At 54.1% G+C, this 50602-nt stretch carries 43 protein-coding genes and 3 tRNA genes; 23 read left to right on the top strand and 23 right to left on the bottom strand.

Annotated elements, in window-relative coordinates; translation table 11 throughout:
• Positions 1–60: 60 nt before the first annotated feature.
• The 10 genes from TRESADRAFT_RS02880 to TRESADRAFT_RS02835 form a co-directional block, all read right to left on the bottom strand.
• Positions 61–1737, bottom strand: a complete 1677-nt coding sequence (locus TRESADRAFT_RS02880; protein WP_002702663.1) for a sensor domain-containing diguanylate cyclase — start codon at positions 1735–1737, stop codon at positions 61–63.
• A gap of 3 nt (positions 1738–1740) precedes the next feature.
• The gene (locus tag TRESADRAFT_RS02875) at positions 1741–3111 is read right to left on the bottom strand and encodes a sensor domain-containing diguanylate cyclase (RefSeq protein ID WP_002702662.1); all 1371 of its coding nucleotides are present in this window, start codon (positions 3109–3111) and stop codon (positions 1741–1743) included.
• A 212-nt stretch (positions 3112–3323) separates the two neighbouring features.
• The gene (locus tag TRESADRAFT_RS02870; RefSeq protein ID WP_002702658.1) at positions 3324–4139 is read right to left on the bottom strand and encodes a gluconate 5-dehydrogenase; all 816 of its coding nucleotides are present in this window, start codon (positions 4137–4139) and stop codon (positions 3324–3326) included.
• Positions 4140–4240: 101 nt separating this feature from the next.
• On the bottom strand, positions 4241–4726 hold the full coding sequence (locus TRESADRAFT_RS02865) for a chemotaxis protein CheW (RefSeq protein ID WP_002702656.1): 486 nt from the start codon (positions 4724–4726) through the stop codon (positions 4241–4243).
• Positions 4727–4757: 31 nt separating this feature from the next.
• Positions 4758–6917 carry a methyl-accepting chemotaxis protein gene (locus TRESADRAFT_RS14885; RefSeq protein WP_002702655.1) on the bottom strand — a complete coding sequence of 720 codons (2160 nt, stop codon included), beginning with the start codon at positions 6915–6917 and terminating at the stop codon, positions 4758–4760.
• Positions 6918–7004: 87 nt separating this feature from the next.
• Positions 7005–7370: a response regulator gene (locus TRESADRAFT_RS02855; protein WP_002702654.1), complete on the bottom strand. Its 366-nt coding sequence runs from the start codon at positions 7368–7370 to the stop codon at positions 7005–7007.
• A 24-nt stretch (positions 7371–7394) separates the two neighbouring features.
• On the bottom strand, positions 7395–8651 hold the full coding sequence (locus tag TRESADRAFT_RS02850) for a protein-glutamate methylesterase/protein-glutamine glutaminase (protein WP_002702653.1): 1257 nt from the start codon (positions 8649–8651) through the stop codon (positions 7395–7397).
• Positions 8652–8654: 3 nt separating this feature from the next.
• Positions 8655–9518, bottom strand: coding sequence for a CheR family methyltransferase (locus tag TRESADRAFT_RS02845; protein ID WP_002702652.1), 864 nt, complete (start codon positions 9516–9518; stop codon positions 8655–8657).
• A gap of 2 nt (positions 9519–9520) precedes the next feature.
• On the bottom strand, positions 9521–11641 hold the full coding sequence (locus TRESADRAFT_RS02840) for a chemotaxis protein CheA (protein ID WP_002702651.1): 2121 nt from the start codon (positions 11639–11641) through the stop codon (positions 9521–9523).
• Complete coding sequence (locus TRESADRAFT_RS02835) at positions 11634–11942, bottom strand: STAS domain-containing protein (protein WP_002702650.1); 309 nt, start codon at positions 11940–11942, stop codon at positions 11634–11636. The genes TRESADRAFT_RS02840 and TRESADRAFT_RS02835 overlap by 8 nt, the downstream gene beginning before the upstream one ends.
• A gap of 157 nt (positions 11943–12099) precedes the next feature.
• On the opposite strand from TRESADRAFT_RS02835, the gene TRESADRAFT_RS02830 reads away from it, so the two are divergent.
• Positions 12100–12582 carry a chemotaxis protein CheW gene (locus tag TRESADRAFT_RS02830; protein ID WP_002702648.1) on the top strand — a complete coding sequence of 161 codons (483 nt, stop codon included), beginning with the start codon at positions 12100–12102 and terminating at the stop codon, positions 12580–12582.
• Positions 12583–12756: 174 nt separating this feature from the next.
• On the opposite strand, the gene TRESADRAFT_RS02825 is transcribed toward TRESADRAFT_RS02830, so the two are convergent.
• From TRESADRAFT_RS02825 to TRESADRAFT_RS02815, 3 genes are read right to left on the bottom strand one after another with little or no spacing between them, the layout of a single operon-like run.
• Positions 12757–13386, bottom strand: coding sequence for a chemotaxis protein CheD (locus TRESADRAFT_RS02825; protein ID WP_002702647.1), 630 nt, complete (start codon positions 13384–13386; stop codon positions 12757–12759).
• 3 nt (positions 13387–13389) lie between these two features.
• Positions 13390–15108: a hypothetical protein gene (locus tag TRESADRAFT_RS02820; RefSeq protein ID WP_002702646.1), complete on the bottom strand. Its 1719-nt coding sequence runs from the start codon at positions 15106–15108 to the stop codon at positions 13390–13392.
• 21 nt (positions 15109–15129) lie between these two features.
• Entirely contained in the window at positions 15130–16155 is a 1026-nt protein-coding gene (locus TRESADRAFT_RS02815) for a P-loop NTPase (RefSeq protein WP_002702645.1), read from the bottom strand.
• Between the two features lie 148 nt (positions 16156–16303).
• On the opposite strand from TRESADRAFT_RS02815, the gene TRESADRAFT_RS02810 reads away from it, so the two are divergent.
• From TRESADRAFT_RS02810 to TRESADRAFT_RS02775, 7 genes are all read left to right on the top strand, one after another.
• The gene (locus tag TRESADRAFT_RS02810) at positions 16304–16942 is read left to right on the top strand and encodes a tetratricopeptide repeat protein (protein WP_159100022.1); all 639 of its coding nucleotides are present in this window, start codon (positions 16304–16306) and stop codon (positions 16940–16942) included.
• 365 nt (positions 16943–17307) lie between these two features.
• A complete protein-coding gene (locus TRESADRAFT_RS02800) occupies positions 17308–18507 on the top strand; it encodes a TetR/AcrR family transcriptional regulator (RefSeq protein WP_002702643.1) in 1200 nt (399 codons plus the stop codon).
• Between the two features lie 56 nt (positions 18508–18563).
• Positions 18564–19946: a TolC family protein gene (locus tag TRESADRAFT_RS02795; protein ID WP_002702642.1), complete on the top strand. Its 1383-nt coding sequence runs from the start codon at positions 18564–18566 to the stop codon at positions 19944–19946.
• Between the two features lie 76 nt (positions 19947–20022).
• Positions 20023–20928: an efflux RND transporter periplasmic adaptor subunit gene (locus TRESADRAFT_RS02790; RefSeq protein ID WP_002702641.1), complete on the top strand. Its 906-nt coding sequence runs from the start codon at positions 20023–20025 to the stop codon at positions 20926–20928.
• Between the two features lie 63 nt (positions 20929–20991).
• Positions 20992–24276 carry an efflux RND transporter permease subunit gene (locus tag TRESADRAFT_RS02785; protein ID WP_002702638.1) on the top strand — a complete coding sequence of 1095 codons (3285 nt, stop codon included), beginning with the start codon at positions 20992–20994 and terminating at the stop codon, positions 24274–24276.
• Between the two features lie 108 nt (positions 24277–24384).
• Positions 24385–24711 (top strand): PG0541 family transporter-associated protein, encoded by a 327-nt coding sequence (locus tag TRESADRAFT_RS02780; RefSeq protein WP_002702636.1) that lies wholly within the window; start codon positions 24385–24387, stop codon positions 24709–24711.
• 169 nt (positions 24712–24880) lie between these two features.
• Positions 24881–25609 (top strand): class I SAM-dependent methyltransferase, encoded by a 729-nt coding sequence (locus TRESADRAFT_RS02775; RefSeq protein WP_002702635.1) that lies wholly within the window; start codon positions 24881–24883, stop codon positions 25607–25609.
• An 8-nt stretch (positions 25610–25617) separates the two neighbouring features.
• Here the strand turns inward: TRESADRAFT_RS02775 and ricT are convergent, their stop codons facing one another.
• From ricT to TRESADRAFT_RS02755, 4 genes are read right to left on the bottom strand one after another with little or no spacing between them, the layout of a single operon-like run.
• Positions 25618–26538 carry a regulatory iron-sulfur-containing complex subunit RicT gene (gene ricT, locus TRESADRAFT_RS02770; RefSeq protein ID WP_002702634.1) on the bottom strand — a complete coding sequence of 307 codons (921 nt, stop codon included), beginning with the start codon at positions 26536–26538 and terminating at the stop codon, positions 25618–25620.
• Between the two features lie 27 nt (positions 26539–26565).
• Entirely contained in the window at positions 26566–27111 is a 546-nt protein-coding gene (locus TRESADRAFT_RS02765) for a YaaR family protein (protein ID WP_002702632.1), read from the bottom strand.
• Positions 27112–27114: 3 nt separating this feature from the next.
• The gene (locus tag TRESADRAFT_RS02760; RefSeq protein ID WP_002702631.1) at positions 27115–27552 is read right to left on the bottom strand and encodes a bactofilin family protein; all 438 of its coding nucleotides are present in this window, start codon (positions 27550–27552) and stop codon (positions 27115–27117) included.
• Positions 27553–27562: 10 nt separating this feature from the next.
• Positions 27563–28600, bottom strand: coding sequence for a M23 family metallopeptidase (locus TRESADRAFT_RS02755; RefSeq protein WP_002702630.1), 1038 nt, complete (start codon positions 28598–28600; stop codon positions 27563–27565).
• 431 nt (positions 28601–29031) lie between these two features.
• Here TRESADRAFT_RS02755 and TRESADRAFT_RS02750 point away from each other — a divergent pair, with 431 nt between their 5' ends.
• The 8 genes from TRESADRAFT_RS02750 (at position 29032) to pheS (ending at position 37474) form a co-directional block, all read left to right on the top strand.
• Positions 29032–29814: a TatD family hydrolase gene (locus TRESADRAFT_RS02750; RefSeq protein ID WP_002702629.1), complete on the top strand. Its 783-nt coding sequence runs from the start codon at positions 29032–29034 to the stop codon at positions 29812–29814.
• 110 nt (positions 29815–29924) lie between these two features.
• A complete protein-coding gene (gene dusB, locus TRESADRAFT_RS02745) occupies positions 29925–30950 on the top strand; it encodes a tRNA dihydrouridine synthase DusB (RefSeq protein ID WP_040842189.1) in 1026 nt (341 codons plus the stop codon).
• An 85-nt stretch (positions 30951–31035) separates the two neighbouring features.
• Positions 31036–32625, top strand: coding sequence for a DUF5312 family protein (locus tag TRESADRAFT_RS02740; RefSeq protein ID WP_002702627.1), 1590 nt, complete (start codon positions 31036–31038; stop codon positions 32623–32625).
• On the top strand, positions 32612–33811 hold the full coding sequence (dgcA, locus tag TRESADRAFT_RS02735; protein WP_002702626.1) for a diguanylate cyclase DgcA: 1200 nt from the start codon (positions 32612–32614) through the stop codon (positions 33809–33811). Before TRESADRAFT_RS02740 ends, dgcA begins: the two co-directional genes overlap by 14 nt.
• Before the next feature lie 108 nt (positions 33812–33919).
• Positions 33920–34609, top strand: a complete 690-nt coding sequence (locus TRESADRAFT_RS02730) for a rhomboid family intramembrane serine protease (RefSeq protein ID WP_002702625.1) — start codon at positions 33920–33922, stop codon at positions 34607–34609.
• A 37-nt stretch (positions 34610–34646) separates the two neighbouring features.
• Positions 34647–35378, top strand: a complete 732-nt coding sequence (locus TRESADRAFT_RS02725) for a hypothetical protein (protein WP_002702624.1) — start codon at positions 34647–34649, stop codon at positions 35376–35378.
• 20 nt (positions 35379–35398) lie between these two features.
• Positions 35399–35797 (top strand): hypothetical protein, encoded by a 399-nt coding sequence (locus tag TRESADRAFT_RS02720; protein ID WP_002702622.1) that lies wholly within the window; start codon positions 35399–35401, stop codon positions 35795–35797.
• Positions 35798–35917: 120 nt separating this feature from the next.
• Positions 35918–37474: a phenylalanine--tRNA ligase subunit alpha gene (gene pheS, locus TRESADRAFT_RS02715; RefSeq protein ID WP_002702620.1), complete on the top strand. Its 1557-nt coding sequence runs from the start codon at positions 35918–35920 to the stop codon at positions 37472–37474.
• A gap of 284 nt (positions 37475–37758) precedes the next feature.
• On the opposite strand, the gene metK is transcribed toward pheS, so the two are convergent.
• A complete protein-coding gene (gene metK, locus TRESADRAFT_RS02710; RefSeq protein ID WP_002702619.1) occupies positions 37759–38973 on the bottom strand; it encodes a methionine adenosyltransferase in 1215 nt (404 codons plus the stop codon).
• Between the two features lie 466 nt (positions 38974–39439).
• Here metK and TRESADRAFT_RS02705 point away from each other — a divergent pair, with 466 nt between their 5' ends.
• The 6 genes from TRESADRAFT_RS02705 to TRESADRAFT_RS02680 all read left to right on the top strand — a co-directional run bounded on the left by TRESADRAFT_RS02705 (position 39440) and on the right by TRESADRAFT_RS02680 (position 47696).
• A complete protein-coding gene (locus tag TRESADRAFT_RS02705; RefSeq protein WP_002702618.1) occupies positions 39440–39754 on the top strand; it encodes an isoamylase early set domain-containing protein in 315 nt (104 codons plus the stop codon).
• A 143-nt stretch (positions 39755–39897) separates the two neighbouring features.
• Positions 39898–41292: an MATE family efflux transporter gene (locus TRESADRAFT_RS02700; protein ID WP_002702616.1), complete on the top strand. Its 1395-nt coding sequence runs from the start codon at positions 39898–39900 to the stop codon at positions 41290–41292.
• Between the two features lie 74 nt (positions 41293–41366).
• Positions 41367–42845, top strand: coding sequence for a bifunctional ADP-dependent NAD(P)H-hydrate dehydratase/NAD(P)H-hydrate epimerase (locus tag TRESADRAFT_RS02695; RefSeq protein WP_002702608.1), 1479 nt, complete (start codon positions 41367–41369; stop codon positions 42843–42845).
• Between the two features lie 76 nt (positions 42846–42921).
• Positions 42922–44283, top strand: coding sequence for a dihydroorotase (locus TRESADRAFT_RS02690; RefSeq protein ID WP_002702606.1), 1362 nt, complete (start codon positions 42922–42924; stop codon positions 44281–44283).
• 163 nt (positions 44284–44446) lie between these two features.
• A complete protein-coding gene (locus TRESADRAFT_RS02685) occupies positions 44447–46351 on the top strand; it encodes a fructose-bisphosphatase class III (RefSeq protein WP_002702604.1) in 1905 nt (634 codons plus the stop codon).
• 58 nt (positions 46352–46409) lie between these two features.
• The gene (locus tag TRESADRAFT_RS02680) at positions 46410–47696 is read left to right on the top strand and encodes a M48 family metallopeptidase (RefSeq protein WP_002702602.1); all 1287 of its coding nucleotides are present in this window, start codon (positions 46410–46412) and stop codon (positions 47694–47696) included.
• A 21-nt stretch (positions 47697–47717) separates the two neighbouring features.
• Here TRESADRAFT_RS02680 and TRESADRAFT_RS02675 read toward each other — a convergent pair whose 3' ends face one another.
• Positions 47718–48320, bottom strand: a complete 603-nt coding sequence (locus TRESADRAFT_RS02675) for a YqiA/YcfP family alpha/beta fold hydrolase (protein ID WP_002702599.1) — start codon at positions 48318–48320, stop codon at positions 47718–47720.
• Between TRESADRAFT_RS02675 and TRESADRAFT_RS16180 the strand changes: the two genes are divergently transcribed.
• A complete protein-coding gene (locus TRESADRAFT_RS16180) occupies positions 48319–48492 on the top strand; it encodes a hypothetical protein (RefSeq protein ID WP_159100021.1) in 174 nt (57 codons plus the stop codon). The genes TRESADRAFT_RS02675 and TRESADRAFT_RS16180 overlap by 2 nt on opposite strands.
• Positions 48493–48538: 46 nt before the next feature.
• Here TRESADRAFT_RS16180 and TRESADRAFT_RS02665 read toward each other — a convergent pair.
• From TRESADRAFT_RS02665 to proB, 4 genes are all read right to left on the bottom strand, one after another.
• Positions 48539–48613: transfer RNA gene (locus TRESADRAFT_RS02665), tRNA-Arg, on the bottom strand.
• 6 nt (positions 48614–48619) lie between these two features.
• Positions 48620–48704 (bottom strand) — tRNA-Ser (locus tag TRESADRAFT_RS02660).
• Between the two features lie 25 nt (positions 48705–48729).
• Positions 48730–48814 (bottom strand) — tRNA-Ser (locus TRESADRAFT_RS02655).
• A 400-nt stretch (positions 48815–49214) separates the two neighbouring features.
• Positions 49215–50018 (bottom strand): glutamate 5-kinase, encoded by an 804-nt coding sequence (proB, locus tag TRESADRAFT_RS02650; RefSeq protein ID WP_002702597.1) that lies wholly within the window; start codon positions 50016–50018, stop codon positions 49215–49217.
• Positions 50019–50602: the final 584 nt, after the last annotated feature.

Raw genomic sequence — 50602 nt, 5'->3', positions numbered from 1 at the left:
GTTGCGAGCGCACGCTCCATGCAATAAAGAAAAACGCGCGTAAAACAATGCGTGCGCCGATTACCGCGTGCGCCTGTGGCTTTCGTAGAAATGTTCTTTGTCGCGGTACATTGCTTTGTCGGCGCGGGCGAATACTGTGTCGGTGGATGTGTCGGTTTTGCTGTCGAACGAGGCGGCGCCCTTCGAGACGGAAATCCCGTCGTCGGTGCCGGAGGTGTGGTTGAATTCGGAAAGCTGCCTGTCGAATTCGTCCATGAGACCGGCAGTTTTTTCGTCGTCAAGTTTTTCTTCGAGGACGACGAACTCGTCGCCGCCGATGCGGTAGACTTTTTCGGCGCGGAAAACCGATTTCATGATTTCTGCGGCGTCTTTTATGAGCTGGTCGCCGTTCTCGTGCCCGAACTTGTCGTTCACGCCCTTCAGACCGTTCACGTCGAACATGAAAACGGTGAATTCCGCCATCTCCTCGTCGATTCTCCGTTTCAGCTCCTTCACCTTCTCGATGTACGCCGCCTTGTTCCGGCATCCTGTCATCGCGTCGGTGTATGCCATCTCGTTGATGTGCGCGATGTAGTCTTTCAGCTCGACGGAAATTTTCCGGATTGATTCGGCGAGGACGCCGATTTCGTCTTCCGACTTGAACGGGACGGGCGTGTTCAGCTCCCCGCGCGCGATTCTTGACGCGGCGTCGGTTATCGCCTGCAGCGGGGTTATGATTTTCGAGGCGATGAGATTTGCGACCGCCGCCCCTCCCGCGATTATGAGGACTAGGACGAGCACAGTGAGAAACATCATTTTGAGCTGCCATCGCAGAATTTCGCTTTCCGGAACGGAGATGCCGAGGATGATGTCGTTTTCGAGCCGGCTCATGATGAGGCGGTGCATTTTTCCGCGCCACTTGTACGCGAAATTCTTCCCCGTTCCGATATGGTCGCTTGTCAGAAGCCTTTTTATCGAGCGGAGGTCGTTGTCGTACGAGAATTCCTCCGCCCGAAGCCCGTCGGGAAAATCCTTGTGGTATATGATGTTTCCGTTGTCGTCGATGAGGAAGCTGAACGCCGAATCGTATTCGATGTCGTCGAGGATTTCGCGCAGGCGCTCGAGCTTCACGTCGATTCCTGCTGCTCCGATAAATTCGCCGTTTTTGTGGAGCGGGACGGTGTACGATGCCGTCTCGATGATTTTTCCCGTGTTCCTGCATTTTCTCGGCGCGAACCAATTGGAGCCGCCTTCTTTCTTCGTCCTGTAGAACCATCCGGCGTAAGGCTCGTCATCGTCGCTGAAGTCCGCGAGGTCGAATTTCATTGTGCTGAAGAAATGCTTGTTGTTCGATTTTTTGTCCATCATCACGACGTACGAGCCGACTCCGGCCGGGGCAGTTTTCTTGTCGAACGAAAAGTAGAACGAATGCGCGAATTCATGGGATTTGTTCGGTTTGGAAACCTCGCTTATGAAGCTCTGCTCGATTTCCCTCCCGTATTCGCTGTCGACGCGCAGCTTTTCGAGGTCCGCCTTCGACTCCAGCTTCAGCGCTATTGCGTGCGCGCTCTTCTCTATCGAGGAGAAGCATTCGTCAACCATGTTCGTCTTCAGCTCGGAAAGGTATTTCATCGACCGCCCGGAATGCTCCTCGCTCGCCATGTGGACGCAATAAAACGCAAGAGCGGTGAGGAGCGCGGATACGCCCGCTATTGTCGCAATCAGTTGCCGGATGAACAGTGTCCTCAACGATTTCATTTTCTAATCCCTTTTGACGCCGTTTCCGCCCATTTCCTTGACGAAATAGCAGTACTGGGCCGCGCGGTAGTAGTTTTTCTTTATCGTATCGGAAATGCGGACGGCAGTCAGCCCGACCGATACCGTGACGACGCCGTCGGACTCGACGTTGCGGACGAACTGCCGGCAGACCGCGAGCGCGCTTTCCATCGGAAGCTCGAAAAGAACGAGGAATTCGTCTCCGCCCCATCTGAGCGTCATCCCGTTGTCGCCGAGAAGCCGGCTCATGTTGTGGACGACAGAGACGAGAACTTCGTCCCCGTTCGCGTTGTCGTTCGTTTCCTTGAAAAAATCTATGTCGAACACGGCAAGACAGCGGTATCTCGTCGTGTTGAACACTCCGCGCTCCCCGAACATGTCCTTGAAGAAATTCCTGTTCGGAAGCCCCGTCAGCTTGTCCGTCTGGTCCTCCTTCCCGTATACGATTTTCGGCGGCGCTTTCTGCTCGCGCGTCATCGCCCGCTGTATGTAGAGCGAAAGCGAGAGGAGGGCGGCTGCCGCGAGCATGAAAAGCATGTTCGCCGTGCTCGTCTTCGAAATGTCCTTCTGGATGATGATGTACCATCCGGCGCATTGGATTGGCTTCGCGAAAACCATCTCGCTGATTCTGTCCGTCACGGTCATCCTGCCGTCCGCGCTGCTCTTCACGGGAATCATATGGAGGAGGCTTTCCTCGCAGATGTCGTTGAAAATCGCGCTGACCATGACAAGCCCGTTCTCGTCGACGACGAAAATCCTGACGCCGTTTGCTTTTTCCATGTCCGAAAGTTTCCGAATTGCCGATTTCATCGATATTTCGACAGACACGATTCCGATGAATTCGCCGGAGCTGTCGTTTATACGCGTGTTCATGTATATCGCCGATTTCTCGACGCTTTCCTCCGCCTTGACGGCGGCAAAACCCGTCACTGCCTCAGATTCCCTGAACTGCTCGAACCAGTTGTCCTCCGCCTTTTCGGGCGATAAGACGCGCTCGATTCCGTCGTCGCGGTAGCATCTTCGGCTTTTTTCGGAGATTATCGCGATGTGCGTGAGAAGGAATTCCGCCTTGAGCCGCTCGAGGAATCCGCGTATCCGTTCGTCGTCGCTTTTCTCGTCCGCGCTTTCCGTCTTCAAAAACTCTTCCACGAACGAGTCGTGCGCTATTACGCGGGCGACTTCCGTCGGCACTTTTATCGAATTCGCCATTTCCTCGAATATGCGCTCCGCCATGTTCTCGTCGGCGGCAATCATGTTCTTCGTCGCGTCGCTCATTATGACTACGTGTATCGTCACAAGAATGACTATGGGAAGCGCGGCCGTTAGTATCTTTCTGATGAGAATGTTCTTCTTCATTTTGTACCTTGAATACCTGTTTTTGCGCCGCGCACCGTTCGGAATGACGCAAGAATGTAACCACCGAAAATTCTGACAGAGTTTTTACAAAAAACGCCGCCCAATCCCGAAGGAGCGGACGGCGTTTCGAGCCGGCGCTGTCCGGAGCTTTTCCGGGCAGCACTTATTATATACCAAAAGCTTTCTATAGTTCGAAAACTGTGCTGCTTTTGTTACGAGGGCTGCTTTCCGATATACGCGAGGATACCGCCGTCGACGTAAAGGATGTGTCCGTTGACCGCGTTGGATGCCTCCGAGGCGAGGAACACGGCGGGGCCGGCAAGCTCTTCCGCGTCGAGCCAGCGTCCAGCCGGAGTCTTAGCGCGGATGAAAGAGTCGAACGGATGCATAGAGCCGTCAGCCTGCTTCTCGCGGAGCGGGGCAGTCTGCGGAGTCGCGATGTATCCAGGTCCGATTCCGTTGCACTGGATGTTGTATTCGCCGTACTCAGAGCAGATGTTGCGTGTGAGCATCTTGAGTCCGCCCTTCGCCGCTGCGTAGGCAGAAACAGTCTCGCGTCCAAGCTCGGACATCATAGAACAGATGTTGATGATTTTTCCGGCCTTCTTCGCAATCATTCCCGGCAAAACTGCCTTTGAAACGATGAACGGAGCGTTCAAGTCGACATCGATGACCTGGCGGAATTCCTCAGCCTTCATCTCAATCATCGGGATTCTCTTGATGATTCCGGCGTTGTTCACGAGAATGTCGACAGTTCCGACGTCCTTCTCGATTTTCTTTACGGTTTCCTGAACCTGTGCCTCATCAGTGACGTCGCAGACATATCCGTGGACGTCATTGATTCCTGCTGCTTTGTAGTTTTCGAAGCCCTTGTCGAGCTGCTCCTGTCCGCGGTCATTGAAGACGATTTTTGCTCCCGCTTTGGCGTATGCCTTTGCGATCGCGAAACCGATGCCGTAAGATGCGCCAGTAATCCAGGCAACTTTTCCTGTGAGGTCGAAATCTTTCATCTCGAATTCTTTTGCCATTTGTATAGCCTCCAAATATCTTTATTTAAAGATATAAGACAGAATATTTATCGTCAATCATGAAAGTATGGACAATTCCCTCAAGAATTCGGACAATTCCCTCATAAATTCTGAATTGTCGATGAACTCAGCTTGGCGTGCTCCTCGAACATCTTCTTGAAATCCAAAATGAAAAGCGGCTTCCCGTCGTGCTTGAGCGTATACGAGATGAACTCTTTGGGAATCGAGCATTCCGCGTCGTCAATGCGCTCCTCCTCGTATATCTGTATGACATCCTGAACCGAATCCGCGACGAGCCCGTAAAGGATTATGTTCTCGATTTCGCTTCCGTCCGGATTCAGACGGCGCGTGTGGACTTCGACGACGATGATTTTCGTCTTCTTGTCCACCTCGTGCTCGTCAAGCTCGAACCTTCTGCGCAGGTTCACCACGGTGATTCCCTGCCCGCGCGAATAGATGAGCCCCTCAATGTAGGAAAGCGCGCAGGGAACTGCGGTCGGCTTGGTCATGTTAAGAACTTCAAGCACAGAGTTGACGTTTATGGCGTATGTCGTCTCGTCAACAGTAAATGTCAAATAATTCTCCATAAAAACCTCCCGTCCCGCGCTTTCCTGAAAATCAGAATTCCTCGAAATCCGCGTCGCTTACGAGGTCTGCGGCTGTTTTTCTCGTCACCGTCCCGCTGTTGACCTTCTGCTCGCTTTTTTTCTCCGCGGGCTGCTCCGGTGATGATGTTGTCTCCGACGGGGCAGGGGCGGCTTTTGGCGCTGGTTCTCCTGGCGTGGGTTCCGGTTTCTCCGGCTGCGGCTGCTTCTGTATTTTTATCTTCTTCGGCTTCTTGCTTTCCTTGTCGTCTTTTTTGACGTCGGATTCCTTCTCCTTCTGCTCTGCCTTCGCTTTTTTCGTTCCGGATGCGTCGTCACGCGCTTCTTCCTGCGAAATCGTTTTGAATTCCGTGTTCGCGGAATCGCCTATCGTGAAGAATGAGATGACCTTGACAAGCCGTTCCGCCTGCGCGCTCAGCTCCTCCGCCATTGCCGCCATCTCTTCCGCGGCGCTCGCGTTCTGCTGGACGACGCTGTCGAGCTGGATTATCGCCGTGCTGACCTGCTGCGCCCCGTTGTCCTGCTCGCGGCATGCCGTCGCGATTTCCTGGACGAGCTGCGATGTGTTCTCGATGCTCGGAACAACTTCCTTTATGAGCTGTCCCGCGTTTTCCGTTGTCTCAAGCGTTTTGTGAGAAATCTCGCTTATTTCTCCGGCTGCCGCCTGCGACCGTTCGGCGAGTTTCCTGACTTCCGATGCGACGACCGCGAAACCCTTTCCAGCTTCGCCCGCGCGCGCGGCTTCGATTGCGGCGTTCAGCGCGAGCATGTTCGTCTGGCTTGCGATATCCTCGATGACCTTGATTTTTTCGGAAATCGTCTCGACGGCATTGACGGCATCCTGAACGGCAAGCCCGCCCGCCTCCGCCTTTGCCGATGCGACGTTCGCGATGTCGCTCGTCTTTGCGGCGTTGTCGGCAGTCTGCCTGATGTTGCTCGTCATCTGCTCCATCGTCGCGCTCATCTCCTCGGTCGATGCCGCCTGCTCGCTCGCGCCCGATGAAACGGACTGGCTCGACGAGGAAAGCTGCTCGCCGCCGGAGCGGACCTGCATGACTGTTTCGCGGACATGCTCGATTGTCGTCGTCAGCGACGCCATCATTTTCTGCAGCGCGCGACCAATTTTCCCCAGCTCGTCCTGCCTCATCATGACCTTCTCGCGTGCCTCGCGCGTCTTCTCGTCGAGCACGAGGTTTCCGTTCGCGACGGAGTTGAGGGCGTTGTAGATGAGGATTATCGGCTTCGATATCGAATTCGCGAAGAGGAACCCGATCCCGAGCGCGATTAGTATGAAGATGAGGGAGACCGTACCGAGCGTCATCTTGAGGATTTTGATGCTGTCCTTGAAATCGGATGACGGTGCCTCAATCGCGATTGACCAGTCGGCGATTCCGATGGGCGTGTATGCGATGTAGTATTCCTTTCCGTTTATGTGGATTATCTCCGCGTTCGTCTCCGATTTCATCATTTTCTTGGAGACGTCGGCGAGTTCCCTGAAGCCCGGCTCCGTCGTCTGCGCGAGCTGCTCGAATGTCAGCGATTGCTTCACGTATTCCTCAACTTCCGCGTAGAGGATTGCGCCGCTTTCCCGGTTTATGATTGCGACTTTCCCGTTTTTGCTTATGTTGAGCTTCGACGCGAATTCCTTGAGGATTCCCGTGTTCAGGTTGACGGCGAATGCTCCGATTACGGTGTTGGAATCGTCGTAAATCGGGACGGCACCGTATATGGAAGGCTCTCCGCGCGCGCTTATCAGCGGACCTGATATCGTCGCGTTGCCTTTTATCGCTTCCTGAAAATAAGCGCGTGCCTGAACTTCCCGGACGATGTTGTCCGTCGTCAGCGAGTGGCCGGTCGGGTCGCAGACGAGGAAGTAGCGCGCGTAGCTGTCGAAACTGTCCACATAATTTGCCACGATAGGCGCTTTTTCCTCGACTGGCACGTGCGCTTTCAGGCTGGGCTGTTCCGCAAGCATCTTCATCGCGATAAGGTCGGATTCGAGCTTGAGGTCCGCGTAATTCGCCACGTTCTCCACAAGCGTCCTCATGTTCGCGAGCGAGCCTTGGTCTACCGAGCGGCCTGCTATGTGGACTGAAATCGCCATTAATGTGACTCCAGTTGCGACAAGTGACGCCGCAAGGAATGTTGTCAGTGCAGAGCGAATGCTTTTCATAAATCCTCCGGGAAGTCCACTGTTAAAATTTTTCAAGACGGATGAGCGGCCGGAACTTCACCGCCATCCGCCAGGATTTTTTTTGTATCAGCCGATTATCTTTTTGACGACCGCAATCAATTTTTCCGACGTGAACGGTTTGACAATCCATCCGGTTGCGCCTGCCGCTTTTCCCTCGTCCATTTTTGACTGCTGGTTTTCCGTTGTCAGCGCGATGATAGGCGTGAATTTATAACCTTCGGTCTGACGAAGCTGCTTCGTAAGTTCGATTCCGTCCATGTTCGGCATGTTGATGTCCGTGATGACGAGGTTGAATTTGTCAGTCTTCGCCTTTGCGAGCGCGTCGATTCCGTCGTTCGCCTCCACAATCTCGTAGCCTTCCTGTCCGAGAATGAACGATATGCTCGTCCTTACCGAGATTGAGTCGTCAACCGCAAGTATTTTCTTTGCCATGATTTTTCTCCTTTTCTGCGCAAATTATGATTTTCTCATTCTAGCATTATTCAGCATTGTTTGTGCGATGTCTTGAAGCGGCACTATCTTGTCGACGGCACCGGCTTTGACAGCCTCGCACGGCATTCCGTAGACGATGCACGTCGCCTCGTCCTGCGCGATGTTGAAGGAACCCGCGTCGTGCATCTCCTTCATTCCCTTCGCGCCGTCGTCGCCCATGCCCGTCATGATGATTCCGATGGCGTTCTTTCCCGCGTACCGTGCCGCGCTTCTGAAAAGAACGTCTACGCTCGGTCTGTGGCGCGAGACGAGAGGACCGTCCTTTATCTCGACATAGTAGTCCTTGCCCTGGCGTTTCAGGAGCATGTGGTGGTTTCCGGGCGCGATGAGCGCCTGCCCCCGCTGAACCATGTCGCCGTCCTCCGCTTCGTGAACCGCGATTCTGCAAAGCGAATTCAGCCTCTGCGCGAACGATGCCGTGAAATGCTCCGGCATGTGCTGCACGATGACAAGTCCCGGCGAGTCTTCCGGAAGCGCCGTCAGGAAATCCTTGAGTGCTTCCGTTCCGCCCGTGGACGCGCCGACGATTACAACCGTGTCCGTCGTGTCGATGGGCGCCTGGAACGGGTTCGGCTTTTCGAGGATGACGTCCGCCGTGAGTTTCGGCTGTATTCCGCCCGAAAAATCCGGGATTTTCGGGAACACGGGAACGTCGTCGATTTCCTCAAGCTCCTGAATGTCGTCGTTCTGGCTGCTTTTCACGCGCCCGAACTGCGGAATCTTCTGCTGCTCGACTTTGCGCCCGGTGACGCGGATGTCGTCGGAGACTGCCTGCGAATGTATTTTCGCCTGCGACGGGATGAGCTGCTTGATTTTTCCCTGGCAGCTGTTCGCCGATTTTATAGCCTCGACGAGCTTTATCTTCGATTCCTCCAGAAACTTTTTCGTCCCGATTGACGGCTTGAGGATGATTTCCGCCGCGCCGTATTCGAGCGCCTTCAGCGATTCGCGCGAGCCTTTCTCGACGAGCGTGGAGCAGATGACGCACGGAATCGGGTCGATTGTCTCGTTCATCTTTTTGAGGAACGTAAGCCCGTCCATGCGCGCCATCTCAATGTCGAGAATGATGACGTCGGGGCGCTCGTCCCTGATTTTGCGGACGCCTATAATCGGATCGGGAGCCGTGGCGATGACCTTGATTTCTTCCGTAGAATTGAGAATTTCCGTTATCGTCTGCCGCGCGAGCGCAGAATCATCTATTATCAAAACTTTTATAGGCATGTCTCACCTCTCGATTTCTTTTCTGAACATCGTCGGACCGACATTCCTCAGCGGAAGATTCATCCCGAAAATCGTCTCGGAATGGCCGAGGAAAAGGTATCCGCCGGGAATAAGGTGCTCGATAAGCTTTCTTATAACCGCTTCCTGCGTCGGCTTGTCGAAATATATGAGCGCGTTCCTGCAGAATATGATGTGCTTGTCCGTCTCAATCGGGTAGGACGAATCCATGAAATTCAGCCGCTCGAACCTGACTTTTTTCCTGATTTCCGGCTTGACCCGCACCTGTTGCGCCGCCTCGTCCTTCGACTTGAGGAAATACCGTTTCTTCATGTCGAACGGAAGGTCCTCGACGTCGTCCATCGTGTATACGGCGTTCTCCGCTTTCTCGAGCATCCGCGATGAGATGTCCGTCGCGAGAATCGAAAAGTCCGAGAAAGCGCCCGGGTGCGTGCGGAAATACTCGCTCATGACGATTGAAAGCGTGTAGGGTTCCTGCCCGCTTGAGCACGCCGCCGACCATATGTCGATTTTGCTGAATCCGTTCTTGGCGAATTCGGGAAGAATCGTCGTCATCATGCTGTCGAAATGCTGCTTCTCGCGGAAAAAGCTCGTGAGGTTCGTCGTTATGACGTCAATCATCAGCGCGATTTCCTCGTCGGAATGGGAGCCGGTCGAGAACGCGTACGCGATGTAGTCGTCGAACGATTCCATTCCGAGCGCTTTGAGGCGCGACTGCAGGCGCGACTGCACCATGAGCTTTTTCTGCTCCGGCATCTTTATCCCGACGTTGTTCTGTATGAAGTCGGCGATTTTGAGAAACTGCTTGTCCGTTAGCTCTGCTTGTTTTTTGAGGAATTCTGCGCCCATTTTTACTCCGCCGCGGGGCTTTCGCCCTTCTTCAGATGCGATTTTATAAGCGATGTCAGCTGGAACACGTCGAGTATGAGCGCGACCGCCCCGTCCCCGAGTATCGTGGAGCTGTTGATTCCCGTGCAGTTCCGGTAGAGGTTTCCGAGCGGCTTTATGACCGTCTGCTGGCTCCCGAGTATTTTGTCGACGACAAGCCCGAACACATCATCGCCATCGTAAACGGAAACGATTTCCTGATGGTCGGGAAGCGGTTCCTCTATTTTGAAGAATTTGCGTAGGTTTATCGAAACCAAATCCTTTCCGTGGTTCTGCGTCGTGATGAATGTTGCGTCCATCTGCTCCTGCGTGATGCTCGACGTGAGGCATTCCGAAATCGTGTTCAGCGGAATTATGTATGTCGTCCCGCCGATTGTGACGAGCATTCCGTCGATGATTGCGAGCGTCAGCGGAATTTTAAGTATGAACGACGTTCCCTTCCCGCGCTTCGACTCGATTCCGACCGTTCCGCCGAGCGTCGCCAAATCTTTTTTTACGACGTCAAGCCCGACGCCGCGCCCGGAAACGGACGTGACCTGCTTTGCCGTGGAGAACCCCGGCTGGAATATGAGGTTGAAAATCTCCTCGTCAGAATGCGTTTCGTTTTCCTTTATAAGCCCTTTCTGAATCGCCTTGTCGCGGATGGCGTCGCGGTCGAGCCCCTTTCCGTCGTCGCGAATCGATATGTTTATGAACGCGCCGACGTGCTTCGCCGAAAGCGTGACCGTTCCCGTCTCGCTTTTTCCGGCTTCGTGCCGTTCCGCGGGCATTTCGATGCCGTGGTCAACGGAATTCCTGATGAGGTGGAGGAGCGGGTCGTTGAGCTTTTCGATTACCGTCTTGTCGAGTTCCGTTTCCGCGCCGACGGTCACCATCTCGACCTGCTTTCCCAACTGCGTCGAAAGGTCGTATACGGTGCGCTTGAATTTCTGGAAGAGCGTCCCCACCGGAACCATGCGGAGCCCCATCGAAATGTCGCGCATCATCACCGCAATCCTGTCGCACTGCTCGCTCAGGTTCTTGAATGTGGGATTGTCCGTCCGCACCGCCTCCTGGTCGAGCCGCGCGTTGAACGTGACGAGCTCCCCGACCAAATCGACGAGCTGGTCGAGTTTCGCGGAGCTTATCCTCAATGTCGTGCTCTGCGTTCCCGCCTGTTGCTGCGCCTGCCCGTTCGAGTTCAGCGATTTCAAGTGCTGCTGTTCGGCGAGCGCGGAGCGGACCTGCTCCTCCGATATGATTTTTTTGTCCACGAGCATCGCGCCGAGCTGCTTTTTCGCGCTGAGAATCTCGTCCACGTCTCCCTGCGAGACGTCTTTCCGCGAGACGAGAATTTCGCCGATTTTGTTGTTCTCGCCGGGAAGAAGGTCGATTTTATCGACTTCGATTTTCGAGTCGCTGTCGAGGAAGATGAAAACGTCCTCGATGTCGTTCTTCGTCTTCGATGTCGTGAGGATGACGTCCCATGAAAAATAGCAGAGCTCGCTGTCCATCTCGGAAAGCGGCGGAAGGTCGTTGTAGAACGGGACGACGGTCGCCGTTCCGAGCTCGGTAAGCTCCTTTATGAGAAGCTCCGGGCGCGTTCCGTTCTGCATTATCGTCGTTGACGGGCGGAATTTGATTCTCCACGTCGTCGCCTTGTCGTCGTGTTTCGGCTTTTCGATTTTTTTTGTCTGCGGCGGCGGGTCGTTTACGTTTCCGCCGTTTTTCTGGACGTAGACTTTGAATTCGAGAATCAGGTTCTCGCTGAGCTGGTGGATTTCCGGCGCGACTTCCATTCCCGCGTCGAGCAGCGAGCGGATGTGGTCGCGCGCTTTGAGCAGCAGCGTTATGAGCTCCGGCGTTACGGGAATGATTCCGTTCCTGACCTGATCCATCGCGCTTTCCGCCTCGTGCGTGAATGACGATATTTCGTTGAAGCCGAACATCGCCGACGAGCCTTTTATCGTGTGCATCGCCCTGAAGACGGCGGCTATAGTTTCCGAATCTCCCGGATTGTCGCTCAACGCCAGCAGCTGCTCCTCAAGGTTGTCCAGAAGCTCGTTGGCTTCGTCGAAGAATACCGAGCTGAGTTGTTCAAGCATTTTCTTCCTCCGGGCTTCCGTCTTCCAGAATGTACTCATCAAGGGTTACGCTGCTCGCCGAGATGAAGTCCTTTATCGCTTGCGGAATCTTTCCTTTTATATAGAATTCTTTGCCCTGCTTCTCGGCTTCCCTTCGCGCCGAGACTATTATCTGGATTCCCGTTATGTCGATGTCTTCGACCTGCGATATGTCGAGGCGGATTTCGGAACTTTTTTCGAACGCGCCGAGAAGCTCGTCCCTGAGCATATGCGCCTGTTCGATTCCTGCTGTTCCATGCCATTTGACCGTCTCGACCGCCATTCGAAAACTCCTTTTTTATATCTTTTTGAAGGGCAATGATTTATAATGAAGCCGTTCGGAAATTCAACGCGCGATGCGGGCGCTTTTTCCGCACATGCCTAATGAATCCAATTTTAAGCTATGATTTTTTTGAAGTCAAACGAATAAGGAATTGCTGATGGACAATAGAAACGCGGATTATTTCTCGTTTATGCTCGGAAAAGGAATGTTTGCCGTTCCCGTTATGTATGTGAAGGAAGTGTTCGAATTCACGTCGCTGACGCCGGTGCCGAATTCGCTCGGCTATCTGAGGGGCGTCATGAACATCCGCGGTTCCGTCGTGTCCATAATCGATTTGAGGAAGCTGTTCGGCTTCAATCCGTCGGACGAACTTTCCGAAACGTCGGTAATCGACCTTGAGATTCCGAGAAACAACGAGAAGCCTATCGAGATTGCGATAATTGCCGATTCCGTCGATGTCGTGAGCGGGCTTTCCTTCATTCAGGCGGGAAGCGCGTCGTACGGAATTCCGGAAGGGCAGAGCCAGTTCGTCCGTGCCGTCGCGAGGCGCGGTGATGAATTCATCCTCGTCCTTGACCTAGACAAAATCCTCCGCTTCATTGAGTCCGATGTCGATAAGGCGGAGAAAGCCGGCATCTGATTTTTGAATTTTGGTCTGTCGGAAAAGCTGCTGATTATAATTCTGTCATGCTGAACTCTTTTCAGCATCCATGTATTTGGCGTTCCGAATCACGCTGGAAATCGTGTATGCGCCGGAAGAAAAGAAAATAGCGCTGAGCGCGTCCGCGTCCGGAAAATGAGAATTTTTCCCGCCTTACTTGAAGAGGTCTTTCACGGCTTTGAGCTGGATGCCGGAGCCGATTTTGCGGGCAAGCTCCGCCTCCTGTTTCCCTAGGTTCTCGATGAAATCGTCGCATTTTTCGCCGTCTGATTTGTGGTTGTCGATGTATTTCATGAAGACTTTCCGCGTTATCGGGTCAAAGAAAATCTTTCTGGGAAGCGTTCCGCCGGTGTCGGATTTGACGACGGGAATATTCAGCTTCTGAAGGTATTCGAACGCGAACCGGCTGTTCACGTTTCCCACCTGCGACTCCACGTTCGGGAGGTTGAATATGTTCCCGCCGCCGAAAACCTTCGCCTCCAAGTTCTCGACAAGCCCGCCTTTTTTCTTAATGTCCTCAATCAGCAGGTCGATTGCGTACTCTCCGAATTTCCCGAGCATCCTGTCGACGGAATACGCCGCCGCGTTTGCCTCGGCTTTCGAGTCCTTGGCAAGCATGAAGTGGTTGATTCCGCCGACGCCGTTCTCCTCGTCAAAAAGCACGATGCTGACGCAGGAGCCCAGGACGGTCGAAATCATCTCGCTTCCGGCGGTGGAGTAGAACTCCCCTGGATAAATCGTAACGACTTCCTTGCGGAAGTGGTTGTCGAAGTATTTGTTCATGTATCAAAAGAGTGTCACGTCACCCGATGCGGCGCCCTTCTCGATGCTGAACCCGCCGATTTTGCCGGCAGCCTCTTTGTGCGCCGTTATCGTGAATTTGTCTATCAGCTCGATGAATTTCGTGTTCCGTATCTGCCAGTTCGATATTCCCTTCTGGCCCATGAGCGAATTCTTCTTCTGCACGAGCGCGATTTCCTCGTTCTTCATAGCGGAAACGAAGCTGTTCAGCTCGTCGCTGATTCCCTTGAGGTTCTGGAGGTTCTGCTGGACGGTGACGCATTTCTGCTGGAATCCGTCCGGGAAAACCGTGAAGTTCTGGATTATCGACGAGATGAGGCTCTGCCCGTTCTTGAGCTCGTCGAAGAACGAATTGCGTTCCTTCCTGAGCGAGACCATGTTCTCGTTGTCCTTCGAGATTGACACGGTGAACGTCGAGAGCATCGAGCTTGTGTCCGCGATGAACGATTCGAGGATTGCCTGCATGAGGTCGAGCGTCTTGTTTGCCGAGCTGATGAGGTTGTCCATGTCCGTGACGGAATCCTGGACCGATTTGATTGCGTCGTTCTTGGCGACCTCAATCTGCTGGAGGATTCTGACGTGGTGGAGTCGGCTCATGACGGGGCGGAGGTTGTCGAACACCGCGTAGATTATCCGCGCGCGCTCCGTGATGTTCTGGCACGTGTGGAGCAAATCCTTCTGTACGAGATGGTACGTGTTGAATTCGCCCATCATCGACTGGAAGTTGTCGATTATCGCGCCGAGCCTTTTTTCGATGTTGTCGATGTTTGACGAAGATTCGCTGAGGTATTTCGACTCGAAGTTGTTCTTCTGCATCTCAACGTCGTCGAGCGTCTCGATTACTTTCGCCCAGTTCTTGTCGAACATCGACATGCTGTTCGTGACGTATGAATTGATGTCCTTGAGGACTTCCTCGCAGAGCTGGTAAATCGAGATGTTGAAGCAGACGTAGTCGAGCTCCTCCTCGCTTCCCTGAGCGGGGCGCGTCGAGTTGTCAAGCTCCTTGACGCATTTCTGAACGTGGTCGAGCGCCTGTCGTATCATGTCCTGCATCTGCATTCCCTCCATCGCTTTCTGGATGGGCGGGTAAATCGAATTGATTGAGACGTTCATAGTCGAAATCGGCTCCGACACGCTCGAGATGAGGTTCTTCACATCGGCGGAACCGGACGAGCCTTTGTCGGAAAGCTTTTTCTGCGCGTCGAGAATCCCCGAGAAGATATCCTTGAGCGTGTTGATGTGCGCGAGAAGCTGCGCCTCCTCCTCGCTCAGTTTTCCCGCGAAGAGGTTCATGTCGTTTGAAAGCCTCTGGAGGTTTTCCGTGATTCTCGAGAACGCCTGGCCTTTTTCGCCCGACTTTATCGAGATGACCATCGCGTTGAGGGCGATAAGCTCCATCTGCTCGGAATCTTCCTTAATCTCGGCAATCATCTTGTCGAGCTTTTTGAGGTCCTCGATTTTCTCGTTCAGCTGGTTGAAAAGCGGGTCGTATTTCGCGGCGTAGTTTGTGAATATCTCCTGCTCTTTGTTTTTCGTGTTGTTGTCGCTTTCGCTGAAAGAACTGAACATTCCGCCGAGCGTCTGGAGCGAAGTTCCCCCGTCTCTGTTCAGCAGGGAGGGAAAGAGATTTCCAAGCTGAAGGAAAATCTGCTCCGATTTCAGGCTGATTGCATTGATTTTTGAAAGTGTTTCACTTATTTCCATATATTCGCTCCTTTGCGTGTTTTATTCGCCAGAATATTGTTTTGAGAATTCCGTTGACAGAACCTCAATGTCCTTGTCCGTCTGCTCGCTGAAGTCGTTGTCGAACATGTTGTTTTCCGTGAATTCGTTCAGCTCGTTGTATTCGTATGTGTGCTGGAGAATCCTGTCGGCCGCGCTTCTTATCGACTGAACGTACTCGCATTCCGGGTCGGATATGGAAAGCGGCGTTCTCGACGCGACCGCAAGGCTTATCCGGCTGTCCTTCCTGACGAAGCCGACAAAATCGATGGAGATGCCGAGCTTTTTGTGCACGAGCGAGCGGAGCCGTTTTGCCATCTCCAAATCGTCGGTCGTTTCCCCCTGATTGAGGATAACCTGCGGGCGGTACTTTTTCAGTTCGTCTATCGATTTCGCGATTGAATCCGAATCCCTGAATTCCGCGGACGTTCTCGAAACCATGTCGAGGAACGATGCCTCCATCCCCGACTCGCTTTCCCTGAGGTATTTGTCGATGAATTTCCGCTCCGGGCTTCTCGCCTTGAACTGCCTCATGAAGAACCGGAACGCCGCCGCCTTCAGGAACGAGTACGCGTTCAGAATTGACGTAAGCTCGGGCGTCGTTACAATTATCGAATTGTATGTCAGAAGATAGAAATCCAGCGTGTGGAAAGTCGTTCCCGCGCCGAGGTCGAGGATGACGAAATCCGCGTCGATTTCGCCGATTTTCCTGATTATCTTCTGCTTCGTCAGCGTGTCGATGTTCGCCGTGCCCGGATAAAGGCAGTCCCCCGCGATGAACCTGAGATTCTCGATTCCCGTTTCCTGCAGAAGCTCCGAGAAATCCGATGTCTGCTTGTAGATGAAATTTCCCAATCCGGCGTGGTTGTTTTTCAGCCCAAGAAGCGTATGGAGATTGGCGCCGCCAAAATCCATGTCCGCGAGAACAACCCTCTTTCCTTTTTGTGCAAGATTTATCGCAAGGTTCGCCGCGATGTTGCTTTTGCCGACGCCGCCTTTCCCGCTTGCGATGGGAAGAATATTCATCATAATCTGCAAGTATAAAGGAGTGCTTTTTAAAAGTCCAATGATTTTTACCCCGCGTTTTTCCTGCGCGCCGACTGTCTTTTTTCGCCGACCGCGCGAAATCGTTCCGCGGGGGTTATTTTCGATTGCGATTCGTGGTTTAATGCTCGTCATGAAAAAGGCAAATGGAAAAAAATCGTCATCAGTTTTTGTGGTCGCCGCGCTCATTTCTCTCTGCGTGTCTCTCGCTTCCTGCGCGAAGCCGGGCGACTCCACCGTCCACGATGCGATGGCGGCGGCGCGCCAGAAAAATTACGACGGCGCCGTCAGCCTTTTCAAGCGCGCTCTCGACGAGGAAAGCAATTATTCCCGCGAGACGATTCTGAATTTCATAGCGAACATCTGCATGACCGAGGGCGATTTCGAATCCGCGATTCCGTACATGGAGGAGTCGCTCGCTCTGAAGCCCGATTACAGGATGCTCGTCCAGCTCGGCCGCACGTACCGCGAGATTGGCGACGATGCTTCCGCCGAACGCTCGTACGCCCGCGCCGTCGAGCTGAATCCCGAGAAAGGCGAGGCGTACGCAAGCCTCGGCGCCCTGAAAATCGCATCGGGAAAATATTCCGAAGCCGTCGCCGATTTGACGAAGGCCGCCCGAGCCGAGCCGAAAATAGCCGTCATCCGCGCAAACCTCGCCGTCGCGCTCGCCCTTTCCGGCGACACGGATTCCGCCGAAGCCGAATTCGCCGAAGCCGCACGCCTGAAATGCGAGAACCTCGACGATTTCCGCGCCCGCGCCGGCATGTAACCCCCTCGCAAAAACCAAGTTCCCCAAAAAAACTCACGCGCCCCATCTCCCAAAAGAGCGCGCCGCCCCCGCGCCTCGCGGCCGAACGGTTGCATCCACGAAGCAGAAAAACATGTCGCGAAAAAACAATGCAACCGCAACCGCAACCTTCGCATTCACAAAGCAGAAAAACATGTCGCCCTTCAGAAAAGCACACATTCGCCATCCCCCAAAGGAGCGCGCCGCCTCCGCGGCTCGCGGTCGAACGGTTGCGTCCATAAAGCAGGAAAACATGTCGCGAAAATCCCCTGCAACCGCAACCGCAACCGCCTTGACGATTGTTCCTGTTTGTTGTTAATATGTTACCGAACGGACGGTAACATTGTATGGGTACTACGAAAGAGCTGATTCTTGAAGAGGCATTCAATTTCTTTGGCGACTCGCGCAATGTCGATTTTTCGCTCAGTCAGTTGGCGGAGAAGGTCGGCATTTCGAAGCCGGCAATCTACAGGCATTTTTCGAGCAAGGGCGCGCTTGTCGAGGAGATGAGGAACCATTTTATGAATCTCATCGCGGACAGGTTCGACGAGGGGCGGCGAATTTCCGAGGAAGGCGGCATTCCGTTTTTCAAGGCGATATTCATAAACGCTGTGGAGTTTTTCGTCAGCCATCCTGAACTTATCTCGTATTTCATCGTGCAGTTTTCCTACGATTGCAATTTCAGCGACCTTTGCAGGCATGTCGTTTCGAAAAAATGCTCCGAATGCGGGGTGGAGATTTCCGGCGTGCATAAGAATTCGGAGATTTTCTTCTGCTCGACCGCGATTCTTTTTTTCATAAAAGTGCGCGAGGGAATGCTCAGGGGGGCTGTCGGGTGCGGCGATTTTCCCGAGAAGCTCTGGAACTTCCTCAACGGCGGGTTCGCGTCGTTCGCGAGGGAAGGGGACGTCCTTTTTCCCGTTCCGATTGACGACGGGCGGCGGAAGGAGCTTCTTGAGCTTTGCAGAATCGACGCGAACGTTTTTCCGGACGAGGACAGGATATTCACCGCGCTCGCTTCCGTAATCAGGCGCGATGGGCTTCCGAACGTGACCGTGGAGAAAATCGCCTCGGAGCTCGGCATGGCGAAGAGCAGCCTCTATTTCTATTTCGACAACAAGAACCACATGGTCAGGAAGCTCATCGACCGCGAATTCCAGGTTCTCGTCGAGCTTGTGCGGGAGAATTCGATTGAGGCGAGGAATTTCTCGGAGTTCATCTACATTTCGATGCACACTGAGCTGAATTATTTCCTCTGCCGGCCGTCGCTCCTTCCCATTTGCGGCTGGATTCTGCGGACGTCGAGCGAGGACAGTGGCGAGAAGGAAATCGAGGTGATGAACGTCTGGGAAAAGCGGATGCACATGACCGGGGAGTGCGACAAAATCGACCTCGGTTTCCGTTTCCTTCCGGAGCTGATTTCATACTGGAGCGGGCTTCTTCCGATCTCGCTCGTTTTCAAGAACGACGAATTCGGGCTTCGCGAGGAAGAGTTGCGCGGGATTGTGGACGAGATGTTCGGCTTCATGCAGTTCGGGATAAAGTAGGAACGCCCTGAACTGAGATGTAGGAACGTTGTTTATAAAAAAAATATGGAGGTCATATGATTAGAAAAGTCTGTGCGGCGATTCTTTTTTCTGCCGCGTTGGGAAATCTGGCAACGGCGCAGGTTCAGTCTGACAGCACGACGGATTTGGAGACTGTTTCCATAAACCTAGAGCAGGCTGTCGAATATGCGATGGCGAACAACCGCACGCTCAAAAGCAACGATATCGACCTTGAGATGAAGGCGCGAGCCGCGAAATATTCGTGGAACGTGTTTCTTCCGTCGGTCAGCGTTTCCGGAACGATGAGCCGCTCGACAGAATACTCTCCGAGCAGTGCCGCGATGTCGGGCGGTTTGAAGACCGATTTTGTCGACGAGGAGGAGCATTGGGCGGCAGTCGGCACTGTTTCCGCCAGCCTCAACCTGTCGCTCGCATATATCTGGCAAATCCGCGCGAAGAAAGCCGAGTACGAGAACGGGAAAATTTCTTGGGAGCAAAGCCAGAAGGACACCATCCTGAACATAAAGAAGCTTTTCTACGGGCTTCTCCTCCAGCAGGAGAACCTGAAAATCCAAAAGGCGACGCTCGAGAACGCGCGGCAGCGCATGGTCCAGGCGCAGACAAGCTACAAGGCGGGCGCGATTCCGGAGCTTTCCCTTCTCCAGACGCAGGTTAACTACCAGAACACGAAGCCGGATGTCGAGTCGGCGGAGCAGAGCCTCATCCAGAGCCTCGACACGTTCGCGTTCCTGCTCGGAATGCCGGTCGGGACGCGGATAAAACTTGAGGGGACGATTGAGCCGAAATACATCGACACCGATGTCGCGACGCTTATCGACAACTACGGCGAGAACGATTTGGACATACGCGCGCTCAAAGGTCAGGTCGATGTCCTCAAGATGAACCTCAGCGCGCTCGACATCGCGACGTGGACGCCGGCGCTTTCGCTCAACTACGGATGGCAGCCCGCGTACATCGGCTCCGACGGCGCGTTCCATTTCTACAAGGGAATCGGAAATGACGACGAGTGGTACGATTCCGGATCGCTTTCTCTCACGCTCGCGTGGAACGTGACGAACATGCTTCCGTGGTCGTCGAACAGGCAGCAGGCGAAGGATTTGAAGGCGAATATCGCGAAGCTTGAGCTTACGATGGAGACGCTCCGCGAGAACCAGAAAGTCGAGGTCAGGAAGGCGGTCGACACGCTCAATCAGGCGAAGGCGCAGATTGACGCGATGGGGCGGAACGTGACGCTCGCGCAGCGCGCATACGACGCGACGTACCGCTCGTACCGGAACGGAATGACGGAGCTGCTCGACCTCCGCGACGCGGAGGAATCGCTGAACAAGGCGAAGCTCGGGCTCCTGAACCAGAAGTACAGCTATATTTCCGCGCTCATGGATTTGGAGAACACGCTGAACACGCCGCTTTCGGAGTGATGGTGCGCGCCGTTGTCGGCTCCGTTCGGAAATTTGCGTTCCGGGCGGGTTTATCGAAAAGAAAATTGGAGGAATTATGAAAAAGGTTTTGTTCGGATTTGCAGCGGCGACGCTCGCCGTTTCGTTGGTCGGCTGTGGCGGAAAAAAATCCGCGAAGGCCGAGGAGGCTTTTGAGGCGGAGCAGATTTTCGCCGTAAACACGTATAAAACGGGCGAGGGGAATCTCGACGACTATCTTGAATTCGGCGGGGACGTAGCTTCCGTCAACGCGGTTGCCGTCATGCCGGACATGGCGGGGAAAATAAGCCGCGTGCTCGTATCCGTCGGCGACACCGTGAAAAAGGACCAGGTAATCGCGTATGTCGATGCGTCGCGCGCGGGATACAACTATTCGGCAAGCCCCGTGAAATCGCCGATATCGGGGCGCGTGACCGCTCTTCCCGCAACTGTCGGCGCGACTGTCTCCCAGGCTGCAAGCGTCGCGACCGTCGCGCAGACTGACGACCTTGAGATAAAGATAAACATCGCGGAGAGGTTCATTTCGAGAATTGAGAACAACCAGACTGCGATTGTGACGTTCGACGCGTATCCCGGAGTCGAATTCAAGGCGACGGTATTCGAGGTCAGCCCCGTGCTCGACACGATGACGCGCACGATGCAGGTCAAGCTGCGCTTCAACGAGACCGACAGCCGCGTCAAAGTCGGAATGTACGCCCGCGTCAAGCTCGTCACCGAAAGCGTGAAGAACGCAATCGTTATTCCGTCCGGGGCGGTCGTCACGCGAGACGACAAGCCGTACGTGTTCGTCGTCTCGGGCGGGCGTGCCGGAAAAGAATCTTCCGTCCGGCTCGTTCCCGTATCAATCGGGCTTTCCGTGGACAACATGACCGAGATAACGAAGGGAATCGAAGCCGGCGACGAGATTGTCGTGAAGGGAATGTCGCTTCTCAACGACGGCTCGAAAGTCAACATAATGAACTGATGTGTTCCGGCAGGAATAGTTCTTTTCTGCCGCGTTTTTTTAGGATTTGGTGGAGTTGTTTTTATGACGTTTTCTGAAAAATGCGTGAACAAACCGGTCACGACGATGCTCGTGTTCGTCCTGATGATAATTCTCGGGACGTTCTGCATGACGCAGCTGCCGGTCGATATGTATCCTGATATGGACCTCCCGTACATGCTCGTCTACACCTCATACGACGGTGCGGGACCGGAGGAGATTGAGCAGGGGCTTACGTCGACGCTCGAAAGCTCGCTTTCCGGCGTTTCCGGGCTGAAGAAAATCCAGTCGCGCTCGATGGCGGGAATTTCGCTCGTAATCCTCGAATTCAATTTCGGGACGAACCTCGATGCGGCGGGCGGCGACGTCCGTGACAAAATCGATTTGGTGCGGAACTTCCTGCCCGACGGCGCGGATTCCCCGATTACGATAAAGATGGACCCGTCGATGATGCCGATAATGACGCTCGCGCTCCGCGGAAGCCGCACCCCAGAGGAGCTGCGCGCGTTCGCGAACGACACGATAGAGTCCCGGCTTGAGCAGATTGACGGGGTCGCATCCGCAAACGTTTCGGGCGGGCGCGAGAAATCGATAAACGTCGATATTCCGCGCGACAGGCTCGAGGCGTACGGGCTTACGATTTCGTCTGTCGCTCAGATGATTGGCGTGCAGAACATACAGAGCTCCGGCGGAACGATTACGTCCGGCGACACGAACTACACGATAAAGAACGACGGAAAGTACAAGTCGCTCGACGATTTGCGGAACACCGTCATCTCCTACAAAGTCGGCTCCGACTCTATGCCGAGGACAATCCGCCTGCGCGACATCGCGGACGTTTACGAAGGTTTCAAGGACGAGTCGACGCTCGCCTATCTCGACGGGAAGCCGTGCGTGATGATAAACATCCAGAAGCAGTCGGGAAAGAATTCCGTGCAGGCAGCCGAGAACGTCAGGAAGACGCTCAAGAAGCTCAAGACGGAGATTCCTTCTGACATAGAAATCCTCGAGACGTCGAACACGACGGACATCATCTCGCAGACGATAAATGAGGTCGTCATGTCGGTCGTCCAGGGCGCGCTTCTCGCAATCGCGATTTTGTTCATCTTCCTCCGCTCGATAAAATCGACGCTCATCGTCGGCTTGTCGATTCCGATTTCCGTGATGATAACGCTTTTGTGCATGTACCTGCGCGGAATCACGATAAATATGATTTCGATGGCGGGACTTCTCCTCGGAATAGGAATGCTCGTCGACAACTCGATTGTCGTCCTCGAGAACATCTACTCGTACATCGAGCGCGACACCAAACCGCGCGTGGCTGCCGTCCTCGGCTCGCAGGAGATGGTCTCCTCGATAACCGGCTCGACGCTCACGTCCGTCTGCATCTTCCTCCCGATGCTCGTCTTCAAGAGCAAGCTCGGGCTTATGGGGCAGATGTTCAACGACATTTCGTGGACGATAATCTTCTCGCTCATGTCGTCGCTCATCGTCGCAATCGCGCTCGTTCCCGTTCTCTGCTCGAAATTCGTGACGAAGCAGCTCGCGAAAAAGCAGTCGGGAATCTCGTACGGCGTGAACAGGGCGTTCAACAATTTCTTCGACAGGCTCGACGACAAGTACGCGAGGGGCGTTTCGTTCGTCCTTCATCACAAGCTTATATCGATTCTCGCAATCATCGCGCTTTTCTTCCTTTCGATTTTCTCCGTTCCCGTCGTCGGCTTCATCTTCATGCCGGAATCGGCGGCGAACTCCGTCACGGTCGATTTCAAGCTTCCGCAGGGAACTCGGCTTGAGATTACCGAGGACATGATGCGCGAATTCGAGGCGATGGCGCTCAAGGAGCTTGAGGGCGTGAAATACACGACCGTCGCAGTCGGCGGAACGTCGTTCATCTCCTCATCTGCCGAGACGAACACGGGAACGGTCACGTTCACGCTCCACGAGCCGAAGGAGCGCCTTGCCGGATGGGACAGCGAGAAAACGGCGAAGGCGAAGCTAAGGAAGTATTTCACGATGTTCCCGGGCGCAGACCTTTCGTTCGGAACAAACGCGAACAGCGCGGGCGGCTCGTCGGGCGTTTCCGTGAACATAAAGAGCGACGACCTCGACAAGTGCATGGAGACCGCGAAAGCCGTGGAGGAACTTCTCAAATACAAGCTCGGCGATTGGGTCACGGAGGTTTCTTCCGATTTGGAGGACGGACTTCCGCAGGCGGAGATAATATTCGACCGCGACAGAATGCAGGAATTCGGACTGAGCGTGTATTCCGTCGGCAACGAGATTGCGGGCGTCATAAGCGGAACGACGGCGTCCCGCTTCACAAAGAACGGTGACGACATCAACGTCGTCGTCAGAATTTCCGAGAAGGACCGCGCAAAGCTTTCCGACCTCGACTCAATCTCGATGGTGACTTCTAGCGGCTTGCGTATTCCGCTCTCAAGTTTCGCGCATTACGAGCAGACGACAGCCCCCGTCACGATTTTCCGCGAGAACCAGGCGCGAATCATCCACGTAACGGCGAAACCCGTCGAGGGGCTTTCTATCGGCGATGTCCAGGCGCAGGTGGAGAAGGCGATTTCGCAGAACATCCTCCTCGACGACGGCGTTTCGATAAACTACTCGGGCGCGATGGAGGACATGATGGAAGCTGTGCGGAATTTCGGGATGATAATCATCCTCGCGGCATTCCTCGTCTTTACCGTCATGGCAAGCCAGTTCGAGTCGCTGCTCGACCCGTTCATCGTCATCCTCACGATTCCGCTTTCGTTCATCGGCGTCATCGCAATCTACCTGATTTCGGGAAACCAGCTGAACGTCGTCACGATAATGGGCGTGCTCGTCCTTGTCGGAACAATCGTCAACAACGGAATCGTTCTCGTCGATTACACGAACCTGCTCAGAAAGCGCGGATATGCGCTTGAGGACGCGTGCGTCCAGGCGGCGCGGAACCGCCTCCGCCCGATTCTCATGTCGACGCTCACGACCGTCATTTCGCTCGCACCGATGGCGTTCTTCCCCGGCGAAGGTTCCCGCTCGATGCAGCCGATTTCGCTCACGGTTTTCGGCGGAATGACGTTCGGCTCGCTGATGACGCTGTTCCTCATGCCGACGATTTACTATATTTTCAACGCGCGCAGGCTCAAGAAAGCTGCCAAGCGCGCCGCCAAGCTCGGCCTTCCCGTCCCGAAAGACGGAACCGTGAAGGTTTCGCTCGAAAAGACGGCGGAGGATATCGCCCGCGCGAAATTCGAGCGCAAGAAGGCGAAGGATTTGGCGAAGGCGAAGAAACTGATGGAGCGCTACAACGACATCGGCGCGGGTATATGATTAGACTTGAGCGATGCCGGCGGGAATGGCGCGCGGAAATCGCGTTTCCGTTCCCGTGTTTTTAATCTGCCCGGAATGTATGTTCGGGCGGCGTGCAAGGAGGAATGTATGGGATACGTTGAGAACATAAAAATTCACGCGGGCGTGCAGAAGAGGGTGGAGATAATATTCTCGCAGGCAATCGAGGAGGATTTCGCCCAACTGTTCAAGGAGCGGGAAGTCGCGGCGCGGTACACAAAAATCGCGGGCGTGATGGGGGCGGGCTACTCGAACCCGCGTCTCGGGGACGCGATTTGGCCGCAGCTCAACATGATGTACATCATCTACTGCTCAGACGACGATGCGAAGAAGATAATCGAAATCGTCGAGCAGCTGCGGCTCCAGTACATAGGCGAGGGAATCGCCTGCTTCGTGAGCCAGTCCGAGGAAGTGTGACGACTCCCTGACTGCGCGTCAAAAATGCGGAAATGGACAGCGTTCTGTTTCCGCTTTTTTTGTGTCCGTCTTTCTTTCTACCCGCGTCATTCCGAAACGGTTTAATGTTCCGTGAAGGTTTTTTCAAGGTTGTTTTGATTTATGCGGTTTTGTGCCGTATAATTTCGTCATGGAATTTTTGGAAAATATTGCTGAATATTATGATGAGCTTTTTCCAGTCAGTCCTGATCAGAAAAAGTTTTTTGCCGAGGAATCGGCTGCATTTGTCAAGCCTGTGAAGTATCTGAGAATCGGATGCGGGACGGGATTTTTCGAGCACCAGTTGTCCACTGAAGGCGCGGACGTCACGGGAATCGAGACTATACCGCCGCTTCTCGAGTCGGCGAACAGGCGCAGGCGCACGCAGCTGATGTCCATCCGCTTCTTTCAGATGTCGTCTCTTGAGATGTCGCGCTTTCTCGGGCGCGGATTCTACAACATCATCTCGATTCTGAATGACAGGCTTATTCTGACGCATGACGAAGTTCTGATGAAAAAGTTTTTCTTCGATTGCAGGAACCTTCTCTCCGACGGCGGAAAGCTCATATTCTCAATCCCGAATTTTGAGGATTCCGCCGGAAAAAGCCGGATTTCGCTCCCGTCGCGGGGAAGCATCCGCGTCAGGCTCGATTCGGAAATCGTTTCCCGTGACGGAAAATGGTTCCTCGCGCAAAGCATCGAGACCGGAAACGGAAGAATTTATCCCGTCTCCGTCGATGTTCCCGTCATGATAATAACGCGCGCTGAGATACTGGAACTTGCGCGCGGTGCGGGGTTCGGTACCATCGAATTCTTCGCCGATTTCGCGCGCCGTCCCTTGTCATCGGAAAGCCCTTCTGTCGTCGCGGTTCTCTCCTAAAGGTCTCGTCAGTTCGTGACCCGCCATTTCCCGTTTTCTTTTTGGAACCGCTTTGCGGGAATCTCAAGGAGACGCCCGTCTTCGCCGAGCATCTTTATCACCTGCGTCAGCGGATTCACGTCCGTAAGCCTGAAATTCGTTCCGTCATAGAAAATATGGAGACCTTCGTTCGGAAGGTTTTTGCGCGCCTCGGCGTACCAGTTGTATTCGTACGAAAGGCAGCAGAGGAGCCTGCCGCATTGGCCGCTTATCTTCATCGAGTTGAGCGAGAGGTTCTGCTCCTTCGCCATTTTTATGGAGACGGGCGGAAGCTTGTCGCTTATCGAATGGCAGCAGTACGGCCTTCCGCACACGCCGAGCCCGCCGGTAATTCTGCTTTCATCCCTCACGCCAATCTGCCTGAGCTCTATCCTCATCTTGAAGACGCTTACGAGGTCTTTTACGAGCTCCCTGAAATCGACGCGGTTTTCGCTCGAGAAAAAGAAGAGCGCTTTCGGCTCGTCGAGAAGGAAATGGACGGCAATCAGCTTCATGTCGAGGTTGTGGAGCGCGACTTTTTCCTTGAAAATCTTGAACGATTCGCTTTCTCTGCCGGCAAGCTCCGCATACCGCCTGAGGTCGTCGTCCGTCGCAATCCTGTCGATTTGGACGATTTCGTTCTGCTTGACGCCGACCGGACGCTTTATTTTTCCGAGAACGAACGCAAGGTCGCGCCCGTATCTCGTCTGGATTATCACTTTCGTCCCGCTCTCGATGTTCTTTTTCCCGTCGGAAGTGACGTAGACGCCCTCGCTCGAATATTCGAGTTTCGCGATGTAGAGGTTGTCCGGGCAGACGAAATAGTCGCTTGACGGATAGTTCTGATAATCGTCCTCAAGCTGCGATATATCCTCGTTCTCTGTGTATTCCTGTTCAAAAATGTCGCTCATTCGCAATCTCCGTTTCAATTTTGCTGTTCAGGCAGCAATCAAATCCACAATCATTCCGTTGATTTCCTCAAGCCTTGCCAAAAGATTCAGGTTTTTGCTGTGGTTGAAAAGCATGTCGGAGGCGAGGTTGTTCAGTTTCTGGTTGATTATCTGAATCTGATGGTACGGCTGGAATTTCATTCCGCGCCTGTTCTTTCCGAACCGCCGCTTTTCTATTACCTCGAAGTTGTTCTTTTCGATGTATTTGAGGAACTGCCCGATTTTTTTGCGGTAGTTCTCGATGTTCTCCGGGCTTTGGCTTTCCTTCAGCTTGTCGCTCGCAATGTCGGCCTCGTCTTTGAGGAACACGATTGCGCTTTCCTCGTCCATTCCAGCAAGCTCCGCGGGAAGCCCGTCCGCAACGAGCTGCGCCTCTTCCTTCGTGCGCTGGAGCGTGTCCGCGAAAGAGAATCGCGCGAGAATCGGGTTCCGTGCCGTTTTTTTTGTCTGCTTTGCCGCCTGCTGCGCCGATGACTGGATTGCCGCGAAATAAAGCGACTGCGGATTCTGTATTCCTACGTTCTCGATTCCCATTTCTCAACTGCCCAAAACGCCGGAACGGTATCCTCCGATTTTGTTTCCAAGCACAGCCTGCTCTGACTCGTGCGCTTCCTTCGATTTTTTGTATGCTTCCTCATCCTTGTGTGAGATGCAGTGCCCGTGGAAAATTGCTTTCATCGCAATCTGAACTTTCTTCGAGCAGATGTCCCCGATTACGGCGGCGGTGGAAAAAATCTTGATTCCGCCCGGGGCAACGATGTCGCCGAGGACGATACCGTAAATCTCGGCAGATTCCGCGTTGATGTCGCCTTTTATGCGCGCTTTTTCGCCAATGAACACATTTCCCGTCGCGTTGATGTCTCCGTCAACATCGCCTTCGATTCTGACGTTTCCCTTTATCTGCAGTTTCTGGGAAAAGAACGAGCCTTCGCCGAGAATCGTGTTTATTGATATGTCGTCGGTAAGAAATCCCATACGCGCCGACCTATTTCTGGTTCGTGAGCTTTATGTTCACGTATTTTGCGGGGTCCACGACATCGGAGCCGATGTGTATTTCGTAATGGAGGTGCGGTCCTGTCGAAAGTCCCGTGTTCCCGATTGTCCCGATGACATCCCTTTGGCTGACGAACTGACCTTTCTTTACCTTGATTGTCGCCATGTGGCAGTACCGCGTGTACATTCCGTGCTTGTGCTTTATGATTACGTAGTTTCCGAATCCGGAATCGTACGCGACCGTTACGACCTGGCCGTTCGCCGTCGCCATGATTCCGTCGCCCTGCCTGTATGTGGAGATGTCCAGCCCTTTGTGGATGTACCAGACGCCCGTAATCGGATGCCTGTTCTGCCCGAACTGCTGCGAGATATGCCCGATTCCGCCCTTTATCGGCCAGATGTTCGGGATGTCGGTGAAAAGCGTCTCCTGGCTTTCGAGCATCTTTCCGATTTGCTCAATCGGCTGGATTGCGCTCTCAAGATAAGACGAAAGCTGCTTCATGTCGGCGACTTCCTTCGTCGTTCCGGAAACAGTCTCCTGCGTGTCGAAAAGTGAATTCAAGTCGCTGCTGGAATTCGAATTCTTCGCGACGTTTTTTGATTGGTTGAACTGGTTGAGGCCGAGGAGCGAAAGCGTCTGCGATAGTGATGATTTGAATCTCTTCGCGGACTGGAGGACGTTGTTGTTCTCGTCGCGCAGCTCGTCAAAACTTGCGAGAAGCTCACGGTTTTCCTTTGTCGCGCGCGCAAGCTCGTCCCGTATCCCCGAATCCTGACGCTTAAAATAGATAAAAGATGCGACGATTCCGATTATGAGCAGGATTCCGAACACCAGCGCAAATGCATTTGTCTGGAAATTCACGACCTTCCCCTTTGAGTGTGGGACGACCATGATTGTCAGCTTGCTGTCGCATGCGTGGAAAAATTTCAGGATGCCTTTTCCGAGCAGCCCAAATCCCCGCTGGACAAAACCTATGAGCGAGGAAACCGCATTTTTCTCAAGTCTTTTATAATGACGTGCTTTTGCCAATCTAGTGTTCTCCGAAACATTTTATTCTATCATGCCGTTTGAAACAGTGTCAAACTACACGAAGCTTCCGGAACAAGCGCATCATAAAAAATCGCCGGATGGAAAACGAAAGGCAAATCAGACGGCGGTTTTCCCCGCTTCGTTTTGATTAAACCTGTTCGGAAACTACAGTTTCAGAGCAAGTCTATTATAACGCGCTTTCTCCCGTTGCCAACAAATAAGCCTTTCCGGCAACTTTTTGCCGCCCGGCTTCGATATGACACCGTTTGCATAAAACATCGGCGGGAACCGTGTTTTTCTCCTGAAAAAAAAGCAGCGCTTTCCTTAATTTGACATATAAATTTTCTTGTGCTATCTTTCATGTCGCATATCGACCGAATTTTGGTCTTATTCTTACCTTTTTTTGTCATTTTTTTATTTGGAAGAAAGCAATGCAATTTTTCGATACTCATGCGCACATAGGGCTCATAAACGAGAACCCTATTGAGGAGATGCGCGTTGTCCAGCAAGCAAAGCGGGTTGGGGTGACGCGCATCGTAAGCATCAACAACAGCCTTCGGGATTTCAAGAAGGTCTATCCCGTTCTCAAGAATGTTTCCGGCGTTTACCACGCTGTCGGAGTCGCGCCAGTCGAGGTCACGAATCCGGGAAAAGACTGGATTGGGATAATCGAGTCAAGCGCAAAGCTGCCGAATGTCGTCGCGATAGGCGAGACGGGGCTTGACTACTACAAGCAGTTCGGCGACAAGCGGAGCCAGATTGAGCTTTTCATCACCCAGCTTGAGATTGCCAGAAGGTTCGACCTTCCCGTGATAATCCACAACAGGAACGCCGGAAAGGATGTCCTCAACATCCTCAAGGAGAAGATTCCTCCTGCGGGCGCAATTCTCCACTGCTACGACGAGAACGCCGCGTACGCGCTCGAATGCCTCGATGCCGGGCTTGACGTCTATTTCTCTTTTGCGGGAAACCTGACGTACAAGAACGCGCGGAATCTTCACGAGACGGTGATGAACATCCCGCGCGAGCGTATGCTCCTCGAGACGGAAAGCCCGTTCATGATTCCCGCGCAGGTGAAGGAGAAGAAGCGCTCGATGCCGGAATACATCGTCTACACCGCGAAATTCCTCGCGGAGATGCTCGACTCGCCGCTTGAGGAAATCGCGGAGCAGGTATGGAAGAACAGCTGCCGGATTTTCCGCCTTCCCGAGTGAGCGGCTCCGGAAACTTCCTGTACGGAATTTCCGTTCGGGTCTGCATCAGGCGGAGATTTTCAATGTGACGGATGCCCGTGGATTTTTCCATGCGCATCATTTGTATATTTATGGAAAACAACGAGAAAAAATCGCTTTATCATCCCGTCAGAATCGGTTCGCTTGAGCTTGGCGGGAATATTTTCCTCGCGCCTGTCGCCGGATATTCCGACAGGGCGTTCCGCTCGATATGCTTTGAGTGCGGCGCTGATTTCGCCTACACGGAGATGGTCAGCGCGGAGGCTTTGACGAGGAACAACAAGAAGACGGAAATCCTCATGCGCCGCGCCCCAAACGAGAAGGCGTACGCCGTGCAGATTTTCGGCGGGACTCCGGACGTCATGGCGGACGCCGCGAAAATCGTCATCGAAAAGACGGACGCGGAGTGCATCGACATAAACTGCGGCTGCCCCGTTCCAAAAATAGTGAAGACGGGAGCCGGAAGCGCGCTTACGCGTGACCCCGACCGGTTGTATTCCGTCGTCCGCGCAGTCGTCCGCTCCGTTTCCGAATCTGCGCGCGCCGCTGTTCCCGTCACGGTAAAAATCCGCTCGGGCTGGGATTCCGAGAGCATAACGTGGAGGGAGGCTGCCGAAGCCGCTCTCTCGGCAGGCGCCGCGGCAATCACCATCCACGGGCGGACAAAGGCGCAGGGCTACGAGGGAAAAGCCGACTGGGGAATACTTGCCGAGCTGAAGAAACTCGTCGACGGGAAAACGGGCGGTACTGTTCCCGTGTTCGGCTCGGGTGATGCGTTCTCGCCCGAGGACGCGAAGAGAATGCTTGAGACGACGGGATGCGACGGTGTGATGTTCGCGCGCGGTGCGATGGGAAATCCGTTCATATTCACACGGACGAAACATCTGCTCGTCGATGGGACTGACATCGACGTTCCCGTCGAGGAGCGAATCCGCGCCGGGTTCCGCGAGCTTTCCCTTCTCGTCGAGGATATCGGGGAGGAGGCCGCCTGCCGGGAATCCCGCAAGCGGTTCTGCGCCTACACGAAGGGAATTGACGGCGGTGCTGCCCTCAGAAAGCAGATTGTCGCATCTTCGACGGTCGAGGAGTACCGGGCCGTTTTCGGAAAATATCTTTAGCATTGAAAACCCGCTCCGGAATGTTGTGTCCGGGCGGATTTTTTTTACAGTTTTCAGAATCTGTTTTTTGAACTAAAATAAACCCATGAGTTTCATTCAGACGCTGACAGAAATATTGGAATCTATTTTTAAGGCTGGCTCTCCTGAAGTAAAGAAGCGGCAGGAAATCCGTCGCATTGAAAGCGAGTTGCGCAACCGCCAGCCTTCGATATACAAGAACGAAATGCTCCAGCCCAATTTTGCGGAGCTGTTCAGGATTCTTTACGAGAACACGAAGCCTGTCGAGGAAATTCTCAGGACGACGGCCTGCAGCGATGACCTTCAGCAGAATGGACGGTACGAATATCAGCTTATATTGACCGGATTTCCGGATGAGACTCAGAAAAAACTCGAGCAGCTGAGCTACGAGAGCAGAAAGCGGCTTGTCGAGGAATCGGGCGACGACATCGCGAAGACGTTCGAGATGCAGCGGCGGTCGTTCGGCGAGCTTTTGAAGAGCGTCCACAGCGTCGAATTCAGGAAAATCGACGAGACGCTTTCAAAGGTCACGCAGCTTTCCGATATATGCCGCTTCAACTACATGAACATAATTCACGCGTTCGACCCGAACTTCGACGGGATATCGTCGCAGACGCTCGGCAACGTGAAGTTGGTAAAGCCGTCGTCAATCGGCTCGTATCTTCAGGATTTCTACTATCTTACGTCCAATTTCTCGCTCAATTCGTCTGTCGCGCGCGCCGTAATCGCGCTCCGGAAAGTCAGGCACGGGAATTCCATCAGCGAGAGCGAGAAGGCGTCCCTGATGGAGAACTTCCAGAAAATCAACACCGTCCTGACGACGCTCCTCGATTCGGAGACTCTCCGGAAAATCATCTGCCTCGCGTACAACGACCCCGCCCACAAGCCGAAAACAGCTTCGTACACTTCGAACGCGGTCAAGCGCTTTCTCGAATTTGTTCAGGGGCGGTACGATTCCGACGAGCAGCGCATAAAGACGGAGATAAAGGACTATACGATTTCCTTCGAGCTGAAGGAGCTTTTCGGGGAGATTCCGCTTCTCTCGCTAAAATATTACGATTCGGAGACGAACGACCTTCTGCGGAAGAACACGCCGTACTCTCTCGCGTGGATAACGCCGCTCCAGACGATGAAGACGTTCCTCAGCACGTATTACACGGAGGAAGTCCGCACGATTCTGAGCAATATCGAGCTTGAGGGATTCTTCAACGACGCGGCGCTTAAATCGAACTACGCTGCCTCGATAAGCGCGTGTGCCGAGACTGCCGGAAGAATAGAGGCGTTCGAGAATTCGTTTGAGCGCGGGCAGCCGAACGACATTGCGAACGTGAACGGGCTTGTCGAGGACAGCCGCCGCGATGCCGATTTCCTCAAGAAGCTCGGCCCCCTCGTGGACAACATAAACAATCAGGCGCACAAGATAATCCAGGAGGAGTCGAAGAATTTCTATTCGCTCTACAGGCAGATTTCCGAGATAATCCTCGATTCAAAGAAGTCTAAGCCGGCAATGATTTCCAACATAAAAGTTCTCGTCACTTCGCCGAGAAACAGGGACGGAGCCGGGCTTCTTGAGCAGCAGCACGGTGCGTGGAAAAGTTTCCTCAAGATAATGAAGAACTACGCTATTATCGGGGAGCTGGACGATGGGAACGAATAACAGACTGATGTTCAACGACATCTCGTTCGGGAAACCGAATCCCGACTGCGACAACCTTGCGTGCAAGGGATACGTCGATGTGTGCGAGAAGCGCATCTACGATTTGCAGCAGCTCCTCGAAGTCGCGCAGATGCTCTGCTCCACGCTGGAATTCAAGCGGCTCATCCAGTCCGTCCTCGACAGCTGCACGGCGCAGTTTCTCGTTTTGAGCGCTGGCGTTTTTCTCCGCGATACGATTGATTCCGATTCGTTCAATCTCGGCGGAAACTACACCGGGTTCGACATCGAGTCGGGCGATAAATTCAAAATCCACGAGGACAGCCCGCTAATCGAATTCCTCGAAAAGAACGGCGGCGTCTATTCTCCGGCGGAGCTGCGCGGAAAACTCATGGCATTTCTTCCCGAACGCGAGCGCGCCGACGCGGAAAACGACATCTGCCTTCTCGAATCGCTCAGCACGTCGCTCGTCGTTCCGCTTATACAAAGCGGGCATCTTGAGGGCGTCCTCGTTTTCGGCGAGAAAATCGACATCGGCACGGACGGCGGGAAAAGTTCGGGGTATTACAGCGAATACGACAAGGAGCAGATTCTCGTCATGTCGTCGCTGGCGGCAATTGCAATCAACAATGCCGCCCTCGTCGAGCGCTCGTCCACGGACATGATGACGCACCTCAAATTCAAGTTCTATTTCTTCAATATACTTTCCGACAAGATGAACCTTGCGGTTCGCGGCGGCGAGTCGAAAATCTGCGTTCTTATGTTCGACATCGATTTCTTCAAGAAATTCAACGACAATTACGGCCATGCGTGCGGCGATTACGTCCTGCAGACGGTCGCGTCCATCATCCGCTCGAACATCCGCGACACGGACATGGCGTCGCGGTACGGCGGCGAGGAATTCACCGTGATGCTCGACAGGACGGGCGGCGAAGAAGCGATGAATGTCGCCGAGAGAATCCGCAAGAAAATCGAGGAATACGATTTCTGCTACGACGGAATGAACGTGCGCGTGACGATTTCCGCGGGTGTCGCCGAATTCAATCCGGCGCGCGACGGGGGAATTTCCCCGAAAATGCTCGTCGATTCGGCGGACAAGGCGCTGTACATGTCTAAGCGCAACGGACGGAACCGCGTCACTTTTGCGGACTCCTCGGTTATCGACGCGGACAGCCAGCCCGAGCGGTAGCGTTGCGGATTTTCGGTTCGGCATGCCGGAATCGGCATCGCATTTCAATAGGACCGTTCGGAAATTTCAGGTTCCGGGCAAATTCAATGGTTTTAGGGTGGGGGACGCATGGCTTCTGAGATTCTTTCGCGGATTCGAAGACCGTTCAGGTATTCTTTCAAAAACGCGACGCTTTCGATAATCGCGATAAACGCGGTTGTTTATTTCCTCTTCAATTTTACGAATCTGATTCCCGTCGGCGAGGATTATTTTTCGATAAATGTCGTAGGGTTCGTTTTTCATCAGTGTTTCTGGCAGCCGCTTACGTACATGTTCATGCACGGGAACATCCAGCATCTGTTCTTCAATATGCTCGGCCTTCTTTTTTTCGGAATGCAGGTCGAGCGGGCGCTCGGCTCGAAGGAATTCGTGATGATGTATCTCGTCGTCGGCGTTCTGTCCGGGCTTTTTTCCGTCGGGGTGTATTACGCGCTCGGCGCCTACATGATTTCGCAGGGAATGTATCCGTACACGTATCTGGTGTCGCTTGTCGGTGCGAGCGGCGCAATATACGGAATTCTTCTCGCGTATGCCGTGATTTTCCCGCGCTCGAGGATTTTCGTGTGGTTCGTCATTCCCGTTCCGGCCCCGATTCTCGTAATCGCGTACGCCGTAATCGAATTCGTGAGCCAGTTTACCGGCGGCTCGAATGTCGCGCATCAGACGCACCTTGCGGGATTCGCGTTCGCGTTCCTCTACATGCTCGTGAGGATGGGCGTGAACCCGATTCGCGTGTGGCGTGACGTTTTTCGGCGCTGACTTTTCCGGCGCGGGCAAAACGCCGAAATTTAAAACGATGGCACATTCCGCAAAGAAAAAAATCATATTCGCGCTCTCTGTCCTTTTTCTCTCGCGCGTTTTTGCGTCCGACGTGACGCAGGAACGCCTCGTCCGCTTCTCGCTTTGGGCTCAGATGGACGTCTATCCGGGATATTTCGAGGGCGACACCGCGTCGGAATCAGTCCGGGAAATGAACAGGCAGAACGACGGCGACGACGTCTATTCCGTTCCCGTCAGAAAAATCCGCGAGGTCGCCCCATTTTTCGTCGGGGGAATGGTATACGGATGGAAATTCGAGTATACGCCTTACGACAAGGCGCGCGGGGTCGAGGAATTCTTCGAGTTCAGCCCAGTGTTCGGACTTTCCGACGCCGACAAGGAGCGCATACGGTATGCGAAACCGTGGGTAAAGGACGACGTGCTTTCCGCGTGGGTGGAATTCCCGCGCACGGAGGAGCAGATGCACTTCTACTATTTCTGGCGCTCCGTCATCCATCCGCGTGTCAGCGGAATCGGGTACGCGCCGCTTTCCGACGGTTTCGACGGCATAAAAAGCGCGAGCGAGGAGGCGCTTCGGAACGCCGTCCGCGAATATGCGCGGAAGAAAATCAAGACGAAGCCGAAGCTTGTGTCCGGAACGGTGCTCATCTCGGAGCCTGCGCTGATTGGCATAGACGCCGGGCGGTACCGCGTTTCCCTTGATTTTTTTATGGAAACAGATAGAATACTCGAATACAAGACATTTTAAAAACGATGGAGGATATATATATGAAGAAGTTTTTGGCGATCGCTGTATCGCTTTTGTTTTCGTTCGGAATAGCGTTCGCGGCTGATACGGATTCGGCACCCGCGCAGGATTCGCTCACACGGACTATCGTTCCTGAAAACCAGCATGTCGAAAACAAGACTGCAAGCGTTCGTCTCGAATACACTCCTCTTACGGACGAGGTTATCGCATATTACAAAGTTCTGGCAGTTTCTTACGACCCAGGCGAGGCGATGAATGCGATTCTCGAATGTCTCAATGATTTCAAAATGCAGAATCAGTACGACAGCTACAAGCATCTTCACAAATACAACGTCAAGTATTTCAAGGATGAGAACGGTCTGAGATGGGCTGAGCACCGCGAGTGGGTCAAGTTCAACAGCAGCAGGCTCGCTTACTAGTTCCCGCATCAGGTCGATTCGTCTGTCATCAAAAATGGAAGCCGGCTTCTTAAAAAGGGGCTGGCTTTCGATGTTTTTAGGCGAATGCGAAAGATAAAAACAAACAATAGGAGTAAATAAATGGACATCCAGAGCATAATCAAAAATCTTCACCCGCTCGAAATCAAGGTTCTCCTGAAATACGGGCAGAACGACGAGCTTTCTTCCGAGAAACTTCAGAAGGAGCTCGGCTACAAGGAAGGACACGCGAACCAGGCTTTCTCGTGGCTTGGCGGAAAAAATCTCCTTTCCGTGACGAGCAGGACCCCGCACACGTTCTATGAGATAACGGATTTGGGGCGCGATTATGCGAAAAACGGAACGCCGGACGAGAGAATCATCGAATTCGTGAAGGCGAACGGCGCGAAGACGCTTCCCGAGATTGCGGCGGGTACCGGTCTTGAGCAGAAGGATGTCGGTTCCGGGTTCGGGCAGCTTTCGAAGGACGGCGTCCTCAAGATGAATGCCGAGAAGAAGGCCGAGTATACGGGCGCGGAAATCCCCGCGAGAATAAAGATTGCGCGCGAGCTTTTCGTCAGGGCGAGCGGCACCGAGAACGGGCAGATTGATGCGGCGACTCTCAGCGACGAGGAGAAGAGCGTCATCGGCGCATTCGCAAAGAAACGCGGCGCCGCGGATTCTCCGTTCAAAATCATCGAGCGCGAAACTGTCCTCTACAAGCTTTCCGAGCATTTCAAGGAAGTCGTCTCCGCCCTCAAAAACGCGGGAATCACGGGCAACGAAATCGGCGAGCTTACCCCAAAAATGCTCGCTTCGGGCGAATGGAAGAACGGAACGTTCCGCGGATACAACATCTCGATTCCGCCGGCGCGCATCATTCCCGGCCGCACAAATCCGTATGTGCAGTTCCTCGAGCACGTGAAGGACAAGCTCTGCTCGCTCGGCTTCCAGGAATACGACGGCCCACTCGTTGAGACGGAATTCTGGAACGGGGACGCGCTTTTCATGCCGCAGTTCCATGCCGCGCGCGATATCCACGACGTGTACCGCATCAAGAACCCGACACACGCGAAGGAAATCGAGGAGCCGTGGCTCACGAACGTCGCGAACACGCACAAGAATGGCGGGAATACGGGAAGCCGCGGATGGAATTACGATTTCGACCACGAATTCACGAGGCGGCTCGTCCTCCGCTCGCAGGGAACCGTCCTTTCCGCGCATCAGCTCCACAAGGCGGAGATTCCGGGAAAATATTTCGGAATCGCGCGCTGTTTCCGCTACGACAAGGTGGACGCGACGCATCTTTCCGACTTCTATCAGACAGAGGGAATCATCGCCGGGGAGGACGTGAATCTCCGCACGCTTCTCGGAATGCTTGAGATGTTCGCGCGTGAGGTTGCGGGCGCGACGGAAGTGAAATACGTTCCCGGCTACTTCCCGTTCACGGAGCCGTCCGTCGAGGTGCATATCAAGCATCCCGTCCTCGGCTGGTTCGAGCTTGGCGGCGCGGGAATCTTCCGCCCCGAGGTCACGAAGGCGCAGGGAATCGACGTTCCCGTCCTCGCGTGGGGAATGGGAATCGACCGCATGGCGCTCATGGCGCTCGGTTTGAACGACCTCCGCGAGCTGTTCAGCGAGAACATCGAGGAAGTCCGCCTCAGAAAAGCGAAATTCTAGAATGAACCGCGTCTTGCGGTTTTCCGTCAGAGTGCCCGCATCCGTGCGGGCATTTTTTTGCGCTCTGCCCGGATTTCCGTCGTCATTCCGGACTCGTTTCGGAATCTATATACAATCTATATATGGATGCGGAAACAGGATTGCCGGAAAATCCTGTTAGGCATGACAAAAATGAATCGACTTTTTTATGCTGGAGCACCCGTTTTCCATGTGGACCCCGCGCAAATTCCGCTTAAAAAAAAGAAAGGGGCGAAAGCCCCTTTCTTTTTCATGGTTCCGTGCTTTTACAGTCTCGCGACGGCCGATTTAAGCGCGTCGGCTTTGTCGGTCTTCTCCCACGGGAATCCTTCGCGTCCGAAGTGCCCGTAGCTTGCGGTCTTCCTGTATTCGATTCCGCGGAGGTTGAGCGTCTTCTCGATTCCGGCGGGCGTGCAGTCGAATACTTCCTTTACCGCGGCGGAGATTTTCGCGTCGTCGGCTGTTCCCGTGCCGAACGTGTCCACGTTCACGGAAACGGGGAAGGGAACTCCGATTGCGTATGCGAGCTGAACTTCAGCGCGCTCGGCAAGCCCCGATGCGACGATGTTCTTCGCGATGTATCTCGCCATGTAGGCTGCGGAGCGGTCCACTTTGCTCGGGTCTTTTCCGCTGAACGCGCCGCCGCCGTGGCGTCCCATTCCGCCGTACGTGTCGACGATAATCTTGCGCCCCGTCAGCCCCGCGTCTCCGTCCGGGCCTCCCGTGATGAATTTTCCGGTCGGGTTGATGAAATACTTCGTGTTCGCGTCGAGAAGCCCCGTTTCGGAAAGAACTGGATTGATGATTTCTTCCTTTATCGTGCGCTCGATTTCCTCGTGGCTGATTCCGTCGTCGTGCTGATGCGAGACGACAACGGCGTCGATGCGGACGGGTTTCTTTCCGTCGTACTCGACCGTGACCTGCGATTTTGAGTCCGGGCGGAGCCATTTGATTTTCCCGCTTTTGCGGAGTTCCGTCGCCTTGAGAAGAAGCTTGTGCGCGTAGACAATCGGCGTCGGCATGAGCTCCGGCGTCTCGTTGCACGCGAACCCGAACATGAGCCCTTGGTCGCCGGCTCCCTGCTGGCCTTTGAATTCATCGAGTCCTGTTCCGGCGACTCCCTGGTTGATGTCCGCCGACTGCGCGTGGATTTTGTTCACGAATTCGAACGTGTCCGCGTTGAGCCCGAACGATTCGCTCGTGTATCCGATGTCGCGGGCGACGCTCCGTGCGATTTTCTCTGCGTTCTCGGCGATTTTCCTCGCGTTCTCCTTCGCGTCGGCACCGTAGAATCCGATTTCCCCTCCGACGAGGACGAAATTCGTCGTCGCGAACGTCTCGCAGGCGACATGCGCGTTCTTGTCGAGCGAAAGCGCGTAGTCGAGGATTGCGTCGGAAATCTGGTCGCAAAGCTTGTCGGGGTGTCCCTCTCCGACTGATTCAGATGTGAAAAGATGTGTTTTTGATAAGACAGCTGCCATAATGCACGCTCCTTTTTAGCATGTTTCTTGCCTCTCCATACGGAAAAGCACCCGACCGCAATTTGGATAAAACGACGGGATAGGGTATGTCAACAGACTAGAATATAGTCCTTCATATGCATTTAGGCAACACATTAAGGTTTTTCGGCTCGATAAAGAGAAAAAATCGCTTTTGGTCGTTGCGGCGGCTTTTTTGCCGGATTCCGATTGCGCGCGTTTTCCGTTGTTCTGCGCGGGTTTTCTTCAATTTTTCAAATAAATCGACGAATCGTATCGGCGCGTGATGACGGAAAATTCATAAAATGCGCGAAATTTGCAGTTATTGTAAAACTTTTTCCGACACGATTTTCCGAAACTGAAAATTCTCTTGTTTTTCGTCGGATATATTTGTATACTTCGTAACAAAAAAACGAAAAGACAAAAAAACGACGTTTTTTCGGTAGTTGAAAAAAGGGGGTATATACATATGGCTTTGAAGAAATCTTTTTCAAAAGATGGCAAAACATGCAAAGTGACATTCACTGTTACGGCTGAGGCTGCGCAGGGAGCCGAGAGCATCTCTATTGCAGGCGACTTCAACAGCTGGTCATCGACGGCGACTCCGCTTACAAAAAAGCGCGATGGTTCATTCTCCGTACAGATTCCGCTTGAGGTCGGGAAGGAATATCAGTTCCGCTATCTTTTGGATGGAAGCCGCTGGGAAAACGATTGGAATGCCGACAAATATATTCCGGCACCTTTCAGCTCGACGGACAATTCTGTCGTCGTCTGCTCGAAATAATTTTGTTTGCGATTTTGAAAAGTCCCGCCTCCGAGCGGGATTTTTTTTGTCCCGGCGGATTTTCAGCAAAATATGCACATAACGAACGTTTTTGAGCAAATTCTGTACAGATATTTTTTCGGCACGGGGCTATTATTTTGCGCATGGAAAAGGATATTCAGACGATTGAGGGGCGCGGCGCGAAGCCGCTGTTCGACAGGGCGTATCTTTTCAGATTGATTCTTCCGCTCGTCGCGGAGCAGTTTCTTGCGATGACGATTGGCGCGTGCGACACGCTGATGGTGTCGTCAATCGGGGAGGCGGGCGTGTCCGGAGTTTCCCTTGTCGACCAGTTCAGCCAGCTTATGATACAGCTTTTTGCGGCGTTCGCGACGGGAGGTGCCGTCGTCAGCTCTCAATACCTCGGGCACGGTTCTCCGGACAACGCGCGCATGGCGGCGAAGCAGCTTTTCAATGTCGCGGGATTTATCGCGGTCGCGCTTGTCGTCATCTGCCTTCCGCTGCGGAAACCGATTCTCGGGCTGCTTTACGGGAAATCGGAGGCGGACGTCATGAAAAACGCGCTCGACTATTTCGTCTGGATTCTCGTTTCGTTCCCGTTCCTCGCGATATACAATTCGTCTGCTGCTCTTTTCCGCTCGATGGGGAATTCGAAAATCAGCCTCAAAGTCAGCATGGTGATGAATTTCATAAACATCTCGGGGAACGCCGTCTTCATCTACGGCGCGGGAATCGGGGTGAACGGCGCGGGGCTTGCGACGCTTTTGAGCCGGGCGGTTGCCGCGTGCGTGATGCTTTTTCTTTTGGGGAACAGGAACAACGAGATTTACATCGACAAATTCTGGAAAGTCGAGGTGAATTTTCCGATGATTCGGAGAATTCTCACCGTCGGCATTCCGAGCGGAATCGAGAATTCCGTCTTCCATATCGGAAAGATTCTCGTCCAGTCGTTCATGTCGGGGTTCGGTACGGTGGCGATTGCCGCGAACGCGATTTCGAACACGATTGCGAGCTTCTCGAACATTCCCGGAAGCTCGATAGGGCTCGGCTGCGTGACGATTATCGGGCGGTGCATCGGCGCGGGTGAGAAAGGCCAGGCGAAGTCGTACGGAAAAAAGCTGATGCAGGTTGCCTACGTCGCGATGTTCTGCACGAGCATGGCTATTTTCATCCTTGCGCCCGTCCTCGTCCGCGCGTTCAACCTTTCCGACGAGTCCGCGCGCCTCGCTTCCGGCGTTATCAGGACGTGCATGTGCGCGAACGTCCTCCTCTGGCCGATGTCGTTCACGATGCCGAACATCCTCCGCGCTGCGGGGGACGCGAAATTCACGATGGTCGTCAGCAACATCTCTATGTGGGCGTTCCGCGTGCTGTTCAGCTTCCTCATCTCGTCGTTCATAATCGCGCGGAATCCGGGAAGCACCCATCTTGCGCTTTACGGCGTCTGGTTCGGGATGTACCTCGACTGGATTTTCCGCGGCTCGCTTTTCTTCGCGCGGTTCTGCCGCGGAAAGTGGCTCGACAAGAAAGTGATATGAGGAAAAAATAGCGACTTTATTGCGCTTTATTTTGGCTTTTTTTTCTCGAATTCCTAATTTATAATTTAGGAATCATGCAAAACCTTTATTTCGACTTGAAGAAACTCGACAACGCTTGCCGTGACGCGTACGGTCTCACGGAAGAGATAATGATGGAGAATGCTGCCGCGGCATTGGAAAAAGAAATCAGGGCGCACGGTGGGTTCTGCGGCGAGCGGAACCGTGTTCTCATACTGTGCGGCGGCGGCGACAACGGGGCTGACGGATACGCGCTGGCAAGGCGGATTCGGATTTACTATGACGTCGTCGTGTTCGAATGCGTTCCGGCAAAAAGCGGGCTTTGCAAACTTCAGAAGGAGCGGGCTGAGAAGTGCGGCACCAGGATTTTCAGCCTGTTCGACTTCACGCTTGAATTCGTGGAGTCCGCCGCCGTCATCGTCGATTGCGTTTTCGGAAGCGGATTCCACGGCGAGCTTCCCGAGAACGTGCAGATTATCCTGAACGACGCGAGCAACGTCGATGCGTTCAGGATTGCCTGCGACATTCCGAGCGGAATCGATTCGTGCGGGACCGTTTCCCGCGGCACGTTCCGCGCTGACGTCACCGTTACGATGGGCGCGCTCAAGCTTTCGCTTTTCCAGGATTCGGCAAAGGATTTCGTCGGGGATGTCGTCTGCGCTGACCTCGGTGTCGGCCGCCGCCTCTACGAAAATTCGAGCAACACGTCGCTGAAAGTCGCGAGCCTTCTTGAGGAAAGCGACATGATTCTCCCGAAAAGAAAAAAATGCCTCGTGAACAAGGGCGATTTCGGACATGCGGTCGTCGCGCTTGGGGAAAAGCGCGGGGCGGCAATCCTCGCGTCGTCCGCAGCGCTCCGGTTCGGGGCGGGGCAGGTCACCATCGTCGGCGATGAGGGAACTGATTTCTCGTTCGTGCCGCCGGAAATTATGAGCTCGACTGAATTGCCGGAAAAGACGACGGCAGTCGCGTTCGGGATGGGCATGGGGCGCGGCGCGGATGCCGAGGCGAAAATAGCCCGGTATTTCGACTACCTCTCCGCCCACAAGGATGTTGCCTGCGTTATCGATGCGGACGCGCTTCTTTCCCCGCGGCTTCCGTCATTCCTTTCGGAAAGAAGCCGCAAGGTCGTCCTCACCCCGCATCCCAAGGAATTCCAGGTTGTCCTGAGGTCGTGTGGGTTCGGCGAGCATTCCGTGTCGGACTGCGTGACGAAGAAGAATGAGCTTATCGAGGAATTCTGCAAGAAATATCCGAAATGCGTGCTCCTCGTGAAAGGCGCGAACCCGATGATAGGATATTTTGACGGCAGGAAATACAATCTCTACGTGAATCCGTTCGGAATGCCCTGCCTCGCGAAAGCCGGAAGCGGGGACGTCCTTTCCGGGCTTGTCGTCGCGCTCCTCGCGCAGAAGTACAAGACGGTCGATGCCGCCGGAAGCGCGTCGCTCGCGCATGCGCTCGCCAGCCGGAAAGTCGAATGCGACTATGCGATGGTTCCGTCCGACATAATCGAGAACGTTTCCCGTCTCTGAGCGCTTGCCGCGGGGGTTTTTCAGGGCGTCATTTTTTCTGTAGAATCGTGGAAAAAAAACGTTTGGGGAATGAAAAATGGATGCAGTCATATACAATGCGCGTCTTGTTGATGCCGACATCGACTCCGAGGGCGCGGTTTTCTGCAGGGACGGAATTATCTGTTCCGTGCATATGGGTTCTTTCAGGAGACGGAGCGATGCGGAGAAACTCGCCGCCGTCGTCGGGATTCCACGCGGGAATTTTATAGACGCGGAAGGGCTTGCGCTCATGCCGTCTTTCGTGGACATGCACGCGCATTTCCGCTATCCGGGGCAGACGCAGAAAGAGGATATCGATTCTGCGCTCGCCGCTGCGGAGAACGGCGGATTCGGAACGCTCGTCCTCATGCCGAACACGAATCCTGTCGTCTCGTCGTCGTCGCTCGCAAAATCGATAATGAAAGAATGCTCGGAGAAATCCCGCGCGACGGTTTTTCAGACGGTCAGCATAACGAAGGATTTCGGCGGAACGGACACGTCTGCAATCGACGATTTGAGCAGGGATGAATTTCCGGTGATAAGCGAGGACGGGCACGATGTTGCCTCCGCCGCCGTCATGCTTGAGGCGATGGAGAAAGCCGGGAAGAAGGGAATCGTCGTCGCGTGCCATTGCGAGGATGTGGAGCTTGCGAAAGCAGCCCGTCCGTTCAGGCAGGCGGCGCTCCGCCTTATGGCTGACAACGGAATTCCCGCGGGAATATTCGACGAAATTCCCGGTTCCGTCCCTGAATCCGTCGTGTCGGAAATCGACGGGAACCTTTCGCGCGCGAATTCGCTTCTTGCGCTTGCCGAGGATGCCGCGACGGAGCGGAACCTTGAGATTGGCGCGCTCGCGCATTGTCACGTCCACATCTGCCATTGCTCCACAAAAACGAGCATGGATGCCGTGCGGAACGCGAAGGCGCGGGGAATCGACTGCTCCGTCGAGGTCACGCCGCACCATCTTTCCCTTGTGGGGACGGAAGAGCCGAATATCCGCGCGCTCGTGAATCCTCCTCTTCGGAGCGTGGAAGACAGGCGCGCGTTGATTGAGGCGCTGCGCGACGGGACGGCGGACTGCATCGGAACAGACCACGCCCCGCACACGATGGAGGACAAAGCCGCCGGCTCCCCTGGGTTCACCGGTCTTGAGACGGCTTTTGCCGCCTGCCATACGGTTCTGTGCGCGGAGGAGGGATTCTCCCTTTCACGGCTGTCGGAACTTATGAGCGCGAATCCCGCCGCGATTCTCGGCTTGAAGTCGGGGCGGCTCCGTCCCGGATTTGCGGCTTCGTTCTCGCTTGTCGATACGCGCGAGGAGTGGATTGTCCGCGCCGCGGAATTCAAGTCAAAGGGAAAATCGACGCCGCTCGAAGGGAAGAAGCTCGTCGGCCGCGTCAAGCGCATGATTTACTGCTGAGCTTCGTGAGTTCCGATTCCGCCCTTTTGTTTTCGAGTCGGAATCGGGATTTTTTTTCGGTCGTCCGGAAGTTTCGGAAAAAGCCGTATTCCGCGATGGGAAAACTGCTTTCGGCACCACAAAAAAATGATGTTTTCGCGCGGGAACTGATATAATTTCCCCCATGAAAAACGAGAAATATCTTTCGATTCTAGCACGGCAATATCCGTCGGAGCAGTCGGTCATAACGGAGATTGTGAACCTTCAGGCGATACTCGCTCTGCCGAAGGGCACGGAGCATTTCCTCACGGACATTCACGGGGAATTCCAGCAGTTCAGCCATGTTTTGCGGAACGGCTCCGGCTCGATACGGACGAAAATAGAGGAGGTTTTCGGCAACACGGAAACGTCGTCCGTAAAACGCGCGCTCGCGACATTGATTTACTACCCGAAGGAGAAACTTGAGATTGTCAGACAGTCCGAGGAGGATTTGGACGACTGGTACACCGTCACGCTCCACCGTCTCGTTGCGATGCTCCGCCGCGTATCGTCGAAATACACGCGCTCGAAAGTCCACAAGGCGATGCCCGAGGATTTCTCCTACGTAATCGAGGAGCTCATAACGGAGAAGGAAGAAATCAAGGACAAGCAGGCGTACTACAATTCCATAATCAGCACCGTCATACGCATCGGGGCGGCGGAGCAGCTTATCGTCGCGCTCTGCAACATGATTCAGCGGCTCGTCATCGACCACCTTCACATAATCGGCGACATTTTCGACCGGGGGCCGGGACCGCATCTCATCCTCGATTCGATTCTGAACTACCATTCGCTCGACATACAATGGGGAAACCACGACATCGTCTGGATGGGCGCCGCCGCCGGAAGCAAGGTGTGCATCGCGAATGTCGTCAGGCTCTGCGCGCGGTACAACAATCTCGACGTCCTTGAGGAAGGTTACGGGATAAACCTTACGCCGCTCGTCACCTTCTGCATGAGCGCATACGGGAAAATGGACAGGAACGCCGTCCACCGCGCGATTCTCCTGATTCAGCTCAAGCTCGAAGCTGAACTGATTCGCGAGAATCCCGAATTCGGGATGGAGCACCGTCTCGTCCTGGACAAAATCGATTTCGAAAAGAAGACCGTGAACATCGGCGGAAAGGAATGGAGGCTCAACGTGGGCGATTTTTCCGCCGACATGCCGACTGTTGACCCCGCGAATCCGGAAAAACTTTCCGACGACGAGGAGCGCGTCATGAACAGGCTCGTCTATTCGTTCACGCATTGCGAGAAGCTCCAGCGCCATGTCCGTTTCCTTTTCGCGAAGGGAAGCCTCTACAAGGTTTTCAACGGGAACCTGCTGTACCACGGCTGCATGCCGCTCGATTCCGACGGAAAATTCCTTCCGGTCGATGTGTACGGAAAAACCGTCAGCGGAAAGCGCCTTTACGACGAGCTTGAGGTCTGGGTTCGCAAGGGGTATTTCGCAAAAAGCGGCTCCGAGGAAAAAAGGCGCGGCGAGAACATAATGTGGTATTTGTGGACGGGGCCGAAATCGCCGCTGTTCGGGAAGGAGAAGATGGCGTGCTTCGAGAGCATGTTCATAGACGACAAGGAGGCGCGGTGCGAGCGGAAGAACCGCTACTACGACGAGCTTGAGGACGAGGCGACCGTGAATTCGATTCTCCGCGAATTCGGTCTGGACGAAAAGACCGCCCATATAATAAACGGCCACGTCCCGCAGGAAGTGAAGAAAGGCGATTCTCCGATAAAATGCGGCGGGAAGCTGCTTATCATCGACGGCGGATTTTCGGCGGCGTACCACGAAAAAACGGGAATTGCCGGATACACGCTCGTGTGCAACAGCTATGGGATGCGCCTCGTCGTCCACGAGAAATTCACGAGCTGCGAGCAGATGATTGCCACCGATTCCGACATCGTTTCCGACACGATTCAGGTCGAGCGTTTCCCGAACAGGCGGCACGTTCGCGACACCGACCGCGGCTCCGAGCTTGAGGAGCAGATTGCCGAGCTTGAGGAGCTTCTCTGCGCGTACAGAAAAGGGGTCCGGTTTTCCTGTCCTTGACACGGGAAAACAAACCGTTTTGAATAGACCCGTTTTATACCCTCGGTTCGGAGTTGAGATGCAGTACACAAATGTTTTCGTCGTTTTGTTTTTTGTCGGAGCGTTCCTTGATGCGGCAATCCATCTGTCGCTCGGGTTCATCGACTATTCGTTCAGGAAAAAGCACGGGATGGAAATCCCGCCGGAAGTCGGCGCGTCTGTCGACAAGGAGACTCTTTCCCGGACGTGCGCCTATGAGGACGCCAAGCACTTTTTCTCGGTTCCCGAAATACTCGTCTCGCTCGCTCTCAAAGTGTATCTTGCCGCCAGCGGGTTCTATCCTGCCGTTTTCGAGACGGTCTTCACCTGGACGGGGAGCGCGTTTTTCGTGAACGTGCTTTTCCTGCTGTTCATTTCCGTTCCCGACGCGATTGTCGGAATTCCGTTCAGCCTGTACCGCGTTTTCGGAATCGAAAAGAAATTCGGGTTCTGCAAGCAGACGTTCGGCATGTGGATTGTGGACGCGGTGAAGGAGGCGGTCGTCTCCGCCGTGCTCGCGCTTCCGCTTGTCGCCGTCGCCGGGTTCTTGTTCCGCGTTGCGCCGTCGTCGTGGTGGATTTTTCTTGCGGCGGCGTACATCGCGTTCAGCCTTGCCGTTTCCGTAATCTATCCCGTTTTCATCGCGCCGCTTTTCAACAAATTCACGCCGCTTGAGGACGGCGAGCTGAAATCGCGCCTCGATTCGCTTCTTGCGCGCTGTCATTTCCGCTCGGGCGGGCTTTTTGTGATGGACGCGTCGCGCCGCTCCGGGCATTCTAACGCGTATTTCACGGGATTCGGAAAGACGAAGCGCGTCGTTCTGTACGATACGCTTATCGAGCAGCTCACGCCCGCCGAAATCGAAGCCGTTCTCGGGCACGAGCTCGGGCATTTCAAGAAGCACCACATAATACGGCGTATGCTCGTCGTGATTCCCGTCGTCTTTGCCGCGCTTTTTGTCGTGAGCCTCGCGCTACGCTATCCGCCGCTGTACGAAGGATTCGGTTTTTCCGTGATGAAGGAGGCAGGCGGGGAGGTGAGCCACCGCATGATGATGGCGGGACTCGTCCTTTTCGGAATCGTCTTCTCGGGATTTTCCCCGCTTGCCGGCGTCGTGCTGAATTTCTTCAGCCGCCGCGACGAATTCCAGGCCGATGCGTTCAGCGCGGAAGTGTGCGGCGGGTGCGAGGAGCTCGTATCCGCGCTCGTCAAGCTCAACAAGGAAAACCTCAGCGAGATTCAGGTCCCGAAAATCTATTCGGTTTTCCATTACAATCATCCGCCCCTTCTTGAGCGAATCCGCGCGCTCCGGGAAAAGAAGCGGTAGTCGGCAGTGGTGCGGGAAAATTCAGTTCTGGACGCGCCCCTCGATTTTGAAATGCTCCATCGCCGCGAAAAATCCCGGGCGAAGCTCATCAAGCTCAAGGCTGTGCTTTCCGTTGACGAGGACGGACGCGGAGCTTTCCTTGAAAAGCGAGTCGAACATCGATTTGAAATTCCGTTCCGCGCCGTTGTGGAAAAGGTCGTCCTGCCTCCCGAAAATCCCGAACGCGTTCGGAACGACAAGCCACCGCTCAAGCTCGCGCCATTTTTCGATTACGCTTTCCGGAACAAAAACGTTTTCACCCGTGTCGAAATTCTTTAGCAGCGGAATTTCGGCTGAAGGAAGAAGGCACGGGTTTATCGCGATTTTTTTGAGCGGAAGCCTGCATTGAAGCGCGTAGAATCCGCCGAGCGAGGCGCCCGCAATAATCCGTATGTCGTTGTCGCGGCACAGTCGCTCGATTTCGCCCTGCGTTTTTTCGACATTGGTGTGCAGCTCCCTGAACTGATGCGTCAGGACGTTTATCCCGAATCCTTCCGCGAGGCTTTTGAGCGCCACGTACGTTCCGCCCTGCGATTTTCCGTTGAACCCGTGGATGTAAAGCAAATTGATTTTCTTTTCGTTCATGACAATAGTATGCGCGATTTTTTCCGTTCGTCCAATCGTGGAAAGAGGAAAGAGGAAAGAGGAAAGAGGAAAGAGGAAAGAGGAAAGAGGAAAGAGGAAAGAGGAAAGAGGAAAGAGGAAAGAGGAAAGAGGAAAGAGGAAAGAGGAAAGAGGAAAGAGGGCGCGCGCATAAAAAAAAGCCCACCGTTTTGGCGAGCCTTTTTCCAAAAAAATCTGAGTGAGACTGACACGATTCGAACGTGCGACCTCCACCTCCGCAGGGTGGCGCTCTAATCCAGCTGAGCTACAATCTCATGCATCGGAGGCGACAGGAGTCGAACCTGCCCGGCTCTTACGAGACCGACGGATTAGCAATCCGTTGTAATACCGCTATACGACGCCTCCTTTCTTCCGGAAACCGGAAAGAAAGCGGAGCGAGTAGGATTTGAACCCACGATACCTTGCGGTATGCCGGTTTTCAAGACCGGTGCAATCGACCTCTCTGCCATCGCTCCAAACAAAATGCTTGGTGAATATACGATTTTTAAAAAAAAGTGTCAATAGCCCTCTTTTTGTTGCGTTCGTTTTCCGCTTTTTTTGCCATCCGCCCGCATCCATGAAGGTGAAAGCGGTCAGATAAAAGCAATTTTTTCAGTTACGAAAACTCCGAACGCGCACCGGCGCACGCTTGCTCCGACAAAGCCGAATTAGGAACGCGCACCGGTATGCCTGCAGCCTCTTCGGGCACGGAAGGTGCGCTTCACGCACCGGCGCACGCTTGCTCCGACAAAGCCGAATTGGGAACGCGCACCGGTATGCCTGCAGCCCCCTCGGGCACGGAAGGTGCGCTTCACGCACCGGCGCACGCTTGCTCCGACAAAACCGAATTAGGAACGCGCACCGGTATGCAAGCGCTTATGCAAGGAAGAGTGTTCCTGTTGCGGTTCCGTTCACGAGGTTGTCGAGGATATTTTCCCTGCCGCCGTTCGCAAGAAGAAGGGGAATGCCGTAGACGACTGTTTTTTCGGCAGCCTGAATTTTTGTCTCGATTCCGCCCGTGCCAAAACTGTTTGTTCCGCCTATTTTTATCGATTTCCGCAGTTCGGAAATATCCGCCACTGTCTCGACAAGCTGCGCGTTCGGGTTCGTTTTTGGATTGTCGGTGTATATTCCGTCGATGTCGCTGAAAAGGATGAGGAGGTCCGCGCTCCAGAGAATCGCCGTCAGCGCGGAAAGGTTGTCGTTGTCGCCTATCGCGAATTCGTCCGTCGAGACAGAATCGTTCTCGTTGATGATGGGGACGGCGCCTTCATCGACGAGCGTGAAAATCGTGTTCCGTATGTTGAGCGAGCGGTGGTTGTCCTCGAAATCGTCCTTCGTGAAAAGAAGCTGCCCGATGTGGATGTCGAATTCGCCGAACGCCTTCCGCCATTGCGCCATCAGCTCGACTTGCCCGATTGCCGCGAGCGCCTGCCTGAAATGCACGTCCTTTTTCCGTGCCCATTCCTTGAGCGTCGAGACTCCGGAAACCTGCGCCCCCGATGAGACGACGACGACGCTTTTTCCCGCGTCAATCAGGTTCCTGCATTGCCGTGCGAATGACTGCATGAATTCCGTGTTCTGCGTTCCGTCCGCTTTAGCGAGCGTGTTCGACCCGATTTTTATGACGATTTTTCTCGCTTCGGCGAGAGTCTGCTGTATCGTTGAATTTACCGACATTTTTCTTTCCTTGCGGCATTTTCGCCGCAAAGAAACTATACCCGATTTTGTGTGTCTTGCCACGGCGCACGCTTTGTTTTACGAGCGTTTATCGTTGTTTATCGGAGCGTGCGCCCACGGAACATGCGAGTGGCGCATGTTCCGCGCCCTGTTGAAGTGGAGGCGGAACGCTTTGTTTTGCTGGCGTTTATCACTGTTTCTCGGAGCGTGCGCCCACGGAACATGCGAGGGGCGCATGTTCCGCGCCCTGTTGAAGTGGAGGCGGAACGCTTTGTTTTACGAGCGTTTGTCGTTGTTTATCGGAGCGTGCGCCCGCAGCACCCCGCTTTTGCGTGGTGTGCGCCTTTTGGGGTGAGTGCGGAACGCTTTGTTTTGCTAGCGTTTATCGTTGTTTATCGGAGCGTGCGCCCACGGAACATGCGGGGGGGCGCATGTTCCGCGTCTTTTTTTGTGAGTGCGGAACGCTTTGTTTTGCTAGCGTTTATCGTTGTTTATCGGAGCGTGCGCCCACGGAACATGCGAGGGGGGCGCACGCTATGTTTTGCTAGCGTTTATCATTTTTTGCTCGTAGCGTGCGCCCGCAG

Source organism: Treponema saccharophilum DSM 2985 (assembly GCF_000255555.1).
GTDB classification, from domain to species: domain Bacteria; phylum Spirochaetota; class Spirochaetia; order Treponematales; family Treponemataceae; genus Treponema_D; species Treponema_D saccharophilum.
The sequence above is the reverse complement of the archived record's forward strand: the minus strand, read 5'-3'. Positions and strand labels throughout refer to the sequence as shown.

Excerpts from the sequence above, each read along its gene's own strand:
- TRESADRAFT_RS02880 (WP_002702663.1), bottom strand. The coding sequence starts at position 1,737 with ATGAAATCGTTGAGGACACTGTTCATCCGGCAACTGATTGCGACAATA.
- TRESADRAFT_RS02875 (WP_002702662.1), bottom strand. The coding sequence starts at position 3,111 with ATGAAGAAGAACATTCTCATCAGAAAGATACTAACGGCCGCGCTTCCC.
- TRESADRAFT_RS02870 (WP_002702658.1), bottom strand. The coding sequence starts at position 4,139 with ATGGCAAAAGAATTCGAGATGAAAGATTTCGACCTCACAGGAAAAGTT.
- TRESADRAFT_RS02865 (WP_002702656.1), bottom strand. The coding sequence starts at position 4,726 with ATGGAGAATTATTTGACATTTACTGTTGACGAGACGACATACGCCATA.
- TRESADRAFT_RS14885 (WP_002702655.1), bottom strand. The coding sequence starts at position 6,917 with ATGAAAAGCATTCGCTCTGCACTGACAACATTCCTTGCGGCGTCACTT.
- TRESADRAFT_RS02855 (WP_002702654.1), bottom strand. The coding sequence starts at position 7,370 with ATGGCAAAGAAAATACTTGCGGTTGACGACTCAATCTCGGTAAGGACG.
- TRESADRAFT_RS02850 (WP_002702653.1), bottom strand. The coding sequence starts at position 8,651 with ATGCCTATAAAAGTTTTGATAATAGATGATTCTGCGCTCGCGCGGCAG.
- TRESADRAFT_RS02845 (WP_002702652.1), bottom strand. The coding sequence starts at position 9,518 with ATGGGCGCAGAATTCCTCAAAAAACAAGCAGAGCTAACGGACAAGCAG.
- TRESADRAFT_RS02840 (WP_002702651.1), bottom strand. The coding sequence starts at position 11,641 with ATGCTTGAACAACTCAGCTCGGTATTCTTCGACGAAGCCAACGAGCTT.
- TRESADRAFT_RS02835 (WP_002702650.1), bottom strand. The coding sequence starts at position 11,942 with ATGGCGGTCGAGACGGTCAAATGGCATGGAACAGCAGGAATCGAACAG.
- TRESADRAFT_RS02830 (WP_002702648.1), top strand. The coding sequence starts at position 12,100 with ATGGACAATAGAAACGCGGATTATTTCTCGTTTATGCTCGGAAAAGGA.
- TRESADRAFT_RS02825 (WP_002702647.1), bottom strand. The coding sequence starts at position 13,386 with ATGAACAAATACTTCGACAACCACTTCCGCAAGGAAGTCGTTACGATT.
- TRESADRAFT_RS02820 (WP_002702646.1), bottom strand. The coding sequence starts at position 15,108 with ATGGAAATAAGTGAAACACTTTCAAAAATCAATGCAATCAGCCTGAAA.
- TRESADRAFT_RS02815 (WP_002702645.1), bottom strand. The coding sequence starts at position 16,155 with ATGATGAATATTCTTCCCATCGCAAGCGGGAAAGGCGGCGTCGGCAAA.
- TRESADRAFT_RS02810 (WP_159100022.1), top strand. The coding sequence starts at position 16,304 with ATGAAAAAGGCAAATGGAAAAAAATCGTCATCAGTTTTTGTGGTCGCC.
- TRESADRAFT_RS02800 (WP_002702643.1), top strand. The coding sequence starts at position 17,308 with ATGGGTACTACGAAAGAGCTGATTCTTGAAGAGGCATTCAATTTCTTT.
- TRESADRAFT_RS02795 (WP_002702642.1), top strand. The coding sequence starts at position 18,564 with ATGATTAGAAAAGTCTGTGCGGCGATTCTTTTTTCTGCCGCGTTGGGA.
- TRESADRAFT_RS02790 (WP_002702641.1), top strand. The coding sequence starts at position 20,023 with ATGAAAAAGGTTTTGTTCGGATTTGCAGCGGCGACGCTCGCCGTTTCG.
- TRESADRAFT_RS02785 (WP_002702638.1), top strand. The coding sequence starts at position 20,992 with ATGACGTTTTCTGAAAAATGCGTGAACAAACCGGTCACGACGATGCTC.
- TRESADRAFT_RS02780 (WP_002702636.1), top strand. The coding sequence starts at position 24,385 with ATGGGATACGTTGAGAACATAAAAATTCACGCGGGCGTGCAGAAGAGG.
- TRESADRAFT_RS02775 (WP_002702635.1), top strand. The coding sequence starts at position 24,881 with ATGGAATTTTTGGAAAATATTGCTGAATATTATGATGAGCTTTTTCCA.
- ricT (WP_002702634.1), bottom strand. The coding sequence starts at position 26,538 with ATGAGCGACATTTTTGAACAGGAATACACAGAGAACGAGGATATATCG.
- TRESADRAFT_RS02765 (WP_002702632.1), bottom strand. The coding sequence starts at position 27,111 with ATGGGAATCGAGAACGTAGGAATACAGAATCCGCAGTCGCTTTATTTC.
- TRESADRAFT_RS02760 (WP_002702631.1), bottom strand. The coding sequence starts at position 27,552 with ATGGGATTTCTTACCGACGACATATCAATAAACACGATTCTCGGCGAA.
- TRESADRAFT_RS02750 (WP_002702629.1), top strand. The coding sequence starts at position 29,032 with ATGCAATTTTTCGATACTCATGCGCACATAGGGCTCATAAACGAGAAC.
- dusB (WP_040842189.1), top strand. The coding sequence starts at position 29,925 with ATGGAAAACAACGAGAAAAAATCGCTTTATCATCCCGTCAGAATCGGT.
- TRESADRAFT_RS02740 (WP_002702627.1), top strand. The coding sequence starts at position 31,036 with ATGAGTTTCATTCAGACGCTGACAGAAATATTGGAATCTATTTTTAAG.
- dgcA (WP_002702626.1), top strand. The coding sequence starts at position 32,612 with ATGGGAACGAATAACAGACTGATGTTCAACGACATCTCGTTCGGGAAA.
- TRESADRAFT_RS02730 (WP_002702625.1), top strand. The coding sequence starts at position 33,920 with ATGGCTTCTGAGATTCTTTCGCGGATTCGAAGACCGTTCAGGTATTCT.
- TRESADRAFT_RS02725 (WP_002702624.1), top strand. The coding sequence starts at position 34,647 with ATGGCACATTCCGCAAAGAAAAAAATCATATTCGCGCTCTCTGTCCTT.
- TRESADRAFT_RS02720 (WP_002702622.1), top strand. The coding sequence starts at position 35,399 with ATGAAGAAGTTTTTGGCGATCGCTGTATCGCTTTTGTTTTCGTTCGGA.
- pheS (WP_002702620.1), top strand. The coding sequence starts at position 35,918 with ATGGACATCCAGAGCATAATCAAAAATCTTCACCCGCTCGAAATCAAG.
- metK (WP_002702619.1), bottom strand. The coding sequence starts at position 38,973 with ATGGCAGCTGTCTTATCAAAAACACATCTTTTCACATCTGAATCAGTC.
- TRESADRAFT_RS02705 (WP_002702618.1), top strand. The coding sequence starts at position 39,440 with ATGGCTTTGAAGAAATCTTTTTCAAAAGATGGCAAAACATGCAAAGTG.
- TRESADRAFT_RS02700 (WP_002702616.1), top strand. The coding sequence starts at position 39,898 with ATGGAAAAGGATATTCAGACGATTGAGGGGCGCGGCGCGAAGCCGCTG.
- TRESADRAFT_RS02695 (WP_002702608.1), top strand. The coding sequence starts at position 41,367 with ATGCAAAACCTTTATTTCGACTTGAAGAAACTCGACAACGCTTGCCGT.
- TRESADRAFT_RS02690 (WP_002702606.1), top strand. The coding sequence starts at position 42,922 with ATGGATGCAGTCATATACAATGCGCGTCTTGTTGATGCCGACATCGAC.
- TRESADRAFT_RS02685 (WP_002702604.1), top strand. The coding sequence starts at position 44,447 with ATGAAAAACGAGAAATATCTTTCGATTCTAGCACGGCAATATCCGTCG.
- TRESADRAFT_RS02680 (WP_002702602.1), top strand. The coding sequence starts at position 46,410 with ATGCAGTACACAAATGTTTTCGTCGTTTTGTTTTTTGTCGGAGCGTTC.
- TRESADRAFT_RS16180 (WP_159100021.1), top strand. The coding sequence starts at position 48,319 with ATGACAATAGTATGCGCGATTTTTTCCGTTCGTCCAATCGTGGAAAGA.
- TRESADRAFT_RS02675 (WP_002702599.1), bottom strand. The coding sequence starts at position 48,320 with ATGAACGAAAAGAAAATCAATTTGCTTTACATCCACGGGTTCAACGGA.
- proB (WP_002702597.1), bottom strand. The coding sequence starts at position 50,018 with ATGTCGGTAAATTCAACGATACAGCAGACTCTCGCCGAAGCGAGAAAA.